The sequence below is a fragment of the Kitasatospora sp. NPDC087314 genome (assembly GCF_044744365.1).
Lineage (GTDB): Bacteria > Actinomycetota > Actinomycetes > Streptomycetales > Streptomycetaceae > Kitasatospora.
The window spans coordinates 82,904-139,612 of record NZ_JBIUYE010000020.1 but is presented as its reverse complement, the minus strand read 5'-3'; the positions used below and the strand labels follow the sequence as shown (position 1 = coordinate 139,612).

General features: G+C 73.6%; 50 protein-coding genes and 2 pseudogenes (1 of these 52 running past the window's edge). 23 read left to right on the top strand and 29 right to left on the bottom strand.

The window, feature by feature from the left end; genetic code table 11:
* Positions 1–1,420, top strand: partial view of an alpha-galactosidase gene (locus tag ACIO5E_RS35035; RefSeq protein ID WP_400675845.1) — the 3' portion only. The gene continues 656 nt to the left of window position 1, outside the view; 1,420 of the gene's 2,076 nt are visible here — the last part of the coding sequence; its start codon lies off the left edge, out of view; the stop codon is at positions 1,418–1,420.
* Positions 1,421–1,492: 72 nt separating this feature from the next.
* Here ACIO5E_RS35035 and ACIO5E_RS35030 read toward each other — a convergent pair whose 3' ends face one another.
* Positions 1,493–2,818: an MFS transporter gene (locus ACIO5E_RS35030; RefSeq protein ID WP_400675843.1), complete on the bottom strand. Its 1,326-nt coding sequence runs from the start codon at positions 2,816–2,818 to the stop codon at positions 1,493–1,495.
* A gap of 54 nt (positions 2,819–2,872) precedes the next feature.
* Between ACIO5E_RS35030 and ACIO5E_RS35025 the strand changes: the two genes are divergently transcribed.
* On the top strand, positions 2,873–3,616 hold the full coding sequence (locus tag ACIO5E_RS35025) for a helix-turn-helix transcriptional regulator (protein ID WP_280684296.1): 744 nt from the start codon (positions 2,873–2,875) through the stop codon (positions 3,614–3,616).
* A gap of 34 nt (positions 3,617–3,650) precedes the next feature.
* Positions 3,651–4,394 (top strand): SOS response-associated peptidase, encoded by a 744-nt coding sequence (locus ACIO5E_RS35020; RefSeq protein WP_400675840.1) that lies wholly within the window; start codon positions 3,651–3,653, stop codon positions 4,392–4,394.
* 40 nt (positions 4,395–4,434) lie between these two features.
* Here ACIO5E_RS35020 and ACIO5E_RS35015 read toward each other — a convergent pair whose 3' ends face one another.
* Both ACIO5E_RS35015 and ACIO5E_RS35010 read right to left on the bottom strand, forming a co-directional pair.
* Positions 4,435–4,983, bottom strand: coding sequence for a transposase (locus ACIO5E_RS35015; RefSeq protein WP_400675838.1), 549 nt, complete (start codon positions 4,981–4,983; stop codon positions 4,435–4,437).
* Positions 4,984–5,175: 192 nt separating this feature from the next.
* A complete protein-coding gene (locus tag ACIO5E_RS35010; RefSeq protein ID WP_400675836.1) occupies positions 5,176–5,688 on the bottom strand; it encodes a helix-turn-helix domain-containing protein in 513 nt (170 codons plus the stop codon).
* Positions 5,689–5,789: 101 nt separating this feature from the next.
* Between ACIO5E_RS35010 and ACIO5E_RS35005 the strand changes: the two are divergent.
* Positions 5,790–6,568 (top strand): annotated as a pseudogene (locus ACIO5E_RS35005) (SDR family NAD(P)-dependent oxidoreductase); the annotation flags it as partial.
* Positions 6,569–6,766: 198 nt separating this feature from the next.
* Here the strand turns inward: ACIO5E_RS35005 and ACIO5E_RS35000 are convergent.
* Together ACIO5E_RS35000 and ACIO5E_RS34995 are read right to left on the bottom strand one after the other, a co-directional pair.
* Positions 6,767–7,213: a Rid family hydrolase gene (locus ACIO5E_RS35000; protein ID WP_280682140.1), complete on the bottom strand. Its 447-nt coding sequence runs from the start codon at positions 7,211–7,213 to the stop codon at positions 6,767–6,769.
* Positions 7,214–7,260: 47 nt separating this feature from the next.
* On the bottom strand, positions 7,261–7,935 hold the full coding sequence (locus ACIO5E_RS34995) for an HD domain-containing protein (RefSeq protein WP_400675834.1): 675 nt from the start codon (positions 7,933–7,935) through the stop codon (positions 7,261–7,263).
* A gap of 71 nt (positions 7,936–8,006) precedes the next feature.
* Here ACIO5E_RS34995 and ACIO5E_RS34990 point away from each other — a divergent pair, with 71 nt between their 5' ends.
* Complete coding sequence (locus tag ACIO5E_RS34990; RefSeq protein ID WP_400675832.1) at positions 8,007–8,987, top strand: GlxA family transcriptional regulator; 981 nt, start codon at positions 8,007–8,009, stop codon at positions 8,985–8,987.
* Positions 8,988–9,093: 106 nt separating this feature from the next.
* Here ACIO5E_RS34990 and ACIO5E_RS34985 read toward each other — a convergent pair whose 3' ends face one another.
* From ACIO5E_RS34985 to ACIO5E_RS34975, 3 genes are read right to left on the bottom strand one after another with little or no spacing between them, the layout of a single operon-like run.
* Positions 9,094–9,267, bottom strand: a complete 174-nt coding sequence (locus tag ACIO5E_RS34985; protein ID WP_400675830.1) for a hypothetical protein — start codon at positions 9,265–9,267, stop codon at positions 9,094–9,096.
* Entirely contained in the window at positions 9,264–9,452 is a 189-nt protein-coding gene (locus ACIO5E_RS34980; protein WP_400675828.1) for an NUDIX domain-containing protein, read from the bottom strand. The genes ACIO5E_RS34985 and ACIO5E_RS34980 overlap by 4 nt, the downstream gene beginning before the upstream one ends.
* A complete protein-coding gene (locus ACIO5E_RS34975) occupies positions 9,449–10,132 on the bottom strand; it encodes a DUF402 domain-containing protein (protein WP_400675826.1) in 684 nt (227 codons plus the stop codon). The genes ACIO5E_RS34980 and ACIO5E_RS34975 overlap by 4 nt, the downstream gene beginning before the upstream one ends.
* A 66-nt stretch (positions 10,133–10,198) precedes the next feature.
* Between ACIO5E_RS34975 and ACIO5E_RS34970 the strand changes: the two genes are divergently transcribed.
* The 3 genes from ACIO5E_RS34970 to ACIO5E_RS34960 are packed head-to-tail and all read left to right on the top strand — an operon-like array spanning position 10,199 to position 19,124.
* Positions 10,199–16,807: a tetratricopeptide repeat protein gene (locus ACIO5E_RS34970; RefSeq protein WP_400675824.1), complete on the top strand. Its 6,609-nt coding sequence runs from the start codon at positions 10,199–10,201 to the stop codon at positions 16,805–16,807.
* Between the two features lie 5 nt (positions 16,808–16,812).
* Positions 16,813–18,081, top strand: a complete 1,269-nt coding sequence (locus ACIO5E_RS34965) for a CHAT domain-containing protein (protein ID WP_400675822.1) — start codon at positions 16,813–16,815, stop codon at positions 18,079–18,081.
* Positions 18,078–19,124: a hypothetical protein gene (locus ACIO5E_RS34960; protein WP_400675821.1), complete on the top strand. Its 1,047-nt coding sequence runs from the start codon at positions 18,078–18,080 to the stop codon at positions 19,122–19,124. The genes ACIO5E_RS34965 and ACIO5E_RS34960 overlap by 4 nt, the downstream gene beginning before the upstream one ends.
* Positions 19,125–19,261: 137 nt before the next feature.
* On the opposite strand, the gene ACIO5E_RS34955 is transcribed toward ACIO5E_RS34960, so the two are convergent.
* Positions 19,262–20,500 carry a styrene monooxygenase/indole monooxygenase family protein gene (locus tag ACIO5E_RS34955; protein ID WP_400675819.1) on the bottom strand — a complete coding sequence of 413 codons (1,239 nt, stop codon included), beginning with the start codon at positions 20,498–20,500 and terminating at the stop codon, positions 19,262–19,264.
* Between the two features lie 269 nt (positions 20,501–20,769).
* Here ACIO5E_RS34955 and ACIO5E_RS34950 point away from each other — a divergent pair, with 269 nt between their 5' ends.
* Positions 20,770–21,129 carry a zinc ribbon domain-containing protein YjdM gene (locus ACIO5E_RS34950; protein WP_400675817.1) on the top strand — a complete coding sequence of 120 codons (360 nt, stop codon included), beginning with the start codon at positions 20,770–20,772 and terminating at the stop codon, positions 21,127–21,129.
* 48 nt (positions 21,130–21,177) lie between these two features.
* Here ACIO5E_RS34950 and lanL read toward each other — a convergent pair whose 3' ends face one another.
* From lanL to ACIO5E_RS34935, 3 genes are all read right to left on the bottom strand, one after another.
* A complete protein-coding gene (gene lanL, locus ACIO5E_RS34945; RefSeq protein ID WP_400675815.1) occupies positions 21,178–23,769 on the bottom strand; it encodes a class IV lanthionine synthetase LanL in 2,592 nt (863 codons plus the stop codon).
* A 40-nt stretch (positions 23,770–23,809) separates the two neighbouring features.
* Positions 23,810–23,977, bottom strand: a complete 168-nt coding sequence (locus tag ACIO5E_RS34940) for an SflA family class IV lanthipeptide (RefSeq protein ID WP_280682117.1) — start codon at positions 23,975–23,977, stop codon at positions 23,810–23,812.
* Between the two features lie 255 nt (positions 23,978–24,232).
* Positions 24,233–24,895, bottom strand: coding sequence for a pyridoxamine 5'-phosphate oxidase family protein (locus tag ACIO5E_RS34935; protein ID WP_400675812.1), 663 nt, complete (start codon positions 24,893–24,895; stop codon positions 24,233–24,235).
* 277 nt (positions 24,896–25,172) lie between these two features.
* Here ACIO5E_RS34935 and ACIO5E_RS34930 point away from each other — a divergent pair, with 277 nt between their 5' ends.
* Complete coding sequence (locus ACIO5E_RS34930) at positions 25,173–26,033, top strand: NAD(P)H-binding protein (RefSeq protein WP_400675810.1); 861 nt, start codon at positions 25,173–25,175, stop codon at positions 26,031–26,033.
* Positions 26,034–26,115: 82 nt separating this feature from the next.
* On the opposite strand, the gene ACIO5E_RS34925 is transcribed toward ACIO5E_RS34930, so the two are convergent.
* A complete protein-coding gene (locus ACIO5E_RS34925; RefSeq protein ID WP_400675808.1) occupies positions 26,116–27,300 on the bottom strand; it encodes an MFS transporter in 1,185 nt (394 codons plus the stop codon).
* Positions 27,301–27,569: 269 nt separating this feature from the next.
* On the opposite strand from ACIO5E_RS34925, the gene ACIO5E_RS34920 reads away from it, so the two are divergent.
* Complete coding sequence (locus ACIO5E_RS34920; protein WP_400675954.1) at positions 27,570–28,367, top strand: slipin family protein; 798 nt, start codon at positions 27,570–27,572, stop codon at positions 28,365–28,367.
* A gap of 232 nt (positions 28,368–28,599) precedes the next feature.
* Here the strand turns inward: ACIO5E_RS34920 and ACIO5E_RS34915 are convergent, their stop codons facing one another.
* The 6 genes and pseudogenes from ACIO5E_RS34915 to ACIO5E_RS34890 form a co-directional block, all read right to left on the bottom strand.
* Entirely contained in the window at positions 28,600–29,217 is a 618-nt protein-coding gene (locus ACIO5E_RS34915) for a TetR/AcrR family transcriptional regulator C-terminal ligand-binding domain-containing protein (protein ID WP_400675806.1), read from the bottom strand.
* A gap of 185 nt (positions 29,218–29,402) precedes the next feature.
* Positions 29,403–29,591: pseudogene (locus ACIO5E_RS34910) on the bottom strand (amino acid permease); the annotation flags it as partial.
* Between the two features lie 4 nt (positions 29,592–29,595).
* The gene (locus ACIO5E_RS34905) at positions 29,596–30,582 is read right to left on the bottom strand and encodes an Acg family FMN-binding oxidoreductase (protein WP_400675804.1); all 987 of its coding nucleotides are present in this window, start codon (positions 30,580–30,582) and stop codon (positions 29,596–29,598) included.
* 250 nt (positions 30,583–30,832) lie between these two features.
* Positions 30,833–31,393: a cysteine hydrolase family protein gene (locus ACIO5E_RS34900; protein WP_400675802.1), complete on the bottom strand. Its 561-nt coding sequence runs from the start codon at positions 31,391–31,393 to the stop codon at positions 30,833–30,835.
* Positions 31,394–31,757: 364 nt separating this feature from the next.
* Positions 31,758–32,162 carry an amino acid-binding protein gene (locus tag ACIO5E_RS34895; RefSeq protein WP_400675800.1) on the bottom strand — a complete coding sequence of 135 codons (405 nt, stop codon included), beginning with the start codon at positions 32,160–32,162 and terminating at the stop codon, positions 31,758–31,760.
* Complete coding sequence (locus ACIO5E_RS34890; RefSeq protein WP_400675798.1) at positions 32,159–32,617, bottom strand: OsmC family protein; 459 nt, start codon at positions 32,615–32,617, stop codon at positions 32,159–32,161. The genes ACIO5E_RS34895 and ACIO5E_RS34890 overlap by 4 nt, the downstream gene beginning before the upstream one ends.
* Before the next feature lie 383 nt (positions 32,618–33,000).
* Here ACIO5E_RS34890 and ACIO5E_RS34885 point away from each other — a divergent pair, with 383 nt between their 5' ends.
* A complete protein-coding gene (locus ACIO5E_RS34885) occupies positions 33,001–33,600 on the top strand; it encodes a cation transporter (RefSeq protein ID WP_400675796.1) in 600 nt (199 codons plus the stop codon).
* A gap of 193 nt (positions 33,601–33,793) precedes the next feature.
* On the opposite strand, the gene ACIO5E_RS34880 is transcribed toward ACIO5E_RS34885, so the two are convergent.
* From ACIO5E_RS34880 to ACIO5E_RS34870, 3 genes are all read right to left on the bottom strand, one after another.
* Complete coding sequence (locus tag ACIO5E_RS34880) at positions 33,794–34,117, bottom strand: hypothetical protein (protein ID WP_400675794.1); 324 nt, start codon at positions 34,115–34,117, stop codon at positions 33,794–33,796.
* A 120-nt stretch (positions 34,118–34,237) separates the two neighbouring features.
* Entirely contained in the window at positions 34,238–34,462 is a 225-nt protein-coding gene (locus tag ACIO5E_RS34875) for a hypothetical protein (protein ID WP_400675792.1), read from the bottom strand.
* A gap of 230 nt (positions 34,463–34,692) precedes the next feature.
* Complete coding sequence (locus ACIO5E_RS34870) at positions 34,693–34,986, bottom strand: helix-turn-helix transcriptional regulator (protein WP_400675790.1); 294 nt, start codon at positions 34,984–34,986, stop codon at positions 34,693–34,695.
* A gap of 392 nt (positions 34,987–35,378) precedes the next feature.
* Here ACIO5E_RS34870 and ACIO5E_RS34865 point away from each other — a divergent pair, with 392 nt between their 5' ends.
* On the top strand, positions 35,379–35,603 hold the full coding sequence (locus tag ACIO5E_RS34865; protein ID WP_280682096.1) for a hypothetical protein: 225 nt from the start codon (positions 35,379–35,381) through the stop codon (positions 35,601–35,603).
* A gap of 251 nt (positions 35,604–35,854) precedes the next feature.
* Here ACIO5E_RS34865 and ACIO5E_RS34860 read toward each other — a convergent pair whose 3' ends face one another.
* The gene (locus tag ACIO5E_RS34860) at positions 35,855–36,346 is read right to left on the bottom strand and encodes an ATP-binding protein (protein ID WP_400675788.1); all 492 of its coding nucleotides are present in this window, start codon (positions 36,344–36,346) and stop codon (positions 35,855–35,857) included.
* 293 nt (positions 36,347–36,639) lie between these two features.
* Between ACIO5E_RS34860 and ACIO5E_RS34855 the strand changes: the two genes are divergently transcribed.
* Both ACIO5E_RS34855 and ACIO5E_RS34850 read left to right on the top strand, forming a co-directional pair.
* Positions 36,640–36,813, top strand: coding sequence for a CsbD family protein (locus tag ACIO5E_RS34855; protein WP_400675786.1), 174 nt, complete (start codon positions 36,640–36,642; stop codon positions 36,811–36,813).
* Between the two features lie 121 nt (positions 36,814–36,934).
* Entirely contained in the window at positions 36,935–38,026 is a 1,092-nt protein-coding gene (locus ACIO5E_RS34850) for an AI-2E family transporter (RefSeq protein ID WP_400675784.1), read from the top strand.
* A gap of 285 nt (positions 38,027–38,311) precedes the next feature.
* Here ACIO5E_RS34850 and ACIO5E_RS34845 read toward each other — a convergent pair whose 3' ends face one another.
* The gene (locus ACIO5E_RS34845; protein ID WP_400675782.1) at positions 38,312–38,710 is read right to left on the bottom strand and encodes a tail fiber domain-containing protein; all 399 of its coding nucleotides are present in this window, start codon (positions 38,708–38,710) and stop codon (positions 38,312–38,314) included.
* Between the two features lie 573 nt (positions 38,711–39,283).
* On the opposite strand from ACIO5E_RS34845, the gene ACIO5E_RS34840 reads away from it, so the two are divergent.
* On the top strand, positions 39,284–39,907 hold the full coding sequence (locus ACIO5E_RS34840) for a hypothetical protein (protein ID WP_400675780.1): 624 nt from the start codon (positions 39,284–39,286) through the stop codon (positions 39,905–39,907).
* Between the two features lie 75 nt (positions 39,908–39,982).
* On the opposite strand, the gene ACIO5E_RS34835 is transcribed toward ACIO5E_RS34840, so the two are convergent.
* On the bottom strand, positions 39,983–40,891 hold the full coding sequence (locus ACIO5E_RS34835) for a cyclase family protein (RefSeq protein WP_400675778.1): 909 nt from the start codon (positions 40,889–40,891) through the stop codon (positions 39,983–39,985).
* A gap of 219 nt (positions 40,892–41,110) precedes the next feature.
* Between ACIO5E_RS34835 and ACIO5E_RS34830 the strand changes: the two genes are divergently transcribed.
* From ACIO5E_RS34830 to ACIO5E_RS34805, 6 genes are all read left to right on the top strand, one after another.
* The gene (locus ACIO5E_RS34830) at positions 41,111–43,867 is read left to right on the top strand and encodes a SpoIIE family protein phosphatase (RefSeq protein WP_400675776.1); all 2,757 of its coding nucleotides are present in this window, start codon (positions 41,111–41,113) and stop codon (positions 43,865–43,867) included.
* Positions 43,868–43,992: 125 nt separating this feature from the next.
* Positions 43,993–45,555, top strand: a complete 1,563-nt coding sequence (locus tag ACIO5E_RS34825) for a sugar ABC transporter ATP-binding protein (protein WP_400675774.1) — start codon at positions 43,993–43,995, stop codon at positions 45,553–45,555.
* A complete protein-coding gene (locus ACIO5E_RS34820; protein WP_400675772.1) occupies positions 45,552–46,616 on the top strand; it encodes an ABC transporter permease in 1,065 nt (354 codons plus the stop codon). The genes ACIO5E_RS34825 and ACIO5E_RS34820 overlap by 4 nt, the downstream gene beginning before the upstream one ends.
* Positions 46,613–47,761 (top strand): substrate-binding domain-containing protein, encoded by a 1,149-nt coding sequence (locus tag ACIO5E_RS34815; protein WP_400675770.1) that lies wholly within the window; start codon positions 46,613–46,615, stop codon positions 47,759–47,761. Before ACIO5E_RS34820 ends, ACIO5E_RS34815 begins: the two co-directional genes overlap by 4 nt.
* Before the next feature lie 226 nt (positions 47,762–47,987).
* Entirely contained in the window at positions 47,988–49,106 is a 1,119-nt protein-coding gene (locus tag ACIO5E_RS34810; RefSeq protein WP_400675768.1) for a PP2C family protein-serine/threonine phosphatase, read from the top strand.
* A gap of 41 nt (positions 49,107–49,147) precedes the next feature.
* Positions 49,148–49,867 (top strand): TetR/AcrR family transcriptional regulator, encoded by a 720-nt coding sequence (locus ACIO5E_RS34805; protein WP_400675766.1) that lies wholly within the window; start codon positions 49,148–49,150, stop codon positions 49,865–49,867.
* Positions 49,868–49,967: 100 nt separating this feature from the next.
* Here the strand turns inward: ACIO5E_RS34805 and ACIO5E_RS34800 are convergent, their stop codons facing one another.
* From ACIO5E_RS34800 to ACIO5E_RS34785, 4 genes are all read right to left on the bottom strand, one after another.
* Positions 49,968–51,605 carry an amidohydrolase gene (locus ACIO5E_RS34800; protein WP_400675764.1) on the bottom strand — a complete coding sequence of 546 codons (1,638 nt, stop codon included), beginning with the start codon at positions 51,603–51,605 and terminating at the stop codon, positions 49,968–49,970.
* Positions 51,606–51,632: 27 nt separating this feature from the next.
* Complete coding sequence (locus ACIO5E_RS34795; RefSeq protein ID WP_400675762.1) at positions 51,633–53,051, bottom strand: APC family permease; 1,419 nt, start codon at positions 53,049–53,051, stop codon at positions 51,633–51,635.
* Positions 53,052–53,291: 240 nt separating this feature from the next.
* Positions 53,292–53,522 (bottom strand): hypothetical protein, encoded by a 231-nt coding sequence (locus tag ACIO5E_RS34790; protein ID WP_400675759.1) that lies wholly within the window; start codon positions 53,520–53,522, stop codon positions 53,292–53,294.
* Positions 53,523–53,528: 6 nt separating this feature from the next.
* Positions 53,529–53,705: a hypothetical protein gene (locus ACIO5E_RS34785; protein ID WP_400675757.1), complete on the bottom strand. Its 177-nt coding sequence runs from the start codon at positions 53,703–53,705 to the stop codon at positions 53,529–53,531.
* A 558-nt stretch (positions 53,706–54,263) separates the two neighbouring features.
* Between ACIO5E_RS34785 and ACIO5E_RS34780 the strand changes: the two genes are divergently transcribed.
* On the top strand, positions 54,264–56,709 hold a 2,446-nt coding region (locus tag ACIO5E_RS34780; RefSeq protein ID WP_400675755.1), incomplete at its 3' end, for an RICIN domain-containing protein.

The following is a 56,709-nucleotide window of genomic DNA, read 5'->3' as shown; positions in this document are numbered from 1 at the left end:
CGGGCACGGCTACGGCACCCAGGGCGAGGGCAAGGAACTCACCCGCTCCGTCTACGCCCGGGTCCAGACCTTCCAGCACGCCCTCGACGCCGCCTCCGCCGCGCAGGGCCGGCCCAAGGTCACCCTCAGCGTCTCCGCCCAGCCCGTCCACACCGGCGTCCCGTACCTGCTCGCCGCGGACGACCCGGCGCGCACCGACCCGGTGGTCCAGGCGGCCGGCACCGCGCCGTTCCAGGCCCCCGGCTACGCGCCGACCGGCGTCTGGTGCGGTCAGGTCGCCAACCTCTGCCGGATCGGCGGCGACCGCGACAGCGAACTCGACGGGGTGCTCTGGAACGGGCAGTTGCAGACCGCGCTGCAGTACCCCGGCAACGTGCGCCCGGGCAGCTGGAACGACCTCGACATGATGTTCACCGGCTGGCAGGACGTCTACGGCCTCTGGGGCACCACCGACACCTGCACCTGCCACAAGCCGTTCACCGACGACGAGTCCCGCACCGAGACCTCGGTCCTCGCGATGCTCGCCGCCCCGCTGATCTCCGGCGCCGACCTGCGCACCGCCGCCCAGTCCCAGCACAGCGCGGACGGGCACACCTGGTCCACCGGGATCGACGCGGCGAGCCTGGCGGTCCTGAAGAACCGCGACGTCATCGGCATCGACCAGGACTCCCTGGCCAAACCCGCCACCCTGGTCGGCGCCAAGCCCGCGAACGCCACCGCGCCGGTCGTCCTCAAGCGGCAGCTGGCGAACGGCGACACCGCCGTGCTGCTGGTCAACCAGGACCCGGCGGCGAGCCACGCCGTCAGCACCAACCTGGGCGAACTCGGGCTCACCAGGCCCGGCTACACCGCCAAGGAGCTGTGGACGGGCGCGAGTTCGACCGTCACCGGCACGCTCGGCAGCACGGTGGCCCCGCACGGCGTGGCGCTGTACCGGCTCAGCGCGCAGCCGACCACCGTCCCGGCCGCCGTGGTCGACGACGGCCGCTACCACGCGCTCAGCCCCGGCGGCAGCGGCGGCCTGGTCCTGGAGGTCGCGGGCACCTGCAGCGCGCCGCTGGGCGCCGTCGCGGACGTCAACACCTGGTGGCCCACGCACACCTCCGAGCAGTGGACCTTCACCACCAACCCGGACGGCACCGTACGGATCAGCGACAACTGCGCCACCGCCACCCACGCACACACCGTGCTCGCCGCCGGCACCTCCCCCGGCAACAGCGCCTACCTGCTGGACTACTCGCCCGGCAACCCCTGGCAGGAGTGGCGGGTCACCCAGAACAGCGCCACCGGGGCGCTCACCGTCACCAACGTCGCCACCGGCCTGGCGCTCAACGCCGGGAGCGGCACGGCGGGTTCGACCGTGACCACGGACTCGGCCGACGGCGCCGCCGTCGGGCAGGGCTGGAGCGTCGCGTCCTGAGCCGCTGACCGGACTCCCGGCCCCCTGGCCCCGGCACCGACCTGCCGGGGCCAGGGGTCCGGGAGTCCGTCGTCAACCCCCCGTCTTCGCGGCCGCCGACCGGTCCCCGGGCGCGACCGGCACGACCGGCACGACCGGCACGGCGGGCTCCGGCAGGGTGCGGAACAGCAGCCAGCTGAGCACCGGCATCAGCACCAGCGGCAGCAGGGCGGTGCGCAGCGAGGTCGCGTCCGCGAGGCCGCCGATCAGCGGGCTCGCCAGGCCGCCGATGCTGACGGTCAGCCCCAGCGTGATCCCGCTGGCGGTGCCGAAGCGCGAGGGCAGGTAGTCCTGCCCCAGCGTGACCTGCAGCGAGAACGGCACGTACAGGCCCGCCGAGGTCAGCGCCACGCACCCGTACAGCGCCGGGCCCGGCACCAGCAGCACGCCCGCCACGGCCACCGCCGCGACCAGGTACGACCAGCGCGCCACCGCGACCCGGCCCCAGCGGTCCGCGAGGGCGCCGCCCAGCACCGAGCCCACCGCGCCGCCCGCGTACAGCACCACCAGCGCCGCGGTGCCCGCCGCCGTACCGCCGCCGGCGCGCTGGGTGGCGAACAGCGAGAGGAAGGTGCTCAGGCCGGTGAAGACGATCGAGCGGCACACCACGGCCAGCGACAGCCGGACGAAGGAGGCCCGGTCGTCGGGCCCCGTCACCGGTGCCGGTCCGGTCCCGGCGGCGCGCCGCCGCTCCAGTTCGCGCAGCACCGGCAGGCACAGTGCGGCGCCCGCGAGCGCCGGCAGCACCAGCAGCGGGGTCAGCCGCAGGCCGCCGCCCGCGACCACCACGGACACCAGTAGCGGGGCCGCCGCGAAGCCCAGGTTGCCGCCCAGCGAGAACCAGGCCATCCCCCGGTGGCCGTCCCGCGCGGCCAGCCGGGCCACCCGGGCGGACTCCGGGTGGTACGCGGCCACCCCGACCCCGGACAGCGCCACGAAGGCGAGGGTCAGCGGGTACGAGCCGCTCACCCCGCTGAGCGCGATGCCCGCACCGCCCACCAGCGTGCTCACGGGCAGCAGCCAGGGCAGCGGCCGCCGGTCGGTGATCGCGCCGAACAGCGGCTGCGCCACCGAGGAGAGCAGCGAGGCGGCGAGCACCACGCCCGAGACGGCGGCGTAGCCGTAGCCGCGCTCGGCGACGAAGAACGGGACCAGGGCGGCCACCGCGCCCTGGTAGACGTCCACGCAGGCGTGTCCGACGGACAGCAGGGTGATCGAGGAGTTCCGCCTGCCGGGAGTCCCGTGCGGCCTGCCGCGTGTTCCGCTCAGCCCGTCGGGTGTGCGGTGCGGCTCGGCAGGCGTTCCGTCCGGGGTGCCGGGTGTACTCGTCGGCGGATTGTCAGGTGTGCTGGTCGGCATGCCGCCATGTTCGGCGCACCGCCACCTGTCGGGCTTCCGATAATCTGACAGGCGATGCCGACAATCCGCCATGACCCCGTCGCCCCGACCCGCACCCAACGGCTGGCGTCCGGCGCCGGGATCGACGCCCACCGCCACGACGACCACCAGATCGCCTACGCGGCCCGCGGCGTCCTGGCCATCACCACCGACGCCGGCTCCTGGGTCGCCCCCGGCACCCGCGCCATCTGGGTCCCGGCCGGCACCGTGCACGCCCACCAGGCCCACGGGGAGCTGGAACTCCACCTGGTCGGGCTGCCCGCCACCGAGAACCCGCTCGCCCTGGACCAGCCGACCGTCCTCGCCGTCGGGCCGCTGCTGCGCGAGCTGATCGTCGCCTACACCCGCGCCCCCGAGGACGACAGCCCCGAACGGGCCCGGCTGCGCGGCGTCCTGCTCGACCAGCTGCGCGCCTCGCCCCTTCAGCCGCTGCACCTGCCCACCCCCACCACCCCGCTGCTGCGCACGCTCTGCGACCTCCTGCAGGCCGACCCGGCCGACCCGCGCACCCTCGCCGAGCTGGGCCGGGCGGTCGGCGCCAGCGACCGGACGCTCTCCCGGCTGTTCCGCGCCGACCTCGGCATGACCTTCCCCCAGTGGCGCACCCAGCTGCGGCTGCACCACGCGCTGGTGCTGCTCGCCGAGGGCCTGCCCGTCACCGCCGTCGCGCACCGCTGCGGCTGGTCCTCCGCGAGCGCCTTCATCGACGTCTTCCGCCGCACCTTCGGCCACACCCCGGGCCGCCACCCGGCGGGCTGAGCGGCTGTCCGAGGGAGGTGGCAGGGTGGGGGGCATGTGCGGTCGCTTCGTCTCCACCACCACGCCCCAGGACCTCGCCACCCTGCTCGGGGAGCTCCGCTGGGATCCGGCCGAGTCCGTCGCCCCGAGCTGGAACGTCGCGCCCACCGACCCGGTGCCCGCCGTCCTGGAGCGCGTCGACCGGGAGACCGGCGAACTGTCGCGGCAGGTGCGCGCGCTGCGCTGGGGCCTGGTGCCGTCCTGGTCCAAGGACCCCTCCGGCGGGGCCCGCATGATCAACGCCCGCTCGGAGACGGTGCACCTCAAGCCCGCCTTCCGCAAGGCCTTCACCACGCGGCGCTGCGTCATCCCCGCCGACGGCTACTTCGAGTGGCGCGAGGTCCCCGCCACCGCCGACCGGAGGAAGTACAAGCAGCCGTACTTCCTCAGCACCGGCTCGGTCATGCTGATGGCCGGCCTCTACGAGTTCTGGCGCGACCGCACCCGGCCCGAGGACGACCCGGCGGCCTGGCTCGCCACCACCACCGTCATCACCACCGACGCCACCGACAGCGCCGGGCGCGTCCACGACCGGATGCCGCTCACCATCGCCCCCGACGACCTGTCCGCCTGGCTCGCCCCCGACCTCACCGACGCCGGCGAACTCCACCACCTGCTGCGCCGCCCCGCCGACGGCGCCCTGCGGGTGCGGGCCGTCTCCCCCGCCGTCAACAGCGTCCGCGCCAACGGCCCGGAACTGCTCGACACCGCACCGGACCCGCTGGGGCTGGCGGACTGACCAGGGCCGGACCGGCCCTAGGCGAGTGGTTCCGAAGTGATCAGTGGTCAGAGGCGATCAGCGAGCGGGTGACCGGCGCGCCGATCAGGTTGTTGTGCCAAATCCCAGCGGCCATCGCGAGCACCCGCTGCGTCACCCGGACAGCCACGCCCTCGAAGGTCCGTCCGCCGTGTTGTTCCAGGTCAAGCTGTCCCTTGAGGGTGTCGTTGACCGACTCGATCAGCTGGCGGACCTTCTTGAGCATCGGCTCGCCGTATCGGTTCTTCTCACGCCTGAGCGACGGCCGCAGGAGCTCGATGCCCTGCTCGGCGAGGTCCTTCTCGAACGGCTTGGACGCGAAGCCCTTGTCCGTGATGAGCAAGATGCCCTCGCGCCCGGCCACCAGGTCGGCGTCGACTTCGAGCATCGCCGCCAGCACCTCGCGTTCGCCGATCTTCGGGTTGGCCAATGCCCACATGATCGGCATGCCCGTCGGGGTGCACACCAGGTCGCGGGCGTCCGTCGTCCGTTCACCCCCGGACGGTCCGGAACCGGCGCCGGCGCCGGTACTCCGTCGCGTCGTGCCGAGCTGGCGGCGGAACGCCCGCACGAGCGTGTCGGTGGTCCCGAACCCGCGTGGGATCTGACACCGCTTGTCGTTCAGCGATGACGCCGCCCGGTGCTGACACAGAGTCATATCACCGAGGAATGACGCCGCTTGAGGCCTTGCGGCGGGAGGATCAATGGGTTTCCGGTGGCTCGGAGGGCCCCGATGCCGCCCGTGTCCGAGATCGCCTGGCTTTCAGTCCTGTGGTCCGGTCGGGGCGTTCGCCGGGGTGGCCCAGCTGGCTGGGATCGGCAGTGCCCGGGCCGTGGAGGAGTCGGGCTCGACGGTGTACACGATGAGGTGCTGGTCGGGGGCGTGGGATGCGGTGACGATCTCGATGTCGAAGTCGAGGGGCCCGGCCTCGGGATGGGCGATGCGCTTGGGTACCGAAGCGTAGTCACGCACGGTGTGGTCGTCCCACCAGCGGGCGACGTCCGGGTCGGTACGCCGCAGGTCGTGCACAGCGGCGATGAGCCGCTGATCGCCTGGTCGCCTGCCGGCCTCCATCTCGGAGACCGTCGCCTGCCGGCCCTGTTCCAGGCGGCTGTGGTGGTCGGTGCTCAGGCCCGCCAGCATGGCCAGCTCCTCCCGGCGCAGTCCGGGCACGCGTCGGGGACCGGGGAACGCGTCGATGCCGACCTGGGCGGGTGTGAGGCGGTCCCGGCGGGCTCGCAGGAAGGTGCCGAAAGCGGAGCGGTCGTGACTCATTGCCCCACGGTACGGCCGCCGGCACCGTCCCTGTCTGGTCATGCCGTGCCCGGGCAGGACCCGCACTGGTTGCGTACCGGTGCGGCCCGTGCAATGGCGTCATGACCTCATCGCACGAGCCCCAGTGCTCCCAGCACGTACTGCCCTTCCACGGCCGTAGCGCCGTCGTGACCGGATCGACCAGCGGTATCGGTGCCGCCATCGCTCGCGTGCTCGCGGCACGTGGCGCCCATGTGATCACCAGCGGCCGTGACCCACGGCGCGGCGAGGAGGTGGTGGCGGGCATTCGCGCCGCGGGCGGCAAGGCCGGCTTCGTCCCTGCCGATCTGGCGGGCGACGCCGACGTGGTCCGCGAGTTCGCCGCACGGGCGACGGCAGCCGCGGGCGGGCGGGTGGACATCCTGGTGAACAACGCCGGTGTCTATCCCGCCACGTCCACGCCGGAGCTCTCCGACGACGACCTGGACAGGATGCTCGCGGTCAACATCCGCGCACCGCACGTGCTGGTCGCCCAGATGGCGCCCGCATGGTGGCCCGGGGCGCCGGGGTGATCGTGACGATCGGTTCGTGGATGGCCGCCGTGGGAAGTCCGTTCGCCGCTCTCTACACCGCCACCAAGGCCGCCGACGAGCAGATGACCCGGACCTGGGCCGCCGAGTTCGGCCCACGCGGTGTCCGGGTCGACGCCGTCGCTCCCGGTGTCACCCTGACTCCCGGGAACGAGAGCGCCCGCCCGGCCATCGAACGAATGACCGAGACGACTCCGGCCGGAGTCCCGGTCGCCCCCGAGGACATCGCCCACACCGTCGCCTTCCTCGCCTCCGACGAGGCCCGCATGATCCACGGCAGCACCCTCTACGTCGACGGCGGTATCACCACCACCCGCCCCGCCTGGCCCTGGAACCGAGCACGCCGGGGGGCACCCTTCGGTAGCTGCCACGGGTGCCGGGCCGGACCGCCCCGCCACGCTCCAACTCGCCTTGCGCGGCTTGTGAACAAGCCCTGCTTCCCACACACCGGACTGTGCGGCACGCCGGGCATGAGCACCTGATGCTCATGCCCGGCGGCGACCGCTGACTCAGCGCGCTGCGGGAACACCGGACCTCGCAGCAGCGTCGGGATACGCGGCGGTAGCGCGGATCTCGACGAGGAGTCCCGGGCTGGCGAGGCCGCTGACCCCGATGATCGTCCAGGTCGGGTAAGGGGGTTCGACGAGGCGCTGTTTGGCCTCGATGAAGCCGGGAAGGTGCTGCCGGATGTCGACGTGGTAGCTGGTGACGTCGACGAGGGCGGACGTGTCGAGGTTCTCCAGCCGGAGGATCTCTTCGATCTTTCGGAGGGCGATCTCGGTCTGCTCCTCGATGGTGTCCGGGATGGTTCCGTCGGCGCGGCGACCGATCGTTCCGGCGATGAACAAGAGGCCGTGCGCGCGGACCGCGGCGGAATAGCCGAAGCTTGCGAAGGCGCTGGTGGTTTGCCCGAAGACTGCGTTGTCCTCGGGGATCTCGACGGTGTGGACGGTCATTGCGGTGCTTCCCTTTCCTTGGTGACGGGGTCGTGGGTTCCGCGGAGTCAGTTGCCCCAGCGGGACGAACGGCAGGTGTGCTCCAGCCTGGTCCGGCCGAAGGTCTCGCGTTCGCGGAGGAGTTCGCCGGGAATCGTGTACCGGGGCGCGTTCTTCGGGTCCTTCGCGGCCTGCGCGACGATCGCGTCGGTGAGTGAGCGGATCATGTCCAGCCGCGGATAGGCGGCGTGCACGGCGTCGGCCTGCTCGTCGGTGACGGCGTCGACGTGGTTGGCGCCCAGTGGGCCGCCGAAATCGAGGGCGACGCCCTCGCGGACGAGCGCGCACAGCGTGCCGCGGCGTTCCGCGATGCCCGGGGAGGTGTGCAGGGCGATGGCCTGCCAGACCTGGTCGGCGTCGGCCGCGGGGACTCCGCGGTCGGTCAGGAAGGAGGCGGCCCGGTCAGCGCCTTCGACCTCGAACCGCTGGCTGTGCGGGCCGTCCGACGCCACGCCTAGGTCGTGCATCGCGCACGCGGCGAACAACAGGTCGTCGTGGTAGTCGTGGCCGGCGGCCAGGCCGAGGCGGCCGGCCACCAGCCGGGCGAACAGGTAACTGCGGATGCTGTGGTTGAAGACGGACGGCGTTTCCACCGGCCGAATGAGGTTCACGACGGCGTCGGCAAGCGGTGTGCCGGGCAGCGTGATCAGGTCGGCGATCGCCTCGTCGGTAGGTCCGGTCATGTCTTCAGCCTGGCCGCTACCCCCCTGACCTGGTGAGAGGCAAAATTTCCACACTTCGATAGAATCTTGCCATGGCAGTGCATCGAGTCGCGGTCCTGGCGCTGGACGGGGTCACCCCGCTCGACCTGGCGATCCCGGCGCAGATCTTCACCACCCGACCGGAAACCCCCTACGAGATGACCCTGTGCGCGCTGGACACGAAGGTGACCACCACCGCGGGTTTCGCCCTGGTCGCTGACGGGGGCCTGGAGCAGGTGCGCACCGCCGACACCGTGATCGTGCCGGGATTCGAACCGATCCTCCCGTTGCCGGAAGCCGCGCTCGTCGCACTGGCCGAAGCCCGCGACCGGGGCAAGCGTGTGGTGTCGATCTGCACGGGCGCCTTCGCGCTGGCCGCGGCGGGCGTGCTGGACGGGCTGCACGCCACGACCCACTGGAGACACATCGACGAGTTCGAGCGGGGCTTCCCGGCCGTCACGGTCGATCGCGACGTGCTCTACGTCGACGAGGGCGACGTGCTGACCTCGGCCGGGGTGTGCTGCGGCATCGACCTGTGCCTGCACATCGTGCGCCGCGACCTGGGCGCGGAGGTGGCCAACCAACTCGCCCGCGGTCTGGTCGCCGCCCCGCACCGAGACGGTGGGCAGGCCCAGTACGTGCCGGCTCCCGTCGCGGTGGCCGGTGAGGCGTCGCTCTCCGGTACCCGGGGATGGGCCCTGCAACGGCTCGGCGAGCCGCTCACGCTGCGCGTGCTCGCCCGGCACGCGGGCCTCTCGCAGCGCACCTTCATGCGCCGGTTCACCGAGGAGACGGGCACGACCCCGTTGCAGTGGGTACTCAACGCCCGGCTCGGCAGGGCGCGGGAAATGCTGGAAACCACGGAGCGTTCGGTGGAACAGGTGGCGCGGGACTGCGGGCTGGGCACGGCAGCCAACCTGCGGCTGCACTTCCGGCGCACACTGGACACCACCCCCACCGCTTACCGCCGCACCTTCACACGCTCGACGTCGCACGGTCCGGCCCGTTCACCTGCGGTCCCGCGCTCGGACTGAGAATGGCCGTTACGACGCTGAAGGGGTTTCGGAGGCGGGTCGCTGCCGTCCAAGCTGCCGAGCGGGCAAGGAGGAACGTCGGACCCGAGCCGTCAGCAGGAAACCCTCAGTGACGGGACGTCAGTGTGCGCAGTTGCGGTTCGATCCGTGGCTGGGCAGCCTCCACGACGACGACCTGTCCGCCTGCCACCAGCGCGTCATCGCCACCCTCCTCCGCCAGGTACAGGTGGAGGTCGGCCGTGTCGGCCGCCGGCAGCCACACCACCGGCGCGCGGTTCACCGCCGGGTCGAGGCGAGTTCCTCGGGCAGCTCCGGGCGCAGCGCATCGATCGGGTCCTCGCCGTCCTCGACCAGGCCGCCGGGCAGCGAGTGCTGCACGCCTGCGGGGCGCCGGCGGCGGATCAGGCAGAGGCGGCGGTCGTGGACCAGGACCGCGTACACCCGCACCCGGGCTGGCGCGGTCACCGTCCGGTGGCCTGGTCGTCGGCGCCGTCGGGCAGTGTCGGCAGTGTCGACAGTGTCGGCAGCGGCCAGGATGCCTCCGGTGCCCAGGTGGGCCAGCCGCCGGCGAACGGACCGGTGCGGTCGTCGAGCATGGTGATCGCCCTCCCCCGAGCCCGATCGACCTGGTGATGGAGGTAGTCGTCGATCAGGCCCAGGCGGCGCATCTGGTCGTACTCGTCCTGGTCCTTCCAGTGATGCTCCGACAGGTCGGGCGCGGCGACCAGGTCCAGGCACAGGTCCAGGGTGTCGATCCCGATGCCGGGGCGACGCTGATGGGGCTTCTCGAAGTTCACGTACCAGCGCAGCGGCTCGTGGGTGGCGGCGTCCTGGAAGCAGTGCACGGAGAACCACTCGCCGGCCAGGAAGTGGCTCAGCAGCTCGGTGCCGGTCCATCGGTAGCGGCCGAGGGTCCAGGTGCCGGCCGCCAGGTCTTCCAGGCCCTGCTTGCGGGTGGTGTCGTCTCCGGTGCGTGTCGCGGTGATCCAGGTCGTCGGAGCCAGGCTCTCGATCCCCGGCCAGTAGGCCAGGGACAGCACGTGGCCGGTGTCGTCGACCACGCGCTGCGGCATCGCCGTCCACACCCGGCCGGCGTGGACGTCGCGGCGCACCACGCCCGGTCGACCGACGGAATCCGGTGACACGGAGCGCGACCGCGACTACGGTGGGCGGGCAGAGCCGTACGCGGGGGTGAGGACGCCGAAGTGTTGATGTCCAGGACGACGCACGTCCGACCCGAGGGCGTACTGCCCGACCACGAGGCGTTCGACCAGCGGCGCCGCCCGGTCTCACCCGCCGCCGGCAACCCGCACGCCGAGCAGCGGGCGGCGGTGCTCCCGCCCGACGCGGCGCGGGCCGCGCTGACCGTCGAGGCGGCCGACCCCGCGCCCAACCTGCCGCCCCGCTCCGCCGACCGACTCGTCGGCCGGGACGGCGCGTTACGGGCGATCACCGAGGCGCTGTCGGACGGCGACGGCAGCGGCCTGGTCACCCAGGCCACCACGCTGCACGGCCTCGGCGGGGTCGGCAAGACCACCCTCGCGCTGCACCACGCGTACGCCGCCGCCGAGGCCGCGCACTACCGGCTGATCTGGTGGATCACCGCCGAGTCCGAGGAGCAGCTCGCCGAGGCCTTCGCCGATCTCGCCGTCCACCTCCACCCCGCCTGGGCGCTCACCGCCCCGCCCGGCCAGCAGGTCGAATGGGCGATCGCCTGGCTGCGCGCCCACGACCGCTGGCTGCTGGTCTACGACAACGCCGAGGACCCGGTCCACCTCACCCCCTACCTCGGACGCCTGCTCGGCTGCGGCCACCAGCTGGTCACCAGCCGCCGCGCCGGCGGCTGGCACCCCGGGATCCGCCCGGTCCGGATCGACGTCCTCGACGCCCCCGAGGCCGCCCGGCTGCTCTGCGGCACCGCCCACCCCGGGGCGCAGGCCGACCAGGCCGAGACCTACGCCCTCGCCGACGAACTCGGCCACCTCCCACTGGCCCTCGCCCAGGCCGGCGCCTACGTGCAGCAGACCGGCACCAGCTTCGCCGCCTACCGCGAACTGCTGCGCACCAGCAGCCCGACCGGCCCCGGCTCGGGCGCCGGCGCCGACCCGGTGGCCACTGTCTCCCGGCTCTGGCAGACCACCCTGCGCGCCGTCCAGGGCACCGCCCCCTTCGCCGTCGAGCTGCTGCGCACCCTCGCCTGGTACGCCCCCGAAGCTCTGCCGCGCGAGGCCCTCATGCCCTTCGGCGCGCGCCGCCCGGCCGAGGTCGACTCCGCGCTCCGGCTGCTCGCCGACTACAACCTGATCACCCTCGGCGACACCGTCACCGTGCACCGCCTGCTGCAGGGCGTGCTGCGCCGCTCCGAGGGCGCCCGCCGGCTGCGCCAGCGCGCCGAGCAGCAGCTCGCCGAGGCCACCGCCCGGCTCTGGCCGGAGGCCGGCCCCCGGCTGCGCCGGGCGCTGCTGCCACACATCCGGGAGCTGGCCGCCACCGGCCCCTCGGAGCGGCCCACCCCGCAGACCGTCGCCCTGTACGGGCTGGCCGCCGGGGAGCTGACCGACCGGGCCCAGCGGGTGTTCGCCATCCCGCTGGTCACCGCGATGGCCGACGGGCAGCAGCGGCTGCTGGGCGCCGACCACCCCGCGACCCTGGCCACCCGGAGCCGGCTCGCCGAGCTCCACGCCCGGGCCGGCGACCCGGCCCTCGCCGTGGCACTCTGCCGGGCGGTGGTGGCCGACCTCGCCCGCCTCCGGGGCCCCGGGCACCCGGACGCCCTCGCCGGGCGTCACACGCTCGCGCACGCCTACCGCAAGGCCGGTGAACACGCGCGCGCCGTCGAGGAGTTCCAGTCGGTGGTGGCCGACCGGGAGAGGGTCCTCGGCGCCGACCACCCCGACACCCTCACCAGCCGCGCGGGTCTCGCCTACGCCCTCCAGGTCGCCGGGCAGCACCAGGCGGCGGTGGCCGAGTTCGAGCGGCTGCTGGCCGACGCGGCCCGGGTGCTGGCCCCGGACCACCCGGACATCCTGGCCCACCGCAACGGCCTGGCGTACGCCCAACTCACCGCCGGTCAGCACCGCCTGGCCATCACCCTGTACGAGCAGGCGGTATCCGACCGGGCCCGGGTGCTCGGCGCCGACCACCCCGACACCCTCACCAGCCGCAGCTGGCTCGCCGCCGCCCACGCCGCCGCCGGCGACCACGAGGCCGCGGTGGCCGCGTACGAGGCGGTGGTCGCCGACCACACCCGGGTGCACGGACCGGACCACCCGCAGACGCTGTTCGCTCGCGGCCGGCTGGCCATGGCCCGCGGTGCGGCCGGGCGTCCGGCGGCGGCGGTCGCGGACTTCACCGGTGTCGTCGCCGACTACACCCGTGTCCTGGGCCCCGACCACCCGCACACCCTCGACGCCCGCAACGGCCTCGCCCATGCCCACCGCGAGGCGGGCCGGTACCCGGTGGCGGTGGAGCAGCACCAGGCGCTGGTGCGCGACCGCGCCCTCGCCCAGGGGCCGGACCACGCCGACACCCTGGAGGAGCGCAGCGACCTCGCCTACGCGCTGCGCATCGCGGGCTGGACCACCCGCGAACTGGCCGAGTTCGAACGGCTGGTGGCCGACCGGATCCGCGTCCAGGGCCCGGACCACCCCGACACCCTCGACGAACGGTCCAACCTGGCCCGCACCCTCCAGCTGGCCGGCCGCCCCCGCGAGGCCCTCGCCGAGCGGCAGCGGCTGCTCGCCGACCGCGAACGGGTCCACGGCCCCGAGCACTTCGAGACCTTCGACGAACGTCTGAGCCTGGCCCGGGCCTCCGGCGACGCCGGCGACCACCGCCGTGCGGCGGAGCTGTGCGACGCACTGGCCGCCGACCGCCTGCGGGTGCTGGGCCCGGACCACCCGGACACCCTCAACACCCGTGGCTGGCAGGCCTGGCTCCACGGCCAGGCAGGCAACCTCGAACGGGCGGTGGAGCTGCGCGAACAGCTGCTGACCGACCGCACCAGGGCGCACGGCCCCGACCACCCGTACACGCTCGACGAGCGTACGGGCCTCGCCTACGCCCTCCAGCAGGCCGGGCGGCTCGGGGACGCACTCGCCGAGCGCGAGCGGGTCGTCGCCGACCACACCCGGGTGCTCGGCGCCGACCACCCACAGACCCTCAACGCCCGCCTGCACCTCGCGGTCGCCCACGGCGAGGCGGGCGACCACCGCCGCGCGATCGAGCTCACCGCCGAGTTGGTCGCCGACCGCGTCCGCCTGCTCGGACCGGACCACCCGCACACCCTCAACACCCGCTGGTGGCTCGCTTCGGCACACGGGGACGCGGGCCGGCATCGCCGCGCGGTGGACCTGTACTCCGCTCTGGTGGCCGACCGCACCCGGGTCCAGGGCCCCGACCACCCGGACACGCTCAACACGCGGCACTGGCTCGCGAACGCACACCGACATGCAGGTGATCACCGACTGGCCGTAGAGCTCCACACCGCGCTCGTGGCCGACTACGGTCGGGTCCAGGGCCCCGAGCACTCCCACACCCTCAACGCCCGCTACTGGCTGGCGTTTGCCCACCGGGAGGCGGGCGATCGCCGCCGGGCCGTCGATCTGCTCGCGGCCCTGGTCGCCGATCGTTCGCGGGTCGAGGGGCCCGATCATCCGGAGACGCTCTCCGACCGCTGGGCGTCGGCACGTGCCGTCGCCGCTGCGGGTGACCACCGACGAGCGGTGACGCTGCACGACGCGCTCGTAGCCGACTGGAACCGCTCCCACGGAGCCGACCACCCGCAGACCCTCGACGCTCGGTGGTGGCAGGCCTACGCCTACCAACAGGCAAGAGCGCATCGACGTGCGGTGGATCTGTACACCGCACTGGTGGCCGACTCGGCCCGGATCCGGGGCCCCGAGCATCCTGAAACCCTGGCCACGCGTAGCGGCCTGGCCGGGGCCACCGTTGCCGCCCAGGACCACAGCCGGGCAATCGCCCTCTACGAGGAGCTGGCCACCGACCGCACCCGCATCCTGGGCGCCCACCACCCCACGAGCCTGGACACCTTCGGCATGGTCGCCTGGGCGTACGGCCAGGCCGAGCAGTACCACCACGCGCTGGAACGGTACGTCGCGCTGGCCGCCGACCGGGAGCGGGTCCAAGGCCCCGACCACCCGGACACGCTCACCACCCTGCGCTCGCTGGCCAACACGTACCGCGACGCCGGTGAGCACCGTCAGGCCCTGGAGCTCTACGAGGCCCTGATCGACGATCTGGTCCACGCGTTGGGCGCCGACCACCCCACGACCCTGGACACCCGGGCCGGCCTGGCCAGCACCTGCCGGGAGGCTGCCGACCACGTCCGGGCGGTGGAGCTGTTCCGGGCCCTGGCCACCGACCTCGACCGGGTCCTCGGCCCGGACCATCGCGACACCCTCGAAACCCGGCTCAGCCTCGCGCGGTCCGTCGTCGCCGCAGGCGACCACCGAACCGCTGCCGACCTGTACCCGGCGCTGCTGGCCGACCGGGAGCGGGTCCAAGGCCCCGACCACCCGGACACGCTCAACACCCGCTGGTGGCACGCCAACGCCCACAGTCAGCTCGGCGACCACCGCAGGGCTGCCGAGATCTACGGCGCTCTGGCCGTCGACCAGGAGCGGGTCCAGGGCCCCGACCACCCGGACACGCTCAACACCCGCTGGTGGCAGGCCTCCTCGTGCCGCGCGGCGGGCAACCACCGGCGCGCCCTCCGGCTGGCCCAGGCCCTGGTCACCGACTCACGACGGTTCTGCGGTCCCGACCATCCCAGTACCCTCAACGCCCGCTTCCTGCTGGCCTGGACCCACGAGGCGGCCGGTGATCGCCTGCGCGCCGTCGAGCTCGGCGAAAGCGTGCTGCAGGACCGCATCCGCGTCCAGGGCCCGAACCATCCCGCCACCCTCAACGCTCGCGACAACCTCGCCGCCGACCGCGAGTCCGCGGGCATGCTCCTCCAGGCCGCAGCCGATCTGGAAGCCCTGACCGCTGACCGGGCCCGCAGCCAGGGAGCCGACCACCCCGACACCCTCGACCAGCGCTCCCGGCTGGCCCGGACCGTCCGCGAGACCGGCGAACTCGACCGAGCCATTGCCCAGTTCACGGAGCTGATCGCCCACCGCGCCCGTGTCCAGGGCCCCGATCACCCGGACACCCTCCACGACCGGAACAGCCTCGCCCTCACCAGGCGCTTCGCCGGTCGACACCGCCAGGAGGTGGCCGACCGAGCGGCCCTGGCGGCCGACCGTGAGCGCGTCCACGGCCCGGACCACCCCGCAACCCTGACCGCCCGGTCCTCCCTCGCCCACGCCCACCGCTACCGCTGGGACCACGACCGCGCCGCCGCGCTCTACCTGAGCCTGCGGTCCGACTACGCCCGGACCCTCGGTGCCGACCACTCGGACACCCTCGACGCCTGGGACAGCATCGCTCTCAACCTCCTGGAAGCCGGCCGGTACAGCGAGGCCGCCGCCTGCTACCAGGAGGTTCTGGAGGCCGCCGTCGAGGCCGTCGGACCCGACCACCTCCTGCCCCGCTCCCTGCGGTACGGCCGCGCCCGGGCCCTGCTGCTCGCCGGGGACCACGGCGCAGCGATCGCCGAGCTCTCGCCCCTGGCGACGGACTGGACCAGGCCGACCGGCCCCGGCGTGGCAGACCTCGTCCAGGCCGGGTGCGTGCTCGCCTTCGCCCGGCACCTGAACGGGGAGCAGGAGGCCGCGGCGCGCCTGGCCGCCGCCCTCGCCGACGCCGCCGACACCGCCCTCGGCGGGACGGACGACGCCACCCTGACCGCCCGCGAGACCCGCGCGCTGCTGCTGGCCTACGGAGCGCGGCCGCTGCGCGCCGTCGTCCGGCTGGAGGAGCTCGCCGAGGAGTGCGCCGCGAGCCACGGCCCGCTCAACTCCCTGACCCTGAGCATCCGCCAGAGCCTCGCCCACGCACGCCTGCGGGCCGGCGACGCCGTCGGGGCGGCCCGGGTGTACGGGGGCATCATCGCGGACCGTCTCCCGGACGCCGGCTCCTCCCCCGCCGGGGCCCTCCTGGCCGGGCACCGGGGGGCCGACGACGCCGCCATCAGCCTGGGCGCGCTACGCCCCGGTCTGCTCCCGGTGTTCCCCACCCTCGCCGTCGGCCTGGCCGCCGCACTCGCTGCGAGCGGGCGCCGGGAGGCGGCCCGCGAGCTGCTGGCAGCCGTCCAGGCCGGGCGGGAGTCCCTGATGGACCCCGGCCACCCGCTCGCGGTGGAGTGCCGGACGGCGCTGGCCCAGCTGGACGGCGGCGAGCCACCGTCGCCGCCCGGGGCCCTGCCCGCCCACGCGGAACCGGCGCCGCCCCCGTCCGAGCCGGCACCGCTGCTGCGGCGCTCGCGCGGGTCCGTACGCCGCGCCGCCGCCGCGCCTGCGGCGCCACGGACCGCCTGGCGGCCCCGGCTCACCCTGCTGGAAGAACCCGCGGTGGGGGCCACCGTGCACCTGGAGCTGCGGCTGGAATCCGAAGCCCCGTCGGCCGACCCCGCCGAGCTGCCGGACCTGCGCCTGGTGGTCGTCGCCGCCTCGGACGCCGTGCTCGAACCGCCCGTCGCCGACTACACCCCGGCCGGGGAGCCGGCCCGGTTCGCGCTGACGCCGACCGCCCCGGGGCCGCACACTGTACGGATCACCGTGTACGACCGGGGGCACGGCGCCGTCCTCCAGGACCTCTCCGCCGTCGTCGACGTCCCCCACGACACCGCCCGAGACGCCCCCGGCCAAGAGCGCCCAGCCGCCCAGGAACCCCAAGCCGCCCAGGAGCAGGAGTAATCGACGTGCCCCGGGACCTCCTCGTCGAGATCCACCAGAACCCCTCCGCCGACTACACCCGGCTCCCCCGGCCCCGCGGCCCGCTCGACCCGGCGGACACCCGGCCGGCCAAGGAGCCGGACCCGCTGGACCTCGTCGTCTCGCTCCGCCACCATCGCGGCGACCTGCTGATCTCCGCGTACCGGCCCGGCGAGCGCACGCCCTGGACCCGCCCCCACCACGCGGAGCTGAAAGTCTCCAAGGCCGCCCTGCTCGCCCGGGCCTCCCGGCTGCGGACCATCTGGCGCGACCGCCTGGTCCAGTACGACCCCGAGCCGATCGGCGGCTACCCCTTCGCCCAGGCCGTCGACTTCTCCCGGCTGGCCGGGGTCGCCGAGCGGCAGGTCGCCGAACTGGCCGAGGAGGGGCGGTACTTCCTGGAGGTGATGCTCGACGGGCCGGACCGCGAGCTGACCGTCTTCCGCGAGTACCTCACCCGCGCGCTCACCGAGCACGGCTCACTGCGGATCAGCTTCGACTCCGACCTCCACCTGCCCTGGCCGATGCTCGCCGTCGACAGCGGTGCCGCCGATCCGTGGACCGACTTCCTCGGCCACCGCCACCAGGTCGAGCAGACCGGTGCCGGCTACCCGCCGATCCAGCCGCCCTACCCGGCCCGGACCAGGCCCGTCACCAGCCTCAACACCGACGACCAGCTCACCGACGTCGGCCGGGCCCCCGAGGTCCGCAAGCTGCTGGAGGACCGCTCCCAGCTGACCGTGCGCACCGAGTCCGAGCTGCTGCTCAAGGCGCTGTCCTCCGCCGTACTGGACGAGGACGTCATGTACTTCTGGTGCCACGGCCAGTTCGTCGCGAACGACTCCCCGTACGAGCAGCTCGCCGTCCGGCTCTCCGACGACCGCCAGATCGACGCCGAGCTGGTGCGCCGCCACCGCCGGCGGCACGCCGAGGCCCCGGACGCCATGTTCCGGCCGTTCGTGCTGCTGAACGCCTGCCACACCGGGCAGTCGGCGGCCGCCGAACTGGAGCACCTGGGCCGGGCGCTGGTCGACCTCGGCGCCAACGGCGTGCTCGGCCCGCAGATCGAGATCCCGCAGGAGTTCGCCGCCGAGTACGCCTTCGCCTTCCTCGACCTGTACCTGACCGGGGAGTTCACGGCGGGCGAGATCGCCCAGCAGCTGGTCCGGTGGTTCGCCCGCGAGTACCGCAACCCGCTGGCGCTCGCCTACTCCCTGCACTGCGGCATCGACAGCATCCTGGAGCTGACCCCGTGACGGCACGCACCCCCGCCGAATCCGCCCCGGTCGTCCGGCCGGCCACCGTGGACCTGGACGAGCACGGCCGGCTGCTCGTCCCCGGCACCCGGACGCCGGTGCCCGAGTCGCGGGTCGCCCACCACCTCGCCCGGCACCTGCGCATCCCCGACCGCGCCACCGACATCTTCGTCTACGTCCACGGCTGGCAGACCAGCCCCGCCGCCGCGGACCGCTCGGCCACCGCCCTGCTCACCCGGGCCGCCGCCCTGCACCGGGACGCGCCGACCGCCTACCCGGGGCTGGCCAGGGGATTCCGCCCGTGGTGCGTGGTGGTGCGCTGGCCCTCCTCCAGCCTCCCGTCACCGGCCGGCTACCGCCGGATCCGGGAACGGGCGCACGCCATGAGCGCCCAGGGGCAGGCCGGCCGGGTCCTCGGCCACCTGCTCGGCTACCTGGACGCCGACCGCGGGCACCCGGACGCACCCCGGGTCCTGGCCAACCGCGCCGGCCAGTACCTGCACCTGGTCGGCCACTCCTTCGGTGGCCGCTTCCTCTGCGAGGCCGTCCAGTACGCGGCCGACCGGCCCGCCGGGCCGCCGGTGCTGGGCTGGAGCCGACCGGGCGACCCCACCCGCCCGTTCACCGTCGACAGCGCGCTGATCTTCCAGATGGCCGCGCCGCGCGACGCCTTCGCCCACCTCTTCCCCCGGCTGTTCCTCGGCCCCGGCCGCCCCGGCGCGCCGCTGCGCGGGCCGCTGGTGCTCACCCACTCCCGGTGGGACCGCGCCACCGGCTTCTGGCACCTGCGCGCCGAGGGCCGCCCGGGGATCGGCCACTCCGGCACGGGCGTCGCCCCGGTCCCGCAGTTCAGCACCCGGCTGCGCCCGACCGTCTCCCCGTACCCGCACACCGAGTTGGACCACCCGATCGTCAACATCGACGCCGCCCGGGTCTACCGCGGCGGCCTGGCCACCCGGCTCAACCCGGCGGGCGCCCACTCCGACTTCCACCACCCCGAGTCCGCCCACCTCCTGCTCAGCCTCGCCGCCCACTCGCGCTGACGGGGCCGCGCCGGGGCGCCCCGGTGGAGCGTTCACCGCGTCCATCCGGTTCCACTCCCTCCCTCGGTACCGTCGGTGGTTCGGCGGACCGACCGGGGCCCGCCGTCCGTGCGGGAGCCCCGGGCGATGCGCGCCGGTCAGTGCGGTGGCGTGGCCGCGTCCAGGTAGGCCGCCGCCTTCGCGGGGTCGAGGAACCACTGCTCCAGGTCGGCCGGGTCGTCGAAGGCGTCGGCGAACCGGTCGGCCACGGCCGGGAGTTCACCGGCCGCGCCGAGCAGGCGGAGCACGTGCTCGGGTGGCGGCGCGAGCATCGCGTTGGTCCAGGCGGTGGCGGGGCGCGCGACCTGCCAGAAGCGGTCGAAGGCGGCCTGCATGAAGTCGCGGTCGAACGGCTTGTCGCCGTGGGCGAGGATCGCGTCGAGGTAACCGGCCGCGCACTTGGCGGCGTTGTTGGAGCCCTGCCCGGTGATCGGGTCGTTGACGACCACCACGTCCGCCACGCCCAACATCGCTCCTCCGCCCGGCAGTTCACCGACCGGGCGGCGGACCGTGGGGGTGAAGCGCCCGGCCAGGGTGGCCCCGGCGTCGGTGAGCTCCACGCCGGCGCGGGTCCGGTCGTACTCCCAAGGGGTGAAGGCCTTCATCAGGTCGAGTGTCACCCGCAGGTGTTCGGCCGGGTCACGGACACCGTCGAAGGCGTCCGCCGGGCCGCCCGGGACGGCCTCCCAGAACAGGATGTCGCACGGGCCCGCCGCGGTCAGCGCCGGCATGACGAACAGTTCGCCGACGCCGGGCACCACGTTGCAGCGGACGGCCGGGAAGTCGTGCTCGGGGCGCGGACCGAGCCCGTACACGTAGCTGCCGGCCAGCGCGCGCTGCGGCCGGTCGTACCGGGACCGCTCGTGGTCGCGCTCGAACATCGCGGCCAGGTCGCCCTTGCCCGTGGCGACCAGGACCAGGTCGTACGAGCCGGAGAGGTGTTCGAGGTCGGTGACGGTCGCCGGCCGGACCACCACCCGGCCGCCACGACCGGCGAACGTCTCCAGCCAGGTCGACATCTTCAGCCGCTGGTCGACGGACTGCGCGTACCCGGACAGGCGCCCGACCCAGTCGATCACCCGCGCGGACTCCGGCCCCGCCACCGAGACCCCGACCCCCTCGATCCGGGGTGCGTCCTCCGCCCAGAGGTCCAGGCCGAGGTAGCGCTCGGTCCGCAGCGCGGCGTCGAACATGCACTGGGTGGACAGCACCCGGCCGCCGCGGACCGCGTCCGCGTCACGATCGGTCATCACCGTCACGTCGTAGCCGTGGGCCTGGAGCCCCAGGGCCAGTTGGAGGCCGGCCTGCCCGGCACCGACGATCAGAACTCTGCGCATCGTCTCCGCTCTCCTGGTTGTCCGTCCTGGCCCGGCCCGACCCTCGCGCGCCCGGGGCCCGTGAGCCCGCAGGCGCGGCGGGACGCGAACCGGCTGCCAGTGGCCTGAATACCAGTCATCGGGCGCCCGCGTCCACGGCCCGGGCGCACTCCGCGCGGGCCGTCACCGTCCGGGGTCGAGCCCCATCGAACAAGCGATTTGAAAAATTCTTCAACTTCATACATGCTGGCGTGCCGCCGACCCCCGACCCGACAGGACAGCCTGCGCGCATGAGCGACAACCTCCCCCCGTGCCCGTCGTGCTCCAGCGAGTACACCTATGAGATGAACGCCCTCATGGTCTGCCCGGAGTGCGGCCACGAGTGGGTCCCCGCGGCGGGCGGGAGCGCCGAACCGGCCGGTGCGGGCGAGCGGGTGATCCGGGACGCGGTCGGCAACGTGCTGAGCGACGGCGACACCGTGACCGTCGTCAAGGCCCTCAAGGTCAAGGGCAGCGTCTCGGGCATCAAGGCCGGCACCAAGGTCCGCAACATCCGCCTGGTGGACGGCGTCGACGGCCACGACATCGACTGCCGGATCGAGGGGTTCGGCGCGATGCAGCTCAAGTCGAGCGTGGTCAAGAAGGCCTGACCGGGCCGGGTGCCCGTGCCGCACCGCGCGGATGACGACCGCTCGGGTTCAGCCGAGCGCCAGCAGGCCGGGCACGGGGCCGCCGTGGCGGGACAGGCGGCGCAGGAAGGTCAGCACGCCGGGTGTGCCGACGGCCCAGGCGCGGGACTCGGCGGTGGGGTCGCCGCCGGGAAACACCGGGCGGCCGGGCAGGCCGCCAGTGCGGGTGAGGAGCAGGGCGGCCAGGTCCTCCGCCGCCTGCCAGTGGCGGGGGTCGCCGGTGGCCGTGGCGAGGTCGACGAGGAGGTCCCCGACGCCCGCCAGGCCGCAGCAGCGGACGACCAGAGCGGTGCGCGGGGCTAGCGTGCGACAGGCGTCGGCCGCGTCGGCGGCCAGCGCGAGGAGGGCGTCGTCGCCGTACCGGTGCCCGGCTTGGACCAGCACCGTGCCGAGGCCGGCCAGGCCCCGGCACCAGGCGAGGTAGCGGCGGGTGGCCCCGGGCCGGAGGGCGGCCGCGATGATGCGCGGGGGGTCGGCGGCGAGTCCGTCGACGAAGCGGCGGGCCGCCGGTCCGGACGCCTCGTCGGGCATGGCGAGGAGGAAGTGGGCGATGCCCGCACGACCGTGCGCGAAGCCCTCGGCGAGGGCGGCGGTGCCGGGGTTGGGCACTTCCCCGGGCTCTTCGAGCGGGCGGGAGGTCAGCCCCGCGGCACAGGCGGCGGCCGCCGCGAGGTGGCGGTCGACGTCCCGGCCGAGGGCGGCGAGCAGCAGGTGGCCGGTGCCGAGCCCGGCCGCCCCGGCGATCTGGTCCGCACCGACGGGCTCGTGGTGGCGATGGCGCGGCGCGGGCGTCCCGAGGGCGGCGGCGGCCTGCGCGAGGAACAGCTCGACGCCCGTCCGGCCCTGGTAGAGCGAGCCGTCGAGGCGGTCGAGGGCCGGGTGGGCGGCCGTCCAGCCCGCCAGGGCGGTGGCGGCGGCCCGGGCGTCGGGGCGGTCCGCGTGCTGCAGCAGTTCGAGGCCGAGGCCGGCGGCGCCGTCGTAGAGCGAGAGCAGCGTACGGGGCTCGCCGGCCCGGCCGGGGCCGCCGGCAACCAGGTCGTGGGCCATCCGCACGCAGGTGCCCACGGTGTGGTCGAGCACCGCGTCCAGCGGGGCCCGGCGCGGCCCCGCCGGCGGCCGGGCCGGGGGGCGGGCCGGGGGGCGGGCAGCCGCGTCCCCGCCTCGCAGGCTCGACGCGGCGGCCGAGCGCCGCGCCGGATCCAGGCTCAGCAGGCCCGCGACCAGGGCCAGCGCCGGATGCGCGGTCGCCGGCTGCGCGGTCGCCGGGGGAACGGCTTCCGAGGGGATCGGCGCCGGGAGGGCCGCGCGCAGGCAGGCCAGGGTGCGGTCGCGGTTGGTCGCCGGATCGGGGTCGATCACCACCGGGTCGAGGCCGGTGAGGGCGTGGTGCAGCGTGGTGCCCAGCGCGTAGTAGTCCTCGGCGGGGTCGGTGCCGGTGGCGCCGGGCAGACCGTAGCCCGCCGTGGCTCCCGGCGGGCGGTCGCCGTCGAGGGCGCTCACGCCGAAGTCCACCAGCGAGCAGCCGCCGCCGGTGTCGAGCACCACGTTCGCGGGCTTGAGGTCGCACACCACGACGCCGCGCGCGTGCACCGCGTCCAGGACCCGCAGCAGCCCGCGCGCCAGCGCCCACCAGTCGCGCCCGCCCGCACCCGCACGGGGGTCGTACGGGCCCGCGGCGAGGACGTCCCGCCGCAGGTCGCGCGGCCCGCACGCGCCGCTGACCAGGTACTCGTCGGGGCCGTGCCGGAAGTAGTCGACCAGTGGCGGGACTCCGGGAACCCCGGCCAGGGCCGCGAGCACCCGGCGCTCGTGCCGGAGCCGGCCGCGCGCGTCGGTGCCCGCGCCGTCCTCGGCGACGTAGGCGCGGGCCTGTTTGACCACCACCTCGCGCCCGGTGACGACTTCGACCGCGCGGTAGACGTGGCCGTTCGGCGATCGGGTGATCCCCGCGGTGATCCGGTACCGGCCCTCGCCGACCCGGGTGGTCGACAGCCGGGCGGTGGTCGGGACCGGCGTGAACGGGTCGCGCGCCCAGGGCGGTTGGCGGTAGCGGGCCTCGGCCAGGCCGGGGAAGACCGACCCGTCCGGACCGGCCATGCCGTAGTCCGCGTCGCCGCCACCATCGCCGTCCGTGGCACGGAACAGCCCGTAGCGGTAGAACACGGGGGCGTCCGAGCTGATCTGACGGTCACTCACCACCTGCGGACCGGCCCAGCCCGCCAGCGCCTGCGCCAACTCCAGGCCCAGCCTGATGACTTCCGCCTCCTGCGGGTAGACCGTCACCGCCTTGCCCACGGCCGCGGGGCCGCGCAGCCCGCTGTTGAGCTCCCGCAGCACGGCCGCGCCCGCGGCGAACTTCGCGTCGCAGGTGTGCCGCAGCAGGATCGGTACCACCACGTCCAGCAGCTGCGGCAGTTGGCCCGGCCGGGCGGACAGGTGAAGCTTCCAGCCGTGGGCGCGCGACGGCATCCGCGGGTCCTGCAGGTACCACCACTGCCCGTCGGTGTGCAGCGGCCGCCGCGGGCCGGGCGCGGCGGCGGCGAGGTCGGCGACCCTTCGCCGCAGCGCCTCGGCGGAGCCGGGGTCGGGCGGTGCGGCCATCAGCCCTCCCTCCCCCGGATCCGGTTCCTCCCTGCCCGGGTCAGCAGTCCACGGCGCACTCGAAGCGCGTCGGGACGTAGGTGACCCACGGGTCGGCGAGACACGCCACGGGGGCGAGGTCCGCGTCGTACTCGTCCTCGAACACGATGGCGTCCTCGTCGATGTCCAGCAGGCCTGCGTCGCGGATCTCGGTCACCAATGCGCTCATGGGTGGTTCCTCCCGGTGGGCTCGGTCGATGCTCCTTGCGGCTGGCGCCTCATGCTAGCCACGCCACCGGGCCCGCGACAGAGGTCGGACACCGCCAACTGGAATGCCACGACGCACATTTCCGGACCGACCGGCACACCGCGGCCACCGGGACGGCCGGCCCCCCGAAGGCCTCGGTGGAGGACAAGACACCACCGGCCCGGAGCGCATCATGCCGTTCGGCGTCGACCACCACCAGGCCCCGCCCGGCCCCGGTCAGTCGCTGACCAGGCGGCGGCCGGTGATCTCGTCCGGGCGGAGCCGGACCCAGCGGGGGCGGTCGCCGCCAGGCCAGGGGATGGCGCCGGGGAGGTCGGCCAGGTGGTGCCGGACGGCGGGATCGTGGACGGGCTCTGCGGTGCCGATTGCCAGGACGCTCCAGCCGCGCCCGAGGTACTCGTCGATGTGGTCGACCTGGAAGGAGAGGTCGGTGCCCTCGGATGGGGCGGTGCGGTCGCCGGTGCGGTAGGCGAAGGTGCCGTCGTCGACGACGTAGTTGACGGGAAAGACGATCGGGCCCGGGTGGACGGGGAGGGCGATGCGGCCGATGCCGTGGGTGCCGACCAGGTCCCAGCATTCGGCTTCGGTGAGGCCGAGCAGTCGCGGGTGGGGGCCGGGGCCGCCCTGGCCGGGCGGGCCCTCGGTGCGGCCTTCGAGCAGTTCGCCCCGGCTGAGGCCGAGTGCGGCGGCGATCCGGAGGAAGCCGCCGGGGTCGAAGGCCGGTCCGGCCTCCAACAGGTAGCTCAGGTAGCGGGGAGCCATGGCCGCCATTTGGGCGAGGGCCTCCTCGCCGACCCCGAGCTGTTCGCGCCGATCGGCGATCCGGCGGGCCACGGCGGCGGGATCGGCCCGGTGGATGTCGTCGGGGGTGTCGTTCACGGTGGTGGCTCCTCGACTTGCCGGTGGGTGCCAGGGCTCGCGTCCGGGCGGCGGCCAGGCCGGATCCATCCAAGCGCCCGGCCTGCGACAAGTCGAGGAAGGGCGGGGCACCGTGCGTGTCGGCACCGTACGCACCGGCACCACGGGCATCGGCGCAGGCCGGTCCGGTCCGGCGTCCCACCCGTCGGACCCCGACCTTGATCCGTTCCGGCCCGCCTGCCATCATCGCGCTGACGCCGAATCAGGTCGGTGTCGCCAACGGGGAGGAGAGCCATCCGTGATCGTTGTGACGGGTGCCACCGGTACGGTCGGGTCGAAGGTCGTCGTGGGGCTGCGTGAACGCGGCGAGGCGGTGCGGGCGCTGGTCCGGGCCGGTTCGTCGGGCCCTGCGGAGTGGGACGACGCGGTCGAGCGGGTGGCCGCCGACTTCTCGGACCCGGCCTCGCTGGACGCCGCCCTGGCCGGGGCCGACGTCGTCTACCTGCTGGTCGCCGTCCACCCGGAGATGGCCGCCCACGAGCGGAACGTGATCGACGCGGCCGTCCGCACCGGCCGGCGGCCGCGGATCGTGCTGCACGCGGCGGCGGGCGTCGAGCACCGGCCGGCGGGCGTCCGGTTCGTCGGCGCGCACGTCGGCGGCCTGGACCACCTGCGGGACTCCGGGCTGCCGTGGACGGTCGTCGCGCCGAACGGCTTCTACCAGAACTTCCTGGGCGCGGCCGAGAGCGTCCGGACCGGCACCCTCGCGATGCCCGGCGGCGAGGGCGCGGTGTCCTACGTGGACGCCCGGGACGTGGCGGCGGCGGCCGTCGAGGTGCTGGCCACCGAGGGCCACGCGGGCGCGGTCTACACCCTGACCGGCCCGGCGGCGCTGCCGCTCGACGCGGTCGCCGAGCAGCTCGCCGCCGTCGCGGGCCGCCCGGTGGCGTACACCGCGATCGCGCCCGAGAAGGCCCTGGCCGGGATGCTCGCCGCGGGCTGGGACCAGTGGCGGGCCGAGGGCATGGTCGAGCTGTACGGGCTGTACGCGGCCGGGCACGCCGCCGAGGTCAGCTCGGACGTGGAGAAGCTCACCGGCCGCCCGGCGCGCTCCTTCGCCGAGTTCGCCGCCGAGCACGCGGCCGTCTTCGGCGGCTGAGCACGGCCGGACGCCCGTGGTGCGCCGCCCCGGCCCCGGCAGGCGCACCACGGGCGCACCACGGGCAGGCGCGCCACCGACGTCAGGCGTCCGCCGACGCCGTGCCGCGGTCCCGCCAGGCCGGGACGAGCGCGACCAGCGTCACGGCCGCGGTGAGGACGAAGGCCCACGGGTAGCCCGTTCCGCCGGCGACCGCGCCGAAGGCAACGGCACCGGCGCCCATCGCCCCGTCATAAGCGACGTTCCACAGCGCGGTGACGGTGCCGAACCCGGCCGCGGGCACCCGCGCGTACATCAGCATCAGGGTGGCGTTCTGGGCGGCGCCGAAACCGAGGCCGAACAGCGCCGCCCCGGCGACGACGGCGACCGGGTCGGCGGTGCGGGCGAGCAGCAGCACCCCGGCCGCCGAGGCCAGCACGGCCGGCAGCACGAGCCCGGCGGAGCCGCGCCGGTCCCCGTGGCGCCCCGCCAGCCAGCGGGCCACGGTGGACGCGCCGGGCTGCACCAGCAGCGCCACCGCGACCACGCCCGGCGACGGCACGGCGAGCGGCAGGAAGGTGACGATGATCCCGGCGGCCAGCGCCGTGGCGGCGAACACGACGGCGGGCCGCAGCAGGCCGCCGCTGCGCAGGCCCTGCCGGATGCCGACCGACGGTCCACCGGCCCGCGCCCCGTTCGGCAGTGCGGGCACGGAGGCGACCGCGGCCAGCGGCGCCACCGCACCGATCGTGAACACCAGGCCGTAGCCGACGTGTTGGGCCAGCCAGACACCGAACGGCAGGCCGATCAGGGACGGCAGGCCGGACACCACTCCGACCAGCGCGAGTCCCTCGCCGCGCCGTTCGGGCGGGATCAGCGTGGCCGTCAGCGCCCCGCCCGCGACGATGGTGACCGCGAACCCGAGCCCGCGCAGCAGGCAGACCGCCACCACCGCCGCCATGCTCCCGGTGGCCGTCAGCACCAGCGCGGGGGCGCCGAGCAGCACCAACCCGGCGGCCAGCACCGGGCGGTAGCCGAAGCGGGCGGCGAGGGCGGGGGTGGCGAGCTCGCCGATCACGGTGGCCAGCATCAGCGCGCCGGTGGCGAGGCCCGCGGCGTGCTCGCCCCCGCCCGACTCCTGGGCGTACAGCGGGACGACGGACAGCAGCAGGTTGAAGCCGATCGAGGCGCCGACGATGGAGACGAAGCGCAGCAGCAGGGCGCGCGTCAGCAGCGGCGGCCGAGCCGGGTCGGCCTGCTGGGCGGAGGAGTTGAGCGACGTGGTCACGCGGTGACGGTATCGGCCCGGGTGGATCACCGGTAAGGTCCCCGCTCCACGCCGCCGCCCGCCGTCCGGCCGGTCGACCTGCGCCGACGGTCCGTCAGGATCCCGGCGCACGCGGCTGTCGATCGTCGCGGCCAGGGCGCATACTGTCCTGCGCGGCTCGCACCCGAGCGACGGGGCCCACTCCGGACCCGGCCCGGCTGCGCCGCAACGGGGAAGGTCGGTCGAACGTGGCCATAGTCGTCATTCTCGTCGCGCTGGCGGTGTTCTGGATGGTCACCGGCGTGCGGGTGGTGCAGCAGTACGAGCGGGGCGTGGTGTTCCGGCTCGGTCGGGTGCGCGGGCAGGTCCGTCAGCCGGGGATCACCCTGCTGGTGCCGGTGGTCGACCGGATGCGCAAGGTCAACGTCCAGGTCATCACCATGCCGGTGCCCGCCCAGGAGGGCATCACCAGGGACAACGTCTCCGTCAGCGTCGACGCGGTGCTGTACTTCCGCGTCGTCGAGCCGATCAAGGCCACGGTGGACGTCCAGAACTACTCCTTCGCCATGCTGCAGGTCGCCCAGACCTCCCTGCGCTCGATCATCGGCAAGAGCGAGCTGGACGACCTGCTCTCCGGCCGGGAGAACCTGCACCAGGGGCTGGAGGTGATGCTGGAGAGCCCGGCCGCCGGGTGGGGCGTGCACATCGACCGGGTGGAGATCAAGGACGTCAGCCTGCCCGACTCGATGAAGCGCTCGATGGCCCGTCAGGCCGAGGCCGACCGCGAGCGCCGGGCCCGGATCATCACCGCGGACGGCGAGTTCCAGGCCGCCGCCAAGCTCGCCGAGGCCGCCGTCAAGATGTCCGAGACCCCGGCGGCGATGCAGCTGCGGCTGCTGCAGACCGTGGTCGAGGTCGCGGCGGAGCGGAACTCGACGCTGGTGCTGCCGTTCCCGGTGGAGCTGCTGCGCTTCTTCGAGGCCTCCGCCGCCCGGGCCGCCGAGGCCGGCGCCCCGCCGGTGCCCGCGGTCCCGGCCCAGGCCGTCCCGACCCAGGCCCCGGCCCCGGCCCCGGCCGACGGGAGCTGACGGCTCGTCCGCACGGCCGGCGGACGGTCCGGGCCTCCCCCGAGCCGCCCGCCGGACGCGGTGGTCGAGCACCTGCGCGCCGACGGCACGGCTGGCGGCAACTCGACGCGCGGGAGCGGGCGCTGGGCGCGGCCGAGGGGCGCGAGCGGGGCGGGGTGGTCGAGCGCGAGGAGGTGCTCCGGCACAGCGGGGCGTGAACACCGCCGCCACACCCCGGGGGGCGCGCGGCGCCTCAGGAACGCACGATCGGCAGCAGCACCTCGTCGACGATGTCCGCCGGGTGAAGCTGCACCGGGGCGCCGCCGCACGTCTTGATCCGGTACAGCATCAGCGCCGGGACGACGTCGGTGACCAGCGGGGTGACGGAGCCGGGGCGGACCTCGCCCCGGGCGGCACCGCGGGCGAGGACCTCGGCGATCAGCGCGGTGGTGGGCTCCACCACCCGCTCCAGCACGATCGCCAGGAAGGCGTGGGCCTGCTGCTGGTCCAGCTCGCCCATGATCGACCGGACGGCGGCGCCGGGCTCGCTCAGCATCGCCGCGCGCAGCCTGGCCACCACCTCCAGCAGGTCCCCGCGCAGGCCGCCGGTGTCGGGGGCCGGGCCGACCGGCGGCAGGCACGCGCGCAGCGCGTCCTTCACCAGTTCCTCCTTGGAGGACCAGCGGCGGTACAGCGCGGCCTTGCCGGTCTGTGCGGCGGCGGCGACGCCTTCCATGGTGAGCCGGGCGTAGCCGTCGGCGGTGAGCTGCTGGAGGGCGGCCTCGAAGATCGCGTTCTCCAGCGCCTCGCCGCGCCGCCGGAGCGGGGCGGCCGCCGCCGGGCCGCGCGCGGCTGCGGTTTCAGCGGGCATGGCTGCGCACCTTCCTGGGTTCCGCTCTCGGCGGTTCGCGCCCGTTCATCGGCTGTCCGCGATGAACGACCGTGTTCCCGGTGTCCCGGGCCCGCTGTCGATGTTAGTGAACGAACCCGTCCGCTCCCAATCGCTCGCCCCTCCTCGGGTTCGCCATGACTCGGCCCGACCTGAGCCGGTCGCCGCTACGAGGCGGCGGCCCGACGCGCCGCGTGGGAGACGGCGCCGGCCGCCAGGACGGCGGCGCCGGAGACCACCGAGGACGGCGGCAGGGCGAACGCCAGCACGAGGCAGCCGGCCAGGCCGACCACGGGGACCACCCGGGGCGGGCGGCCCTCCGCCTTCGTCAGCGTCCAGGCCGAGGCGTTGGCGATCGGCCTACCCCGCCGACGGGGCGAGGACGTCCTCGACCGGGCGGCGCGGGCTGGCCGTACCGGGCGGGCCGTAGCCCACGCGCAGGACCAGCTGGACGTGGGCCGGGCCGTCGGCGGGGTCGCGCAGGCGCCAGCGGGTGTCGGGGATCTCCACGGCCTGGTGCAGGACGCAGGCCTGCAGGCCGTGGACGGTGGCGAGCAGCCACACCCGTTCCAGCGCCTGTCCGGTGCGCAGCCAGTCCGCCTGACCGTCGGAGTGGGTGGTGAGGGTGGCGAGCTGGGGCAGCGCCTCGAAGCGCTCGGCCGGGGTGGCGTACCGGGGCGGGTGTCCGGCGAAGCCCCGCATCGGGACGCGGGCGTCCCGGTCGTGCGCGCCCAGGGCCGCGAGCGGGATGCCGTCGTAGGACGGTTCCAGGCGCAGCCAGCGGCGGGTCTCGGCCTCGCGGGTGACGTCGGCGGCGATCCGGGCCTCGGCCTCGGAGGTGAGGTCGAGGACGCGGCGTACGCCGTGCTCCTCCAGCAGGGTCAGCGTGACGTCTTCGTCCCGGGCCGCCAGCATGAGGTCGGCGACGAGCCGCTCGGGGACGTCCCGGTTGGTGAACGGCTGCCGGCTGGAGTGGCGGCGGGCGATGGCTGGGTAGAGGTCCGCCCCGAAGGGCCGCGGTGTGCGGGCCGGTGCGGAGAGGTCGAGCACGGCGCACGGCTGCGCGCCGGCACCGGCCGAAAGCAGTCGGACGGTGGCGTCACGGCCGAGCCGGTCGGCGGCCACCCGCAGGTTGAACAGGGCGGCGCCGATCGAGACGTACAGCGCCCTCCCCTCCGGGTCGGCGGCCGGCACGGCCCGGCTCCGGTCCGCGTGGACCTCCAGTCCGAGCCGGTCCGCCGTCGGGCGGAAACGCCAGGGTTGGCTGTTGTGCAGCGAGGGCGCCGCCCCGCCGGCCTCGGCCAGCAGGCGCAGGTCGGCGGTGGTGAGGGCCGCTTCGGTGGTCATGATCGTTCACTCCCTGCCCGCGTGGAGCGCTGATGATTCGAGCATCAGCCCGGACCCCGGCTCCAGACCAGGGCCGAACGACCCTGCACCGCGCGGCGGTGTTCGCCGGGCGGGACGCCGTAGGCCGCGCGGAACGAGCGACTGAACCGGTCCGGGACGGTCGAACCCCGGCGCGCGCCGCTGGCGTGCACGGGCAAGGTCACGCACCGGAGCGCCGGTTGACAGGGCAGGGTGTCGGCCGGCCTGCCGGCTACGGTGCGACGGCGTCGATCCAGTCGTCGACGGTGAGAACGTCGCTCCACAGCGGGAACAGCCGCTCGGTGAGGGTCCGGTGCAGCTCGGAGTCGGTGTCGTGGCAGGCGTCCGCGAGGACGGTGAGCCTGAGGTCCAGGTCGTTGGCCTGGCACACGGTCGACAGCACGACGGCGCTCGTCGCGATGCCGGTGAGGATCAGGCTGTCGATGCCCCGAGCCCTGAGCACCAGGTCGAGGTCGCTGCCGGAGAACGCGCTCGCCCGTCGCTTGGTGACCACGACGTCCTCCTGCCGGGGCGCGACGTCGGGATGGATCCCGGTGCCGGGATCGCCCTCCGTGAACAGCCCTGCCTGCACGATCGTGTTGAGCGCCCTGTGGTGCGGGCTGACGTCCGGGTGGCCCGGACGGAAACCGATGACCACGTAGATCACGGGGATGCCCGCCGCCCGGGCACCGTCGATCGCCTTGCGCACGCGTCGCAGGTATCCGGAGCCGGCGTCGGTGATCTCCACGATGCTCCGTTGCACGTCCATCACGAGGAGCGCACTGTTCGTCATGCGTGCCGTCCCTTCTTCACCACAAGCGGCTTACCGCCTCACCCTATGCGTGAAGCGTTCCTCGGACACCGACAGTTGAGCATTCGAGGCACGTCGTACGGTGCTGCGTCAGAAACGGGAGGAACGGCGTGCAAGCCAACGTGTAGGTTCCGCGTTTCGGTGTCCAACGGCATCGCAGTGACCTGCAGGGCTTCTGTGTTCCGCGCTCGTGTCCTCCGAACGCGTTCCGCAGAACTGTGTCCAATCCGCGCCGGTCGGGCCTTATGACGTTGCTGGCCGTGACTGGGGTGGGGGTGACGTCAACCCCGTATTCCGCACATGGCCAACGTCAGTGCTGCCCGGAGGGTTCGGCCCATGGCGGGGTTCATCGGTTCTCCCACCGTGCGATGACGTCGCGGCATGCCTTTGCGTGGCTTTCGGCGACAAGCAGGACGAGGTTGCCGTCGTGGTCGCTGTACTGGACCAGCACGTTGACCCCTGCGTCACCCAGGAGTCTCGCCAGGGCACCGAGTTGCCCGGGCATCTCCTGGTTCAGCCGGGTCATGACGACGTCGCGAACGACCGCAGGGCCGAGCTCTGCTTCGGTGGCAGCCCGGAGCGCGAGCGGGCCATCGTCGACGAGGTAGTGCGCGATGGCGTGGCCGTTGTGGGTGAACACGCCGCCGCCTTCCAAACTCACTCCGGCACGGCCGAGAGCTTGTCCGAGGACGGCCAGTGCGCCGGGCCGGTCGGGCAAATGGACCTCGAGGTCCTGCAGGTGGGCGCTCACGCGGTCACCGCGGTGGTGGTCACCTCGACGGGAACGGACAGCGAGTTGGCGATGTAGCACTCATGGTGGGCCTGCTCACTCAGCTCCTGGACCTTGGCCTCGTCCGTCCCGGCGGCGACCTTGACCGTGACGACCAGGCGGATCGTGGCGAGGCGGGCGGGCTCGGCCGTCAGGTCGAGGTGACTGACGGCCTGGTCGTCGTAGGCCAGCACGTCGATGCCGGCGCGGGCGGCGGCGCCGAGGAAGGACAGCATCTGGCAGGAGGAGGCGGCCATGACCACGAGTTGCTCGGGGTTGAGCCGTTCGGGGCTGCCCCGGAAGGCCGGGTCCGCGCTCAAGGCCACTTCGGCGGCGGCGGGCGGGGCAACAGCGACGTGGTCGCGGGAGTAGGAACGGATCCCGGCGGCGGTGGAGCCGTTCCAGTGCAGGTGGGCGACGTAGGGGTGCGAGTTCATGCCCCGACGGTAGGCCGCGGACGCTTCGGCGCTCACCGCAGCGTCGTCGTCGAAAGATTGAACGCGCTGACCAGCGCTTCCACGCGGCTTGTCCAATTGGTCATCCGCTGGACATGGCGGTCCGGAATTGGACACCGAAACGCGGAACCTACACAACGATGCCCAGACGCTGGTGCTCTGCGCACTGGCAGTCGGCTATCTGGGGTTGTCAACCTGATCTCGCAGGTCAGCGCCGAATGAGAGGTTCTGTCATGTGAGGCACGTTCAGCTCTCGCTTCGACTGAGAACATCGGCTTCCGGCCGATGTCCTCAGTGGTTCAGCAGCCGCGCTGCCGGCGGACCGGCGTGATGCCGTCGTAATGCCGGTTTGCGACACTCTCCGGGTGACTACCTCGAACGATGTCGCTCGCGCGGCCCTGCTCCGCCGCGGGTTCGCCCTCGAATACACGACGCTGGCCTGGAACGTGGTCGGCATCGTGGTGCTCGCGGTGGCCGCGATCTCCGCCCGCTCCGTGGCGCTGGCCGGGTTCGGCCTGGATTCCTTGATCGAGATCGGCGCCTCGACCGTGGTGGTCTGGGAGCTGACCGGCACCGGGGAGGAGCGGCAGCGCCGGGCCCTGCGTCTGATCGGTGTCGGTTTCGCGCTCCTGGCCGTGTACCTGCTGGTGCAGTCCACCTTCGTGCTGGCCACCGGCTTCCACCCGCACCACTCGGCGCTGGGCATCGGCTGGACCGCTGTGACTGCGGCCGTGATGTTCGCCCTGGCGGCAGGCAAGGCCAGAACCGGGGCCGCGCTGGACAACCCGGTGCTCAAGACCGAGGGCCGGGTCACCCTGATCGACGGACTGCTCGCCGCCGCCGTCCTCGTGGGTCTGGTGCTCAACAGCACGCTCGGCTGGTGGTGGGCCGACCCCGCGGCGGGCTACGTGCTGGTCTACTACGCCGTCCGCGAGGTCCGAGAGATCTTCTTCAGCGACCACTGATCACTCGCGGCGTCGCTCGGATCGAGGCGCCGCACCATCGACCTTCGGTCGATCCGGCGGTGCCGCGCCCGCTTGGCTGCGCCTGGCCGGACGGCGGCGTGAGTGCCCTTCCACCTGGTGTGTTGGGCTTCCAGCCGCGCGGGAGCCCCGGTGGGGCCTCCTCCGGCGCCCGCCCCCACCGGATTCGGGTCGGTCAGCTGGCGAGAGATTCGCCGAGTTGGTCGTGGGCGGGGCCGGCGAGGATGCGGTGAAGGGCCTCGGCGCGGGACCGGACCAGCCCGTCCCGGAACGCCGCCGACAGCTCCTGCCAGACCCCAACGGCCATGTCGGCGGCGGCGGCCGGCTCGCCGTCTATGCTCAGACAGGTCGCGGTGTCCATGGTCAGCAGGGCCCGGGTCACGACGGACGGCGACCTGGTGAGGACGAGGGCTGCTTCCCGTTCGGCGTTCGCCTCGCGGGTGCGGCCCATCAACGTGAACGCCTGGGACAGGTGGACGCAGAGCTTCGCACGCCGCAATCAGGTCGTCCTGGGCCTCCCACAAGGCGTCACGTAGGCCCTGCCGGTTGGCCTCCGAAGCGGCCGCCGACAGGGCCCTGCCGACTGCTTGGCGTTCCCGAGAAGGCCGCCGCGAGCCGGTCAGCCGTCGCGGTTCTGCTTTCGCATCATGTTCCGTAGCGCCGCGCGGGCCGAGATCATGTCGTCCTGAGTCTCGGCCAGCTCGCGCTCCAGTTGCGCTCTCGCAGCCTCGACAGTCGCCGGCTGGGAGGCCAGAAGCTGGTTCGCCTCGGTGAGTTCCTGAATCCGGGCGACCAGGTCCTTGGCCTGGACCGCATTGACCTGCACGCCGAGATTCCACTGCACGGCGGCCTTCAGCCGGTCTCGGCCCTTGGGCGGCAGAGGCTCGACGACCAGCCAGTGAAGAAGTCCGGCGAGCTCGTTGAGAGTCGGTGCTGCCCAGCTGATGCCGAAGTCATGGCAGTAGGACAGGTACAGCGCTACCCGGCCCGAACTCCCCTCGATTCGGACCGGCTCCGGCGCCTGTTCCGATGCGACTCGGGCCCGGCAGATGGGTCCGCTCGCTGCGGGCGGGTTCAGCGCAGCAGGACGGCGAGCACTTCGGCAAGGGTGGGGCCGCTGTCGGCCGGATGGCGTAGCTGCTTGCCGTCGATCACGTGGTAGTGGTTGGCGCGGCCCTGGCGCTCGTGGGTGAGGTACCCCGCCTCCTCCAGGTCCACGATGATCCGCTGGACGGCGCGCTCGGTCAGCAGGCAGCTGGCCGCTATGTCGCGGACCCGGATGCCTGGGTCCCGAGCGATCTGTACGAGGACACGGGCGTGGTTGGTCAAGAAGGTCCACTGCCGTGCCGTCGCCGCCACATCGTCCATCCAGCCAGGATACGACCGTCGATTCACAATGAGCAGAACATGACAAATCATTCGCGTCATGCCCGCCAGGTCGCGCCCGGGCGGCCGACCCCGGATGCGACGGCGCCCCGCACCCCGGCGTCCGATCTCCACCAGGACACGCGAATGGGTGTACTGGTCCCCGCCTCCGTGAACGAGCCGGCCCGTTGCGGGCGAACGCGGCGCTCGAACGTTCCGCTCCCGAACGGGGTGAAGCGGCCCAGGAGCGGTCTTCAAACCCCCGTCCTCCGAGCGGGCGACAGGGGTTTGAGGACCGGCCCGAGGGCATCCCACCGGGTCCGGTCCGGTGGCCGATCGGAATGCGCCGGGTTTGCATGGAGAGACCGAGCTCCGACCATCCGGGAGGCTGTGCCGTGTACGAGATGTGGGCCGAGCACGACCCGGCGGTTTCTCCGCCCGCCGTGGTGTGGCACGTGGTGGCGAAGGACGACGCGACGGCGTCCCTGTGCGGGCGGTTCCTCGAACCGTCCCAACGCGTGGTGGTGGCACCGGAGGGCGCCGGTCCGGCGTTCCCGGACCGCTACTGCGACCCCTGCCTCGTCACCGTCCGCGAGGCCATGTGCGAAGCGGGCCGGTGACCGTAGACCACCGACCGACAACACGACTCCGGTGACAGCCAGTTGGCGGTGACGGCCGGCTGATGCACCCTGACCGGCGGCGCCCGGGCCGAAGACGTCCTGGGCGCCGCCTTACTGCGCCCACCGCGTGCGCCGCCCCTGCCCCCGCCCCTCCAGCGACCCGAACGCCGCCGCCATGATCGCCCGCCGCCATCCGGCCGGAGAAGAACACAACCCGTTCCTGCTTGCCGAATTGACGATCAGTCAGGCCTTCACGTGGCCACTGACGGGCCGGACGCCTGGTGATCCCGACCCCTCGGCTGCGTCAACGGGGACGGCACCTCCAGCCAGACGAGCTTGCCGCCGTTCTGCGGCACCGATCCCCAGGCCCGGGCGAGCCGGTCCACGATCCGCAGACCGTGTCCGCCCGGCCGACCCGGATCGGCGTGCGGGTGCAGCCGCGGTGGCACCGGGCTCGCGTCCGCCACCTCCACCAGCAAGCGGACTCCGTTCCAGTACAGCCGCAGCTCGCGCGGGCCCCCCGGGGCGTGCAGGCAGGCGTTGGTGACCAGCTCCGAAACCATCAGCAGGACGTCCTCCGCGACGGCCCGCTGTTCGGCCCCGGCGGCGGGCAGCCACCGCCAGTCGAACAGGGCCCGCCGACTGAAGTCGCGGGCCCGCCGGACGGTGCCCTCGCTGCCGTCCAGGACGAGGCGCCTCGACTGCTCCGGGGCGGGTGGGCCGTCGGCGGTCGTGCTGCTCATCGTGCGCCCCTCACACCGCGCCCTCCGGCAGTCCGTTCGTCGTCCATGCCCGGCGCCTGCCCAGGTGCGGCGCGGCTACACGCCGGACACGGCAGCGACGGTGGCGGGCGCGCCGACGACGCCGGACGGCAGTCGGGCCATCGGCGCCACGGGCAGCGGGCAGCGAGCCATGGGCAGCGGGCCGGCGTCGGCCGGTCCGGAGGGAAATCCTCTGGTTCGGGGCATGGGACCGCGCTTCCCGGGCAGACGCCGCGCGGGGCGACATCGCCCCGACGACGAGAGGAGTGCACACCATGGGTACCGAGGACAAGCTGCGCAACGCCGCCGAGAAGGCCCGCGGCAAGGCCAAGGAGGCCGTCGGGCGGGCCACGGGTGACCGCACCGTCGAGGCCAAGGGCCGGGGCACGCAGATGAAGAGCGACCTGAAGCAGGCCGCCGAGAAGATCAAGGACGCGGGGAAGTCCTGATCCGACGCCGGGGAGGCATCCCGTGCGCGTGAACCGCGTACCCCCGAGGCCCGGACCCGCCCGGCGACCCCGGGTGGCCCGGCCGCGGCCCCGGTGCCGCCCCGCCGCGTGCACGGACCGGGTGCCGCCCGGACTCCGGACCGCCGCCGGGTACGCCTGGCGGCTGGTCCTGCTGGGCGTGGCCGCCTACCTGCTCGTCGGCGTCCTCACCCGGCTCGAACTGCCGGTCATCGCGGTGTTCCTGGCACTGGTCATCACCTCCGTCCTGCGGCCGCTGGTCGACCTGCTGGCGCGGGTGCTGCCCCGCCCGGTCGCCGTCCTGCTCGCCTTCGTCTGCGGCATCGCGGTCGTCGCCGGGGTCCTCACGCTGGTCGGCACGACCGTCGCCGACGAGTGGAGCAGCCTGGGCGCCGAGACGCGCGGCGGACTCGGGCGCATCGACCACTGGCTGTCCGGCGCCCCGTTCCACCTGCGGCCCGGCACCGTCACCGACCTGCGGGCCAAGATCGGCGAGTTCGTCACCGCCCACCGCTCGGCGCTCCTCAGCACCGCGCTCAGCGGTGCGAGCCGGGTCATCGAGCTGCTGACCGGCCTGGCGCTCGCGGTGTTCTGCTCGGTGTTCTTCCTGCACTCCGGCGACCGGATGTGGTGCTGGGCCCAGCGCCAGCTCCCGGCCGGCGCGCGGCCGATCTGGGACCGGGCCGGGCGTGCCGCCTGGCGCACCTTCGCCGGCTACACCCGCGGCGTGCTGATCGTGGCGTCGACCAACGCCGTGCTGGTCGGCATCGCACTCGCCGTGCTGCGGGTGCCGCTGGTCCTGCCGCTGGTGGTGCTGGAGTTCTTCGCGGCGCTCGTCCCGCTGATCGGCTCCCCCATCGCCCTGGCCGTCGCCGCGCTGGTCGCCCTGGCCGCCCGTGGCCCGGTGGTCGCGCTGCTCGTCCTCGCTCTGATCGTGGTCATCGGCCAGATCGAGGGCCACCTGCTGCACCCGCTCGTGCTCAGCTGGTCCGTCCGGATCCACCCGGTCGTGATCGCCCTGTCGGTGACCGGCGGCGCCGTCCTGGCCGGTGTCCTGGGCGCGGTGGTGGCCGTCCCGGTGGTGTCGGTGGCCTGGGCGGTGATCACCGAACTGCGGGACCACGGCCCGCCCGAGCGGCCGGGGCCGCAGTCGCGCGGGCGAGCGCGCAGCCGCCGTGGCTCTGGACGGCCGTAGCCGGACCGGGTCCAGGAGGGGGTCCGCGTCCGTGCGGACCCGGCCGGCGCCGACGTGCGCCCGGTCAGTGCCAGTACCGGTGCGGGGGAACGAGCGCCCCCAGTCGGCACCGCCGAGGCAGAGCAACGACCACGGCCGCGCGGCGAGTTCCGCCAGAGCGCGGCGGCCGGTCCGGGCGCTGCCGGAAGCGACCGACGGGCGCGGCCACCAGCTCCCGCAGGGCCGACAGGCCCGCGTCATCGACCTCGGCCGTTGTCTCGTCCCTCGTGGCGGGCAGCTCGGCCCTCACTCGCAACTCACCTGCTCCCGTGGCGTGTCGGAGAGTTCGCGCAGGCGGTGGACCTCGGCGGTGAGTTCGTCGATGCGCCGGTTCAGGGCCTGGATGCAGACCAGGGCCACACCGGTGGCGTCGACGACCGGGATCACACCGGTGTTCGCGTGGTGGAAGTCGAAGGCGGCGTGCCAGTCCTGGGCCATCGGCCCGAGGTGGCGCACCTGCTCGGGCTCCCACAGGTAGCGCCAGGTGCTGATCGGCAGGGCTGCGACCGTCTCCAGGACCTGGTAGCCGTTGACGGCCCCGTCCGGGGCGACCGCCTCCGCGTCCACGGCGGCCCGGTCGGCCTGGTCTGCCGGGATGCCCCGGGCGGCGCGGCCGGCCGTGCCGGAGCGTCGGAAGAGTCGCACGGTCAGCGGCTCCAGTCGACCGGGACGACGGCGCACTTGAGCCGGCGGTCGCTGGGGGGGCGGCGTGCTCACCGCGACGGCCGCGAGTCGGGCGAGCCTGGCTCCTGGGACCTTCATGTCTGCTCCGGCGGTGTGGCGGGGTGGTTCGGCGACGGGCCCTTCACCGCCATCCCATCCGAGCGGCCCGCTCACCCGCTCCGACAATCGGGGCATAGCGGATTTCCGCCGAACGGTTCACCTCATCGGGTGAGGCTCATGCTCGGAGCCGCGTTCGGTCCGGAGTCCCCTGTCCGAAACCGCCGGCGGCGCGCCCGCCGACCGGTTCACCGGTCCTTCCAAGTGGTCGGATTCATCCGCGCGTTGACGGACGGCCGCGCGGAATGGATCCCGACCTGGAGGACACCGTGCGCGGTGCCGAGCTCCCATCGGTATGCGATACGCGCTGCGTTTCCACCCGACTGGACCCATCGCGTCACACCGTGGACATATCCGGCATGACAACCCCAAGGGCCGTCTTTACGTTCGTGGCAGGTCGGTCGCCCGACCGACGTCCGCAAGACAGAGAGAAGTGACATGCGCACGCGCAGATTGGCAGTGGCCGCTGCCGGAGTAGGCGCGGCGGTCCTTGCAGCCGCCGGCATCACCTATGCCTCGATCGACGAATCCAAGCCGCAGTCCCCACCTGTCCAGCAGGCCGCCCCACCCGTCCAGCCGGCGGTGCCGGCGGCACCGCCGGCACCGGCGGCACCGGCGGCCCCCGCTGCCCAGCAAGCCGCCCCGGCCGAGGCCGTCGAGGGCGGCGGCGGCGCGGGCGGAGGGAGGGACGAGGGCCGCGACCGCGATGACCGCGGACGCGAGGGCCGAGACCGCGAGGGCCGAGACCGCGAGGAGGGCGGACGCGGCCACCGGGGAGAAGGGAGGATCTACTTCAACGAACGCACGTACTCCGCCTCCTCCGAGGGCTGCATCACCGCGGCCAGCGGACTGGGCGCCCGCAGCTTCAGCATCTACAACGACAGCCGGAGGACCGTCGAGGTCTTCCGCGGCTTCTCCTGTGACAACGGCGGTCCGGTCGCCACCGTGGGTCCCCACAGCTCCACCAATGGTGTCGCGGCCCGTTCCGGCCACGGGGTCGCGTTCGGTCACGATGGCGTCGTGGGCAGCTTCCGGGTGATCCGGGAGTACGACGAATGGTGACGGTGCCGCCCGGAGCACGGGCGGCGGTGCTCGCACGCCTGCGTCACGACGGCGCGGACCGGCTCCCGGCCCCGCTCAGAACACCGCGAGCGGATTGACCGGGGAGCCGGTGCCGCCAGGGATGTTCAGGGGTGCGGCGACGAAGAGGAACTCCCATCGCGAGGTGCGCTCGCACGCCTCGGCCAGCGGCTCCAGGTCCAGGTTGTCGATCAGCGGCAGACCCAGGGCGGTGATGGCCAGCACGTGGATCGGCGAGTGGACGCCCTCGACCGGGCTCGGCCGCACGTCGCTGTCGCCGTCGCCGCCCAGCGCCGAGGCCCGCGACTCGCTCAGCACGCGCATCGCGCCCGGATGAAGTCCCGCGCTGAGGGTGTCCGGGTCCCACGCGCCGAGCCGCCCGCGCCGGGCGAGGTGGCCCGTGCGGACCAGGACGACGTCTCCGGGGTGGAGCGGGCTGCCCTGCTCCTCGGCGCAGACCAGCAGCTCCGGGCCGCCGACCGCCTCGCCCGGCTCCAGCCAGGCGCGGCCCTGCAGGCGTGCCACGTCCAGCAGGACGCCCCGCCCCACCAGCCCGGGCAGCAGGTCGGTCACCGCGCCGTAGGCGGCACCCTGCGAGGAGACCACCTCCCGGGCCCGCACTCCCGCGAAGAGCAGTCCGCCGTACGCGATGTGGCAGAGCGCGTCCAGGTGCGTCTGCGCCTTGCCGTGGTAGTCGGAGGCGATGAAGTCCCGGTACGCGGTCGGTTCGGGGGCCATGACGTCCGCCAGCTCGGTCATCTGGTGCAGCGCCGGCCTGGGGTTGTCGGGCCCCGGCACGCGGTCCCACGGCCGCCCCATGGCGACGACCTCGCCCGTGCGGACGAGTCCGGCCGCCGCCACCCGCCACCTTCCGTCGACCGGCCCGGGGAGACGGTCGCGCCGGAGCCGCTCGAAGAGGGCGTCGAACTCGTCGCGGGTCATCGCCGGCCCGTTGGCACTGGTCATGGCGCTCCTCAGCCGTCCCCCGCACTGCCGATGATGCGGTAACGGTCACCACGCCGCCACCGTGCCGGGAGGTCTACGCAATCCGGCAATAAGCCTCTTTATAGGCAAAGTCCTAATATTGCACCGAAGGGTACAGCTCCACGGAATGTGAGCGCTGTGGCGATCATGACAGCTTCGAGTGAGGTGCCGACCGGCCCCACACGGGTCCGGGAGCGGTTCATGCTCGGTGAACCGGTCGAGGGCGGCGTGCGGAGTCTGATCCTGGACTCCTGGCAGCGCTGCCGCTCACTGGGGCTCTCACCGGACCGGTCCGGGCTTCCGTTCCGGCCGGACATCGATCTGGACGGCCGGCTGGTCCGCGCTGCCGGGCCCGTGCTGGACCGGCTGTCCTCCAGGTTCGCCGGCAGCCGGATGAACGTGGCCCTGACCGACGCGGACGGAGCAGTGCTGCAACGCCGTTTCGGCGAAGCGTCCATGGTCAGGCAGCTGCCCGAGATCCAGAGCGTCCCGGGCTTCGTGTTCGCCGAGCAGTACGGGGGGACCAACGGCATCGGGCTGGCGCTCGCGGAACGGCGGCTCGTCCACATCTTCGGAGCCGAGCACTTCGCCGAGCGCGCCCAGTCGAACGCCTGCACGGCGACTCCCGTCCGCGACCCCCTCAGCGGCCGGATCGAGGGCGTCCTCTGCTTCGGATATCCGCGCACGTACGCGGACCCCCAGCTGGAGATCCTGATCCGCAAGGCCGCCACCGCGATCGAGCGGCGCCTGCTGGCGCAGAGTTCGGCGCGGGAGCGCGCCCTGCTGCGCGCGTACCTCGACTCCAGGCAGCACGCGCAGACCGGCGAGGCGGCCGGGGACGGGCGCCTGGTCGGGATGGACGAGCTGCCCCGAAGCGGGCTGGACCGGCACGACCAGATGCTGCTCGAACAGATCGCCACCGAGCTGATCTCCTCGGCCCGGCGCACCGCGGTCGAGGTGGCCCTCTCCCACGGCCGGCAGGTCACCCTGTTGAGCCGTCCGGTGACCAGCCCGTCCGGGGTGGAGGGCTTCGTCATCGAGGCGGTCCTGCACGGCGACTCGCTGCCCCGGCTCAGCACGGCCGACCAGGCCGGCCGGCCGGTCGGCCCCCCGGCGCCCGCCGCAACCTCCGCCGTCCCACCGCTCGGCCACCCCGCGGGCGGCGCGGCCACCAGGCTGCTGCTGCTGGGCGAGCCGGGCGTGGGGCGGTACGCCGTCGCGGCCCGCCGCCGCCTGGAGCTGCTGTCCGAGGCCAGCACCCGCATCGGCACCACCCTGGACGTGAGCCGCACCGCCTGGGAACTCGCGGAGATGGCCGTCCCGCGGCTGGCCGACTACGTCACCATCGACCTGCCCGAGACCGTCCTGCGCGGCGAGGAGCCCACCCACCCCGGCAACGAGCTGCACCGCACGGTGGTCCACGGCATCCGCCCCGACTGCCCCTTCTACCCGGTCGGCGAGCGGGTCGACCTCAGCCCCAGCACGCCCCATCGCCGCTGCCTGGCCAGCGGACAGCCGGTGCTGGAACCCGATCTGCGCAGCGCCCCCGGCTGGATCGCACAGGGCCCCGAGGAGGCCGAGCGCCTCTTCGCGCACCAGGTCCACTCCCTGATCGCCGTCCCGCTGCTGGCCCGCGGCGTCGTGCTGGGCATCGCCTGCTTCTACCGCGCGCAGGACCCCGCCCCCTACGGGGACGACGACCGCTCGCTGGCCCAGGAGCTGGCCACCCGCGCCGCCATCTGCATCGACAACGCCCGCCGCTACACCCGCGAACACGCCGTGGTCCTGGCCCTCCAGCGCAGCCTGCTCCCGCGCAGCCTGCCCGAGCAGAGCGCCGTCGAGGTCGCCCACCTCTACCTGCCCGCCGAGTCCGGGGTGCGCGGGGACTGGTTCGACGTCATCCCCCTCTCCGGTGCCCGGGTCGCCCTGGTCGTCGGCGACGTCGTCGGCCACGGACTGCACGCCGCCGCCACCATGGGCCGCCTGCGCACCGCCGTGCACAACTTCACCGAACTCGACCTCGCGCCCGACGAGCTCCTCACCCACCTGGACAACCTCGTGGGGCGGCTGGACCGGGACGAGGACGACCCGGAGCCCTCCACCGGCAACAACGGCATCGTCGGCGCCTCCTGCCTGTACGCCGTCTACGACCCGACCTCGCAGCGCTGCACCATGGCCCGCGCCGGCCACCCGCCACCCGCGGTGGTCCACCCGGACGGCACGGTCACCCTCCCCGACCTCCCCGCCGGTCCCCCGCTCGGCCTGGGCGGCCTGCCGTTCGAAAGCGCCGAGTTCCACCTCCCCGAGGGCAGTCAGCTGGTCCTGTACTCCGACGGGCTCCTCGAAGACCACCAACGCGACCCCGACGCGGCCCTCGGCCGGCTGCGCGCCGCCCTGGCCCGCCCGAACCGCTCACCCGAGGACACCTGCCGCGCGGTCGTGGAGACCGTGGTGCCGGAACACCCGGTCGACGACGTCACGCTGCTCATCGCCCGCACCCACGCCCTCCACCCCGACCGGATCGCCACCTGGGACCTGCCCGCCGACCCGGCCCGCGTCTCCGAGATCCGCGTCGCCGCCGCCCGCCGGCTGAGCGACTGGGGGCTGGACGAGGTCGCCTTCGTCACCGAACTGCTGCTCAGCGAGCTGGTCACCAACGCCATCCGCTACGGCACCGAGCCCATCCGGGTCCGTCTGATCCACGACCGCACCCTGATCTGCGAGGTCTCCGACGGCAGCAGCACCGCCCCGCACCTGCGCCACGCGGCCACCACCGACGAGGGCGGCCGCGGCCTGTTCCTCGTCGCCCAGCTCACCCAGGCCTGGGGCACCCGCCACACCGCCCGGGGCAAGGTCATCTGGGCCGAATGCGCCCTGGACGCGGACAGCGGCATCCCCGACCTCTTCGAGAGCCACTTCCTTGAGAGCGGGTTCGCCGACATCCCCGGGCTCGAATGACCCGCCCTCCGGACACGACCCCCTCGGACGCACCCCCCTCGGGCGCCGTTCCGCGCGGACACCACCGGGGACCGTGGCGGGTCGAGACCACGACGGCCGGGCCGAGCCGGCGGGAACGGTGACCCGTGCACGACGCTCCCGACCCCTCGGTGGCCCCACCCGCGCAGCGCGCCCCGCTCGTCCGGATCCGCGGCCTCGGCAAGCGGTTCGGCGGCACCCTCGCGCTCGCCGGGATCGACCTCGACATCCACCGTGGCAGCATCCTGGCCCTGCTCGGCCCCAACGGCGCCGGCAAGTCCACCCTCATCCGGACACTCGCCGGTATCCACCAGGCCGACCAGGGCGAGGTGACGGTGGCCGGGCACCCCCTCGGCACCGAGGCCGCCGCCCGCCGGATGGCCTTCATCCACCAGGACCTCGGCCTCGTCGAGTGGATGACGGTCGCCGAGAACATCGCCCTGGTCGCCGGCTACCCGCGCCGTCACGGACTGATCTCCTGGCGCCGGACCCGCGAGCGCTGCGCCGACGCCCTCGCCCTGGTCGCCGGGCACCTCGACCCCGACGCGCCGATCGCCGACCTCGCCCCCGCCGAACGCTCGCTGGTCGCCATCGCCCGCGCGCTGGCCACCCGGGCGGAGCTCATCGTCCTGGACGAGCCGACCGCCGGCCTCCCCGCCGCGGACTGCGCCCGGCTCTTCGCCGTGCTGCGCGCCCTGCGCGACCGAGGACGCGGCATCGTCTACGTCACCCACCGGCTCGACGAGGTCCACCAGGTCGCCGACACCTTCGCCGTCCTCCGCGACGGCCGTCTGATCAGCTCCGGCCCGCTCGCCGGCCACAGCCACCGGCGCCTGGTCCACGACATCGTGGGCCGCGAACCGGTCGGCCACCGGGCCGCCCCGGTCGCCCCCGCCGAGGGCCCGGTGGTGCTGAGCCTCGACGGGGTGCGCACCGCGAACGCCGGACCGATCAGTCTGGAGCTGCGCGCCGGCGAAATCCTCGGCATAGTGGGCCTCACCGGCGCCGGCCAGCTCGACCTGGGTCGTGCCCTCGCCGGATCCCGTCCGATCCTCGGCGGGCGGGCCCTGCTCGACGGCCGGCCGTACACCCCGCACACGGTGGCCGGCGCCGTCGACTCCGGCGTCGGCCTGGTCGCCGGCAACCGTCAGGAGGAGGGCTGTGCCGCTGAACTGACGGTCCGCGAGAACTTCCTGGCCAACCCCCGGGCGGGCGGCCGATCGGCGCTGCGCTGGATCAGCCCCCGGCGCGAACGGGCCGAGGCCGCCACCCTGATCGAACGGTTCTCGGTGCGGCCCCGCGACACCGAGGCGCGGATCGCCACACTGTCCGGCGGGAACCAGCAGAAGATCATGGTCGGCCGGTGGCTCCGGCTGCACCGCCGGCTGTTGATCCTGGAGGAGCCGACCGCCAGCGTGGACGTCGGTGCCAAGGCCGAGCTCTACCGCCTGCTCGACCAGGCGCTGGCCGCCGGCCTCGCGGTCCTGCTCATCTCCACCGACTTCGAGGAGGTCGCCACCGTGTGCCACCGCGCCCTGGTGTTCGTCCGCGGGACCGTGACCGCCGAGCTGACCGGTACGAGCCTCACCGTCACGGAACTCACCTCCACCGCCACGGCCTTGCCCCCCGTCACCGGCGGTGACGGCAACGGACCTACGACGGTCCGATGACCGCGCCCCCCTCCCCCCGGTCCCCGCGGGGCCGCCGGCACGGGCACCTGATCGGCGGCTACGGCCTGCCGGTCCTCGCCGCCCTGCTGTTCCTGACCTTCTCCGTCGCGCTGCCGGACACCTTCCCCACCCTCGACAACGTCTCCTCGATCCTGTCCAACCAGTCGATCCCCGCCATCCTCGCGCTCGGTGCGACGATCCCGATCGCCACCGGCAAGTTCGACCTGTCCATCGGCTACGGCCTCGGTCTCGCGCACGTCCTGGTCCTGCGGCTCATCGTCGACGGCAACTGGCCCTGGCCGCTCGCCTGCCTGGTGGTGGTCCTGGGCGCAGCCGCCTTCGGGGCCCTCAACGGTGTCGTCGTCGAGTTCGGACGGATCGACTCCTTCATCGCCACGCTCGGCACCGGAAGCATCCTGTACGCCTTCACCGGCTGGATCACCGGCGGCGCCCGGATCGTCCCCGGCGCGGGCGGCCTGCCGGTCGCCTTCACCGACCTCTACGACTCCACCTTCCTCGGACTGCCGGTGTCCGCGTCCTACGTGCTCGCACTCGCGGTCGCCCTGTGGCTGATGCTGGAGCGGCTGCCGCTCGGCCGGTACCTGTACGTCATCGGCTCCAACCCGCGCGCCGCCGAGCTCGTCGGCATCCCCGTCCGCCGCTACAGCGTCTACGCCTTCGCCGGATCGGGCCTGGTCGTCGGCTTCGCGGGGGTCCTGCTCGCCGCGCAGCAGCAGATCGGCAACCCGAGCGTCGGCCTGGAATACCTGCTGCCCGCGTTCGTCGGCGCGCTGCTCGGCTCCACCACGATCAACCCCGGACGGGCCAACCCCCTGGGCACCGTGGTCGCCGTCGCCGTCCTCGCCATCGGCCTGGCCGGTATGGGGCAGCTCGGCGCCGACTTCTGGGCCGTGCCGCTGTTCAACGGCGCGACGCTGCTCCTCGCCGTCGGCCTGGCGGGCTACTCGGCACGCCGCCGGCTGCGCGCCGGCGCAGGCGAGACCCGCCGTCCGCCCGCACCGCCACCGACGGACCGGGCTCTCTCCCGGGACACGCCGTGAACCGTGGTGCCGCGGCGGTGCTGGCGGCAGTCGTGCTGGCCACGGCCACCACCGCCCTGGCCGGCTGCCAGCGCGGCCTGCCGACCGGGACCGGGGCCGCCGCCCCGGGGGCGTCGGGCGCCGGCTGCCCCGCCACCCTCGCCAGGGCGACGGCGGACGTCCGGCAGGCCGAACAGGTCGGCGCCCCCTGGAACGGCCCCACCAGCGGCCCCCGGGCGGTTCCCGGCAGGACCGTCGTCTACGTCGCCGAGACCATGACCAACCCCGGCGTCGCGGGTGTCGTCAGGGGCGTCACCGAAGCCGCGACGGTCATCGGCTGGAACGTCCGGGTGATCGACGGACAGGGCACGCCCGCCGGCATCCAGGCGGCCCTCGGCCAGGCGGTCGCCCTCGCACCCTCGGGCATCGTCATCGGCGGCTTCGACCCGAACCTGACCTCGCAGCAGGTCGCGCAGGCCGGCGCGGCGCACATCCCGCTCATCGGCTGGCACGCGGCCCCGGCCCCCGGGCCGAGCCAGAACCCCCCGCTCTACAGCAACGTCACCACCAGCGTCGGCGACGTCGCGCGGATCAGCGCGGACTGGGTCATCGCGGAGTCCAACGGCAACGCCGGAGTCGTCGTCTTCACCGACGACTCGACCTCGTTCGCCAGGACCAAGTCCCAACTGATCAAGGCCGCACTCGCCACCTGCCCCGGGGTACGGCTGCTGGCCTCCGAGAACATCCCCATTCCGGACGCGTCCGGTCGCACCCCCCAGGCGGTCTCCGCCCTCCTCGCCGGCTTCCAGGGCCGGTGGACACACTCCGTCGCCATCAACGACCTGTACTTCGCCGATGCCGCGCCCGCCCTGCGCGCGGCCGGCCGGCCCGGCAACGCCGCCCCGTACAACATCGGCGCGGGCGACGGCGACCCCTCGGCCTTCCAGCGCATCAACAGCAGACAGTTCCAGGCCGCCACCGTCCCCGAACCCCTCACCGAGCAGGGCTGGCAGATCATCGACGAGTTCAACCGCGCCTTCTCCCACCAGCCCCCCAGCGGCTACGCCGCCCCGGCCCACATCACCACGGCCGCCAACAGCGGCGGGGCGACCTCCTGGGACCCGCCGGGCTACCGGCAGGCGTACCGGGCGATCTGGGGCAGGTAGCGAGGGCGAAGCCCACCCGACGGGGTCGGCCCGCCGCACCGCGCGGTCGCGTGATCGACTCCGTCGACGGGCGGCGGTGGCGGCTTCGCCGTGATGATTGATGCATGGGTGTACTGGCGGATCACGAACCGGATGACGCCCGCCACCGGAGCGAGCGGTGAGGCTCCTCCACCGCGGTGGGCCGGACCGGCACAGTGCGACGGAGCCGGGCGGCACGGAGCCACAGGTGCCCGCGCCGCCGGCCTGGATACGCTGGCTGCCGGCCATCTACGCCGCGGCCATCCTGGCGCTGGAGCCGATCACTCCCGTGGAGTGGCCGGTGAGCTTCCTGCTCATCGCCCTGCCCGTCGTCGCCGCCTACGCCCACGGTCCCGCCTTCGTCGGCGCCGTCACGGTGTTCGCCGTGGTCCTCGAAGGCGTCCTGGCGGGAACTCCGTGCTGTGCGGGCCGCACCGTGGGCTATCTGTGGGAGCGCACCTACGTGTTCACCTACATCTCCACGGCGCTGGTCGGGGCGCTGGGCGCCCTGCTGGCGGCCCACCGAACGCGGCGGGAGCGCACCCTGGCCACTGTGCGCTCGGTGGCCGAGACGGCGCAGCGCGTGTTGCTGCGCCCGGTGCCCCACCTCCTGGGCCGCGTCAGCCTCGAAACCCTGTACCTGTCGGCGGCCGCGGAGGCCCGGATCGGCGGCGACCTCTTCGAGGCGATGAACACCGCGCACGGTGTGCGCCTGCTGATCGGCGATGTCCGGGGAAAGGGCCTGCTCGCGGTGGAGACGGCCGCGACGATGCTGGCCGCCTTCCGCGAGGCCGCCTACGACGAGCCCGATCTGCCTGCGATAGCGCGCAGACTGGAGCGGAGCATGAGCCGCCGAGCCGATCAGCTCCCCGGCAGCGAGGAACGCTTCATCACCACGGTGCTCGCCGAGATTCCCAGCGACGAGCCCGTGGTCCGCATCGTCAACTGCGGTCACCCCCCTCCACTGCTCATCGACCGGGGCCGGGTCACCGAACTGGCCCCGCGCGACGCGTCACCGCCCCTCAACCTCGGTGTGCTGCTCGGCGGCGACTACCACGTCGACGTGGAGCCCTTCCGCCCGGGCGACCAGCTGTTGCTGTACACCGACGGCGTGACCGAGACCCGCGACCGCACCGGGGCCTTCTACCCGCTCACCGAGCGCGTTCGCGCCTGGACCGCGCTACCGCCACGCGAGCTCTTGAACCACCTGCACCAGGACCTGCTCGCCTACAACGGTGCCGCCCTCGACGACGACGTCGCCGTGCTCGTCGCGCAGCGGCTCCCCGACGAGGAGGAGCAGGGCGCGCACGGGGTGGCGGAACGCTGATCCCCCTTCCTACGTCAAGGACGTTGTCATAGTCTGCCCGGATGAGCGATCGTGTAGTCCCCGAGCCCCAGCGGAGGCGTCGGCGGCCCACCAAGCAGGGTGTCGTCCTCTCCGCCGAGCTGATCGTCGACACGGCGCTGCGGCTGGTCGGGCAGCACGGCGCCGACGCGCTCACCGTCCGGCGGCTCGGCGCCGCCCTCGGCTCCGATCCCAGCGCCGTCTACCGGTACTTCCGCAACACGGACGACCTGCTGCTCGCCGTCGCCGACGAGCTCATCGGCCGTGCCCAGCACGGTTGGCAGCCCACCGGCGACTGGCGGGCGGACCTGCGTGCCATCGGCCTGCGCATCCACGCCAAATACCAGGCCCATCCCCAGGCCGCCCTGCTCGCCGCCCACCGCACCACCGGCCGCGCCCACGAGATCGCGGCCGTCGAGGCCATCCTGGGCGTCCTGCGCACCGCAGGCTTCCCGGATCCCGAGGCCGTCCGCGTCTACCACGCCTTCGTCGACCAGAGCCTCGGCTTCGCGGTCCTCGACGCCGCCGCCCTCGCCCTGCCCGCCGCCGCCCAGGCCGCGGACCTGCGGGTCTGGCAGGCCTCCTACGCCCGCGTCGACGCCGCCACCCACCCGCACATCGCCGCCACCGCCCACCTGCTCGCCGCCGACATGCGCCGCAGCGGTTACCCGTACGCCCTCGAACTGCTCCTCGACGCCGCCGAGGCCCGCCTGCGGGCGACGGACCCCGACCCGGACAGCTGACACCCGTCGACGGTCGGGCCGGCGGCGGCCGGGTCCGTCGAGGTGCACGCCGACCGGGCCGCCTCCGTGTGGAGACGGCCCGGTCGCGGCGGCACGGCGGTCAGTCGGCCGTGTGGACGAGCTCCCCCCCGACGTACGTGCGCAGCACCCGGGCGTCGGCGATCTCCGCGGCGGGGGCGGTGAGGATGTCGCGGTCGAGGACGACGAGGTCGGCCAGGTGTCCGGGGGTGAGCGTGCCCGCGTCGTCGTGCCCGTTCAGGTACGCGGTCCCGGCCGTGTACGCGGCGATGGCAGAGGCCAGGTCGAGCCGCTGCTCGGGCAGGAAGACCCGGCCGTCGGTGGCCTCCGGCTCCATCCGGTTGACGGCCACGTGCAGGCCGGCCAGCGGGTCCGGGCTGCTCACCGGCCAGTCGCTGCCCGCCGCCAGGGTGGCGCCCGCGCGCTGGAGGGCGCCGAACGGGTACTGCCAGGCGGCGCGCTCGGGGCCGAGGAAGGGGATGGTCAGCTCGTCCATCTGCGGTTCGTGGGCGGCCCACAGCGGCTGGATGTTGGCGACCGCACCGAGTCGCGCGAAGCGCGGCAGGTCGTCCGGGTGGACCACCTGGAGGTGGGCGAGGTGGTGGCGGGTGTCGCGCCGGCCGTTGGCGGTGCGGGCGGCCTCGATCGCGTCCAGCGCCTCGCGGACGGCCCGGTCGCCGAGCGCGTGGAAGTGCACCTGGAAGCCGAGCGCGTCCAGTTCGGTGACGTACCCGCGCAGCGCGCTCGGATCGACGAAGCTGAGGCCGGAGTTGGCGGTCGCGCAGCCGCAGCCGTCCAGGTAGGGGCTGGTCATCGCGGCGGTGAAGTTCTCCGCGATGCCGTCCTGCATGATCTTCACCGAGCCGGCCCGGAACCGCCCGTGTGCCAACGCGGCGCGCCGCTCGACGAGTTCGGGGATCTGCTCGGCGCCCCGGTCGCGGTCCCACCAGAGCGCGCCGGTCACCCGGGCGGTGAGCGCGCCGGAGCGGGCGGCCGTCAGGTAGGCGTCGGAGGGGTCCGGCATGCCGTTGAACTCGCCGAGCAGCGCGTCCTGCCAGCCGGTGATGCCGAGCGAGTGCAGCAGCCGCTGCGCCCGCAGCAGCCCGTCAAGCCGGTCGGCGGCGGTCGCGGGCGGCACCAGCCGGGCGACCAGGGCGGTGGCGCCCTCCTGGAGCGTGCCGCTCGGCGTGCCGTCCGCTTCGCGCTCGATCCGCCCGTCGACCGGGTCGGGGGTGTCGGCGGTGAGCCCGGCCAGCTCCAGCGCCCGGGTGTTGGCCCAGGCACCGTGATGATCCCGGTTGGTCAGGTACACCGGGCGGTCGGGGACGACGGAGTCGAGCAGCTGCCGGGTGGGCAGGCCGCCGTCGAAGCTCTCCATCGACCAGCCGCTGCCGGTGATCCACTCCAGCCCGGGATTGGCTTCGGCGTAGGCGCGGATGCGCTCCAGGTAGTCGGCGACGCCGACCGTCCCGGTGAGGTCGCAGGCGGCCAGCTCCGTTCCGCCGCCCACCGCGTGGATGTGGGCGTCCTGGAAGCCGGGCAGCAGCAGCTTGCCGGTGAGGTCGACGACCTCCGTCTTCGGCCCGATCAGCTCCCGGACCTCGTCGTGCCCGACGGCGGCGATCCGCTCGCCGACGACCGCCAGGCCGCTCGCCCGGGTGCGGGCGGCGTCGCCGGTGTGGACGGGGCCGCGGGTGAAGACCAGATCGGCCTTGGTCATGGGTGGTGCTCCGTTCCCTGGTTGTTCTCAGTGCGCGTCGCGCAGGAAGTACGCCGAGCGCCGCCGCCAGCGGGCCCAGGCGGCCGCCGGCAGTCCGCTCACGATCATCAGCACCGGCACGGCCAGCTCGAACCACCCGTTGTCGGCGGCCAGTTCGAAGTGGTCGGCGGAGTCGTAGAAGGTCCAGGCCAGGTAGCCGCCGACTGCGAGCAGCGCCGCCGCGCCCAGCAGTGGGAGGACCACCGCGCGCAGCCCCTCCAGCGGGCTGGTGCGCAGCAGGTGCCGGAAGTGGACGGCGGCGGCGACGGCCGTCAGCGCGTAGTAGAGGGCGACGACGATGCCGATCGCGTTGACGGAGGCCGAGATCAGGTCGCCGACGGTCGGGATGGCGAGCGACCCCAAGGCCAGGACCACCGCGATGCCGGTGATCAGCAGCGTGCCGACGGCGGGGGTGGCGTGCTTGGGGTGCAGCCGGGTCCAGACCGGGCCGAGCACCTGGTCGCGCCCCATCGCGTACAGCCCGCGGGCGGTCGGGATCACCGAGGACTGCAGCGAGGCCACGGCGGAGAACATCAGCGCGATCAGCGGCAGTGCGGCCAGCGGCTGGTGGGCCAGCTTCTCACCGAAGTAGGTGAGGCCGTGCGCGCCGTTGTCGGCCAACTCGTCGATCGGCAGCACCCGTTGGAAGGCCGTACCGGCGAGCAGGAACATCAGCAGCATCACCACCAGGGCCAGCAGGCCGCCACGGGACGCGTCCCGCGGGTTCCGTACCTCCTCGCCGACGCTGAACACCGACTCGAAGCCCCAGTAGCAGAACACGGCCAGCACCATGCCCTGCGCCACCGCGCCGAAGGACGGGATGTCGAAGGGGTTGTACCACTGCAGCGAGAACGGTTGGTCGCCCGCGAACAGCCCGTACCCGCAGAAGCCGAGCAGCACCACGTACTCGAACACCAGCAGCGCCTTCTGCAGCCGGGCCGCCAGATCCAGCCCCCGGACCGCGACCAGTGCCGCGCCCACCAGGACGACCAGGCCGAGCAGCGTGCACTGGGCGGTCGAGTCCGCGTCCAGCCGGAGCCCGGCGACGCTGCGCAGGTGCGCCTGGTCGAGCAGTTGGATGATCGAGGAGCCGGTGACGGTGGTGGTGTACGCCATGAAGACCACGGTCCCCACGGTGTTCACCCACCCGGTGAGGAATCCCAGCCAGGGGCTGAGCGTGCGGCCGACCCACCGATAGCTGCTGCCCGCGTCCGGGTCGACCGCGTTCAGCCGCCCGTACCCGCCGGCGATGGCGAGCACCGGCAGGAAGGCCAGCAGCATGATCGCCGGCAGGTGCAGGCCGACGATGCCGGCCATCAGCCCCAGGCCGATGCCGATGCTGCTGGTGGCGGCCGTACTGGAGGCGGCGATCACCGCCCCGTCCAGCAGGCTGAGGGACTGACGCATGGTGACGTGGGCGCTGCTCGGGTCCGCTCCCGGACCGCCGCCCGGGTCCGTTCCGGGGCCGCTGCTCGTATCCGCTCCGGGGCCGCTGCTCGCGTCCGGTCTCGGACCGCCGCCCGTGGCCTTCTCCGTCGATGCCAACAGATCACCGCCTTGGCTGTGGGGGTGCACGTGTGGGGGGTGCACGTGTGGGGGAATGCGAGCCATCAAACCGGCGGCGGCGTCAACACGTCAATGATGTTGTCATAAGCGCCCCGGCACGGCCTGGTCGAAGGCGTCCTCGGCGGCCTTCACCCGGTCCCCGCAGACGGTGACGTCCTGATTCCACGCGGAGATGACCAGGTCGTTGCTCGTCCGCGCGATCGCGGACTGGACCTCGCCGACCGTCTTGTTCGCGTCGTTGCCGAGGTTCACGAGCTTCAGATCGGCGCCCAGCTCGGCCGCCTTGGCCTTCGCCCCCGCGGCCCCGTCCACGAAGTACTACCGGTCTCCCTGCTTCTGCAGGTAGGTGATCGAGATCTTGCCGGAGGCCGGCGCCACCGGCGCGTCGGCGGTGTTCGAGGACGCCTGTCCGGTCGAGCACGCGGCCAGACCGAGGACGGTGGCCGGGCTCAACGCGGCGGTCGGGGCCAAGCGGCCGCGGAGGGAGAGGCGCATGGTGGGGGCTCCTGATGTGGGACCGACCGGCCAGAAGCAACACAATCGATCAGAAAGCGTCGCAATCAAACGCGACGAAGCACAGGAAACGCCTGGATCAAGACTCGAGTCAATCCCATGTTCCCAACCGGGAAGTTTCGAGACCTTCTTGTTATGTCCATTCAGAGCCCCTGTCACCCATGGGAGTTGACGGATCGGAAGGTCACGCACGCGCGAACCGCCCGGACCTCTCCCGGGGGGATGTGCAACGAGGCGGCCTTGCACGTTCCGTACCGTCCTGGCGATTGCCCCGATCGGGGCCGGTCCGGGCGGGCCGTCCCGGCACTTCCTACCGCCCAGCGCGGCGTCCGGGAGCGCAGCGGAGCACCCCGCCGTTGCTCAAAGACGTTGAATTTGATGCCAAATTGTTGATTAATGTTGGAAGTTGGGTCTACGCTCCTGCCCGGTGTTCCGACATGCACCCGACAGCGCTCACTGCCCCGGCCAGCCCACCGTCCGCGGCCCGAGTCCTGCCACCCCCTCACGCATGCCGCCAGAGCCGCAGGACAGGAGTAGTCGATGAGAAAACCTCCCCACCCACTGCGCAGAGGCATCACCGCGATGGCGACGTTCGCCCTGGGCATCGCGACCACCCTCATGTCCTCGCCGGCGGCGGTTGCGGCACCGGCCCCGGCGACGGCCGACCAGTCCGTGACGCTCGACGGCTCCTCACCAGGACGGGCGTTCGACGGTCTCGGAGCGATCAGCGGCGGCGGGGCCACCTCGCGGTTGCTGGTCGACTACCCCGAGCCCCAGCGCAGCCAGGTCCTGGACTACCTCTTCAAGCCCGGCTACGGCGCCTCGCTGCAGACGCTGAAGGTGGAGATCGGCGGCGACGCCAACTCCTCCGACGGCCCCGAGCCGTCCCACATGCGCACACCCACCGAGGTCGACTGCAATCGGGGCTACGAGTGGTGGCTCATGGAGCAGGCCAAGGCCCGCAACCCCGGGATCACCTTCTACGGCCTGGAGTGGGCCGCGCCGGGCTGGTTGAACGGCGGAATCTGGTCGCAGGACAACATCACCTACCTGGAGTCCTGGCTCGGCTGCGCCCGGAGCCACGGACTGAACGTCGGCTACCTCGGCGGCTGGAACGAACGCGGTTACGACAAAGCCTGGTTCGAGAACCTGCGCACCTCCCTGGACGGCCACGGCTACCAGGGCACCACGCTGGTCGCCTCCGACAGCGACGACGAGCACTGGGCGATCGCCGACGACCTGGCGGGCGACCCCGCCTTCGCCAAGGCCGTCGGGGTCATCGGCCTGCACGGCACGTGCTGGCACTCGACCCCCTCGTACACCGGCTGTCCCGGCAGCAGCACCGCGACCGGGCTGGGCAAGAAGTTGTGGGCCTCCGAGGACGACAACGACAGCTACGGCGCCGACCCGGCGTCCCTGGCCCGCAACGTCAACCGCGAGTACATCGACGCCAGGATCACGTCGGACATCAAGTGGGCGCTGGTCAGCTCCTGGCCCTCGAACCTGCCGTTCGCGGGCGCCGGGCTGATGGCCGCCGACCAGCCCTGGTCCGGTAACTACGCGGTGGGCCGCGACATCTGGGTCATGGCGCACACCACGCAGTTCGCCAAGCCCGGCTGGCAGTACCTGGACGGTTCCAGCGGCTACCTGACCGGGACGGGCGCCAACGGCGATCCGCACAGCGGGAGCTACGTCACGCTCAAGTCCGGCCGGGACTACAGCACGGTCATCGAGTCCACCGACGCCACCGCCGCGCAGACCGTCAACGTCAAGGTCGCCGGCGGCCTGTCCACCGGCCCGGTGCACGTCTGGGCCACCGACATGAACTCCACCGACCCGTCGAGGTGGTTCGTCCACACCCAGAACCTGACGCCGAAGGGCGGTTCGTACTCCCTCACCGTGCAGCCCGGTTACGTCTACACGGTGACCACCACCACCGGCCAGGGCAAGGGCACCGCCGCGGCACCCCCGTCCACCGCGATGCCGCTGCCCTACCGGGCCGACCTCAGCGGATACCCCGCCGGTGCCACCGCCCGCTACTTCCACGACTGGGCCGGCGCCTTCGAGACCGCGCCCTGCCCGACCGGGGCGACCACCCCGATGTGCCTGCGCCAGGTGATCACCCGGGCGCCCATCCCGTGGCACGACGACATGAACTACACCCCGCTCACCCTCCTGGGCGACCCGTCCTGGGCGCACTACCAGGCGAGCACCGACGTCGTCCTCGAACAGGTCGGCACCTCCGCCGAACTGCTCGGCCGCATCGACCACGTCGACCACGACCGCTCCGGCTACCACCTGAAGATCGACGACACCGGCGCCTGGAGCCTGTTCACCGAGGACCGCGCCGGAGCCGACACCGTGCTGGCGAGCGGCAGCTACCTCGGCGCCGGGGCCGGCACCTGGCACAACCTCTCACTGGCCGTGCAGGGCCAGAACATCACCGCGTCGATCGACCACACGCAGGTCGCCTCGGTCGCCGACGCCTCCCACCTCGTCGGGCAGATCGGCCTGGGAGTCGGCGGCTTCCAGCACGCCGATTTCGCCAACACCACCGTGACGCCGCTGGCCGCACCGGCCACCCACACCGTGACCAGCGCCAACAGCGGCAAGTGCCTGGACGTCACGGGCGCGTCCACCGCTGACGGCGCCCAGGTCGTCCAGTGGACCTGCGGCACCGGCAAGGCCAACCAGCAGTGGACTCTCGTCCCGGTCGCCGGAACCGGCACCGTCCAGCTGGTGTCGACCAACAGCGGCAAGTGCCTGGACGTCACGGGCGCGTCGACGGCCGACGGCGCCCAGGTCGTCCAGTGGACCTGCGGCACCGGCCGGGCCAACCAGGAGTGGACCCCCGTCCCGGCCACCGGGGCCCGCGTTCAGCTGGTGTCGGCCAACAGCGGCAAGTGCCTGGACGTCACGGGCGCGTCGACGGCCGACGGCGCCCAGGTCGTCCAGTGGACCTGCGGCACCGGCCGGGCCAACCAGG

What these genes read in the sequence shown, in the direction of transcription:
- ACIO5E_RS34785 (WP_400675757.1), bottom strand. Translation starts at nt 53,705, where the DNA reads ATGCGCCTCTCCCTCCGCGGCCGCTTGGCCCCGACCGCCGCGTTGAGC.
- ACIO5E_RS34835 (WP_400675778.1), bottom strand. Translation starts at nt 40,891, where the DNA reads ATGACCAGTGCCAACGGGCCGGCGATGACCCGCGACGAGTTCGACGCC.
- ACIO5E_RS34905 (WP_400675804.1), bottom strand. Translation starts at nt 30,582, where the DNA reads ATGACCACCGAAGCGGCCCTCACCACCGCCGACCTGCGCCTGCTGGCC.
- ACIO5E_RS34900 (WP_400675802.1), bottom strand. Translation starts at nt 31,393, where the DNA reads ATGACGAACAGTGCGCTCCTCGTGATGGACGTGCAACGGAGCATCGTG.
- ACIO5E_RS34800 (WP_400675764.1), bottom strand. Translation starts at nt 51,605, where the DNA reads ATGACCAAGGCCGATCTGGTCTTCACCCGCGGCCCCGTCCACACCGGC.
- ACIO5E_RS34840 (WP_400675780.1), top strand. Translation starts at nt 39,284, where the DNA reads ATGCGCACGCGCAGATTGGCAGTGGCCGCTGCCGGAGTAGGCGCGGCG.
- ACIO5E_RS35025 (WP_280684296.1), top strand. Translation starts at nt 2,873, where the DNA reads ATGCCGACAATCCGCCATGACCCCGTCGCCCCGACCCGCACCCAACGG.
- ACIO5E_RS34915 (WP_400675806.1), bottom strand. Translation starts at nt 29,217, where the DNA reads ATGCCCGCTGAAACCGCAGCCGCGCGCGGCCCGGCGGCGGCCGCCCCG.
- ACIO5E_RS35020 (WP_400675840.1), top strand. Translation starts at nt 3,651, where the DNA reads ATGTGCGGTCGCTTCGTCTCCACCACCACGCCCCAGGACCTCGCCACC.
- ACIO5E_RS34990 (WP_400675832.1), top strand. Translation starts at nt 8,007, where the DNA reads ATGGCAGTGCATCGAGTCGCGGTCCTGGCGCTGGACGGGGTCACCCCG.
- ACIO5E_RS34940 (WP_280682117.1), bottom strand. Translation starts at nt 23,977, where the DNA reads ATGAGCGCATTGGTGACCGAGATCCGCGACGCAGGCCTGCTGGACATC.
- ACIO5E_RS34920 (WP_400675954.1), top strand. Translation starts at nt 27,570, where the DNA reads ATGGTCACCGGCGTGCGGGTGGTGCAGCAGTACGAGCGGGGCGTGGTG.
- ACIO5E_RS34970 (WP_400675824.1), top strand. Translation starts at nt 10,199, where the DNA reads ATGTCCAGGACGACGCACGTCCGACCCGAGGGCGTACTGCCCGACCAC.
- ACIO5E_RS34995 (WP_400675834.1), bottom strand. Translation starts at nt 7,935, where the DNA reads ATGACCGGACCTACCGACGAGGCGATCGCCGACCTGATCACGCTGCCC.
- ACIO5E_RS34955 (WP_400675819.1), bottom strand. Translation starts at nt 20,500, where the DNA reads ATGCGCAGAGTTCTGATCGTCGGTGCCGGGCAGGCCGGCCTCCAACTG.
- ACIO5E_RS35000 (WP_280682140.1), bottom strand. Translation starts at nt 7,213, where the DNA reads ATGACCGTCCACACCGTCGAGATCCCCGAGGACAACGCAGTCTTCGGG.
- ACIO5E_RS34950 (WP_400675817.1), top strand. Translation starts at nt 20,770, where the DNA reads ATGAGCGACAACCTCCCCCCGTGCCCGTCGTGCTCCAGCGAGTACACC.
- ACIO5E_RS34820 (WP_400675772.1), top strand. Translation starts at nt 45,552, where the DNA reads ATGACCGCGCCCCCCTCCCCCCGGTCCCCGCGGGGCCGCCGGCACGGG.
- lanL (WP_400675815.1), bottom strand. Translation starts at nt 23,769, where the DNA reads ATGGCCGCACCGCCCGACCCCGGCTCCGCCGAGGCGCTGCGGCGAAGG.
- ACIO5E_RS34830 (WP_400675776.1), top strand. Translation starts at nt 41,111, where the DNA reads ATGCTCGGTGAACCGGTCGAGGGCGGCGTGCGGAGTCTGATCCTGGAC.
- ACIO5E_RS34805 (WP_400675766.1), top strand. Translation starts at nt 49,148, where the DNA reads ATGAGCGATCGTGTAGTCCCCGAGCCCCAGCGGAGGCGTCGGCGGCCC.
- ACIO5E_RS35030 (WP_400675843.1), bottom strand. Translation starts at nt 2,818, where the DNA reads ATGCCGACCAGCACACCTGACAATCCGCCGACGAGTACACCCGGCACC.
- ACIO5E_RS34890 (WP_400675798.1), bottom strand. Translation starts at nt 32,617, where the DNA reads ATGAACTCGCACCCCTACGTCGCCCACCTGCACTGGAACGGCTCCACC.
- ACIO5E_RS34855 (WP_400675786.1), top strand. Translation starts at nt 36,640, where the DNA reads ATGGGTACCGAGGACAAGCTGCGCAACGCCGCCGAGAAGGCCCGCGGC.
- ACIO5E_RS34870 (WP_400675790.1), bottom strand. Translation starts at nt 34,986, where the DNA reads ATGGACGATGTGGCGGCGACGGCACGGCAGTGGACCTTCTTGACCAAC.
- ACIO5E_RS35010 (WP_400675836.1), bottom strand. Translation starts at nt 5,688, where the DNA reads ATGAGTCACGACCGCTCCGCTTTCGGCACCTTCCTGCGAGCCCGCCGG.
- ACIO5E_RS34795 (WP_400675762.1), bottom strand. Translation starts at nt 53,051, where the DNA reads ATGCGTCAGTCCCTCAGCCTGCTGGACGGGGCGGTGATCGCCGCCTCC.
- ACIO5E_RS34860 (WP_400675788.1), bottom strand. Translation starts at nt 36,346, where the DNA reads ATGAGCAGCACGACCGCCGACGGCCCACCCGCCCCGGAGCAGTCGAGG.